This window comes from Rhodococcus sp. 114MFTsu3.1 (genome assembly GCF_000383555.1).
Lineage (GTDB): Bacteria > Actinomycetota > Actinomycetes > Mycobacteriales > Mycobacteriaceae > Rhodococcoides > Rhodococcoides fascians_E.
In genome coordinates, this window is sequence record NZ_KB911558.1 from 57,672 (window position 1) to 115,003 (window position 57,332).

Below are 57,332 nucleotides of genomic sequence, written 5' to 3' on the forward strand. Positions count from 1 at the left end.
GAAAATCTCCTTCGTGCACGGGACCCACGTGGTCGCAGCCATGCCAACCGGAGACAGCGACGACACCTGGAATCGCTTGACACACGTGGTGGAACGCGATCCCGATGGAATGGCCGCCGTACACCAGCCTCGCACCTCCGCCCGCCGCCGAATCGTGATGCACGCGCGCGAGGTTCCCCGTCAACCGCGCGAGCTCGGGCGCACTGGAGACCACGTCGCCGCCGAGTACCTCGAACTCGGTGCCGACCTCCCACGTCTTCAGACCGCCCGACGCCGACAGCTCCTCGGTGTCCCATTCCACCACCGACGAGAACGTGTCCACACTTTCGGGGGTCTCCGTTTCCGATGAGACATAGTCGCGGTGGCCGGTCTCGGGGGCGAGCGGTGACAGCAGAACCATCGCGCATCGGCGGTAGTCAAGGACTGTCCGCTCGTGCTGATCCACCGTCGTGATCCGCAGAACGACGAGCCCCGTGGGAGAGCGCTCGGGCTTGCGTGCATTCTCACGCAAGGCTTCGACCACTGTCGTGGTTCGCAGAGTGTCACCCACCACGGGTGAACGATGAAAATGAAGTCCTCTGTAGAACAGATTTGCTCGTACGTGTTGCGTTGCCAGTGTCGACTGCCCGATCGAGATATCCCACACGAGAGCAGGATTGACGACAAAACCGCCGCAGACTGCCTGCGCGGACGCGCGGTCGAGGGACAGCGCGTACCGGTTGCCCACGATCGAGCTGTGCACCGCGGCGAGCCCTTCGGTCAGCGTTACCGACGGTGCGGTATCGAACACCTGACCTACTACCAGCTCATCGAAGTAGGGACTCCGGATGAATTTCCGAGGGGACTCGACCACCGACATGCCTATACCACCATTCACGAATTGACCGATGAACAGTTAGACTACTGTCAGATTCTTCATCGGCTGCAATTTTTTGCCGTAACTGATCGGTGAGAACCAGTAGGTGGCAACTCGCTCGCAACCGGAAGAAACGTGCACTCGGGCTACAGCATGGGAGACTGTAAAAATATCGCCTCGACCTCGACACTTGCACCTAACACAACGCCTTCTGGAGATTCCATGACGTCATCCTCGACCAACTCGTTCAAAGCGCGCCAGGTGACTCGTCCGCGCGATCAAGTCGAAGAGCAGTTACGGGAAGCAATTCTGGACGGACGGTTCAAGCAAGGTGCCAAACTTCCACCCGAGACCGAGTTGGCCCAGCTCTTCGGGGTCAGCCGACCCACCGTGAGGGAAGCGCTCGGAGCCCTCGTCAGCTCCGGCCTGATTCGAAAGATTCCCGGAGTGGCGGGAGGAAGTTTCGTCAACACAGTCACTCCGCACTCTCTTAGCCAGATGCTCACCGAGTCGATGGACACCATCGTACGCATCGGAGCGTTGGACATAGCGGAGATCACCGAGGTCCGCAGGCTCCTCGAGATCCCGGCAGCAGAATGGGCTGCGCGCAACCGAACCGACGAAGACATCGCAAAAATTCGCAACGTCATCGACCTGCAGAAGAACATCACGATCGACGATCCCGAAATCCCGGAGTACGACCTTCGATTTCATACCGCAATTGGGTACGCCTCGGGCAACCGCCTGCTCGCCGCGTTCATATCATCCGTACACGACGCGACACACCCCGCCCAATACCTGGACGTGACCCCTGAAGTCGCCAAAAAGACGGTCCGTCAGCACATCGCAATCGAGGCCGCGATCGAGGCAGGCGACGCAGAGAAGGCCGGGGCTGCGATGCGCGAACACCTGGACTTCGTCCTTCAGTACTCGCTCCCCTGCTGACGTCTGACTCAGTCAGGAATATTGTCAGACATTAGGCATGCTGCTATTTTAGGTTCATGACCGCTACCGCATCGCAGCCGAGCATCGCTCCGTCGAGAATTCTGGTTACCGGAGCGGCGGGTTTCGTCGGCTCTCACGTCGTGGAACTCTTGGCCGAAAAAACGAATGCAACGGTGTTCGCCACAGATGCGGGCGGCGAAGCCATGCTGGAGCAACTGAACCAGTTGCCACATGTGACATCCAGCGTCGCAGATCTACGCGATCTGTCTGCAATCAACGCGATGGTCCGCGGGGTCGACATCATTGTTCACCTCGCAGCCGTGCGGACAAAAGCATCATCCTCGAACACCCGCGCTGCACACGAAATCAATGTCGGGTCGACGTACGACCTACTGACAGCGGCCCACGACACCGGTGTCCGGCGGTTCGTCTTCGGGTCCTCGCACACGGTGTACGGCTCGTTCCCCGATCCAAATCGACGTCCGTTCGCCGAAAACGAACCGTGGGCCTGCACGGGCATAAACATGTACGCGGCCACCAAGCTCGCCGGGGAGGCCTACTGCGAGGCATTCGCGTCCGCCGGTGGACCCGACTATCTGGCACTGCGACTCGGCACGATCTACGGCCCCCGTACCAGCCCTGGGTCGAACGGGTCGTTGATGACCGAACTCCTTGATGCTGTTCGCGACGGCCGGACACCGACCATTCCGTGGGCCTCGGGGGCGCAACACGGTTTGATCCATGTTTCCGACGTCGCCGAAGCCGTTTGTCGTGCGGTCGAATCAGACGCGACGGGAATGGCCGTCAACGTATCCGGCTTACCCCGGACGTCCACCGAAATTTACGGCACCCTCGCCGAATTGGCCGGGACCGACCCAGCCTCGATAGTCTTCGATGAGAACCGAACGCGGCATCAACTGGTCAGCCAGCGGAGGATGCAGGAGGTGCTGGGCTACACGCCGCAGGTCGAACTGAAGGACGGCCTACTCAGTGTGATCGAGTGGTTCCGCTCGACTCGCGAGTGAACGACGAACGACGCCGACATCACGGTCGGCGTCGTTCCTAGATGCTCGTGGACTCAAAAACGATGACACCCTTACCAGCCCGCTGCTGGTCGAACTCCTCGTACGCCTCGGACACCTCATCCAATCTCCATCGGTGAGTGAAGAGGGCATCGACCGGAAGATTGTGCGCCACGATGAAATCGGCACAGTCCTTCTGCCCTACCCAAGACATCGACCACGACGTCATAACCGTCAGTTGGCGCCGAAGGTATGGCAAGACTCCGATTCTGATCTCGGCACCGACACCCACGAAACATGCACGTCCCCATCGCTCCAGACTGTCGACCAACGCGGCAGCTGCGATCGACGAACCTGACGTCTCCAATCCGACAGGAACGCCGTCGGCACCAGCAATTTCCCGAATCGCCTCCGGTACAGGCCCGTTCGCCGGATCGACGGCGGCCACCGCACCGAAAGCGAGAGCCTGCTCTCGCCTCTTCGCGTTCAGGTCCACCGCGATGACGCGCGCGCCCAAGGCCGTCGCAAGCATGGTTGCCGACAGGCCGACCGGACCCTGACCGAACACCACCACGAACTTGCCGCCGACGTCGCCCACACGGTCGAGTGCGCCCCACGCAGTGCCCGTTCCGCACGAGATAGCAGCGCCCGCCTCAAAACTCAGTGTGTCGTCGAGTGGAACCAGTGTCGACGCCGGCACCTTGACGTAGGGCGCGTGACCACCGTGGTCGTCGCTTCCGAGCACCACGATTGGCTGCACAAGACACATCTGCGACCACCCCGACCGGCAGTCGGAGCAGGCCCCGCAACCGATGTAGTGATGGATCATCACACGGTCGCCGACTTTCGCCAGGGCATCGGACACACCCTCACCCACCGAGTGCACCACGCCGGCGGGCTCGTGTCCTGCGATGCAGCGTCCAGCGCCATCCGCTGCGGCGCGGTAATAATTGAGGTCACTTCCACACAGTCCCGACGCCTTGGTCGCCACGACGACCTCACCCTTACCCGGAGTGGGCTCGGGGAATTCACGCAACTCGACCTTGCGGTCGCCGAGATAAACAGCTCCTTGCATCACTATCTCCCATCTCACTTCTCGAGTCGTATGCGGCGGTACGCCCGCTAACCAACGACTCCACGTGTGCGTAATCCAGCAAGCTCGGCATTCGACAATCCCAGCGCGTCGCCGAGAACTTCGTCCGTGTGAGCAGACAAATCCGGTGCCGCAGAAGATTTCGCATGTACATCGCCCCACCGCCACGGCGCGGCAGCGCTGAGCATGGTTCCGACTCCAGGCTGTTCGATTTCGTGCACGATGCCTGCTGAGTCCTCTAGCGCGATCTTCACGACCTCGCTCATGTCGCGGTACGGGCTCCACAGCACTCTCGCTGCATCCAGCGATTTTTCTACGTTCGCGAAATCGCGCGCCGCGAACCAGGGCCGAAGTATCGATTCGATCGTGTCCCGGAACCGGTACCGCGCGCCCTCGTCATCAAGATCCGCACCGAATGTCTGTGCCAGCGCCGCGAACACGCTCTCGGTGCCCGTGGCTCGCTGCAGGGCGTGCCACTGGCCTGTCGTCAGGGCAACCACCATTACACGACGCTTGTCCGACGTGGCAAAATCGACGCCGAAAGTTCCAAACATGTGATTGCCCAGTCTCTCTCGGGCACTACCGGATTCGTGCGCCTCGGCCAGCCAGCCCATCTCCGCCACACCGGCGAGCGCCACGTCCGACAACGCCACGTCGACCTTGGACCCATGTCCCGTTCGGTCCCGGTGGACAACAGCCGCCGCCACTGAAGTGGCCGCGATCATCCCTGTCACCAGGTCCCACGCTGGCAGCACATGGTTGACTGGCCCGACCCGGTCACTAGGACCGGTCATCATCGGCACACCGACCTCCGCGTTGATCGAGTAGTCGACCGCCGGCAGTCCCCCCCTGCGTCCCTCGATATGGACGTGGATGGCGTCGGCGCGGCGCGCGATGAGCTGCTCGTGTCGAATTCGGCTGCGCCCCACCATGTTGTCGACCAGAATTCCCGCGCCGGGACCGGGTGCGGTCACCAGTCCGAGCAGAAGCTCCAGGCCCTCCTCGGTGCGGTGGTCGATAGTCACGGAGCGCTTACCCCGATTCAGATTCGTCCAGAACAGGCTCGACCCGGTACGGGAAAGCGGCCATCGTCTCGCATCGCTCCCGCCTGTGGGTGGATCAACCCGAATCACATCCGCACCGAGCTGGGACAACGCCAACCCGGCAGACGGCCCGGCGACGAACGACGACGCCTCGATGACGCGGATGCCCGCGAGCGGACCCATCACCCGACCGATCACGGCATCGCCAGCGACGGGTCCGCTGCGACGAGGGCGTCGGCGACCTCCCCCGAGACACCAACCGCCTTCAGCTCGACATACGCTTCGAGCCCCTCGGGCCCGTTCTCCCGACCAAGTCCGCTGAGCTTTATTCCGCCCATGGGCGCGGAGAAGCCGGCCGGATTTCCATTGACCTCGACGGTGCCGGTGTGGATCCGTTCGGCGACACGCAGACCGCGCTGAACGTCACCGGTAAACACCGCGCCGTTCAAACCGTAATCGGAATCGTTGGCCAACTCGATGGCGTGTGCCTCGTCGCGGTACGACAGCACCGTCACGACCGGTCCGAAGATCTCTTCGCGCACAACCTTCATGTCGGGGGTGGCATCGACAAAGACGGTTGGTTCGACGAACCAACCACGATCTAGATGGGCGGGTCGACCACCGCCCAGAACGCACCGTGCACCCTCGGCTCGACCCGCAGCGATATATCCCTCCACGATGGTGCGCTGACGTTCGGTCACCATCGGACCGATCTGGGTATCGGGGTCCATCGGATCGCCCACAGGCATAGCGGACACCATGGCCACGAGGCGGTCTGTGAACTCCTCCTGCTGCGACTCGTGCACAAGAATGCGTGTCTTGAGCGAGCACACCTGACCGCTGTTGCGGAACGATCCCATGCGGAGCGCTTCTACAGCCGCATCGAGGTCGGCGTCGGGAAGCACGACCGCCGCGGACTTGCCGCCGAGCTCGAGAGTCACACGCCGCAGATCCTCGCCACAACGCGCCGCGATGCTTCGTCCCGCCGCGGGGGATCCAGTAAACGTGACCTTGTCCACCATCGGGTGTCCCACGAGGTAGGCGCTCGCCTCTCGGCCGGCAGGCACGACGTTCAGAACACCCGGCGGCAGACCGGCTTCGGTAGCCATCTCGGCCAAGAGGTAAGCATCCAACGGTGTTTCCGGCGAGGGCTTGAGCACCATCGTGCAGCCCGCGATGAGAGCGGGTACGAGCTTCTGCACGTTGATCGACAACGGCATGTTCCACGGCGACACCGCGGCGACGACGCCGACCGGGCTCCGTGTCACAAGAGCGTTGGCCAATCCGGAACGTCGCAGCGCTCGCCACGGGAAGTCAGCGGCGATGTCGAGGGACGCGTCGATCACCTTGACTGGGTTGGCCGCTTGAATGGACCGCGATTGAGTTATTGGACAACCCATTTCAGCCGTAATTACGGTAGCGAGATCATCCGCGTTCTCGACGAACAGCTGCCGTAGTCGCCGCAGAATCTCTAGCCGATCATCCAGCGTGGTGTTCGACCACTTACCGTCATCGAACGCCTTGCGCGCGGCGCGAACGGCGCGGTCCATGTCCTCGCTCGACCCGGCAGGCACCGTGCCGTACACCTCACCTGTCGTCGGTGAGACTAGCTCGGTCACTTCCGACGAGGCGGGCGCGATCCACCGGCCGTCGACGAAAATTGTTTCGTAGGTTGACTGCATCGAATCCCTCACGCGTCCGCGGTTGCACTCGTTGCGGCGAGACGAATGTCCCGCGCAACGAGCATGCTCTGAACTTGATTCGTCCCGTCGTATATCTCGGCGACTTTCGCATCGCGCAGCAGCCGCTCAGCCCCGAGCGAGACCAAGTCTCCATCCGGCCCCAGGAGCTCGACGCATCGCGCGGCAACTGTCGTTCCCAATGTCGTGCAGTGCATCTTGACCAATGACACCTCGGCGACCGGCTCTTCGGCGCTGGCGTCGACTTGATCTGACACCGACAGCAGCATTGCCCGCGCGGCTGTGATGTCGCCGCGCAATCTGGCGAGCTCGAACTGCAGGTCCTGGGCGTGCGTGGTCTTCGACGAGAGTAGATCTCGAGCGTTTGCCCAAGACACCACGACGTCGAATGCACCTTGCGCAAACCCCACGCCCTGCGCAGCGGCGCTGATTCGAGATCGAACGACCGAGCGCAACAACAGTGGGTAACCGTCGCCTTCTTCGCCCATCCTGGCAGAGACAGGGATGCGGCAGTCCTGGAAGGACAACGTCACCGTCGATGCACCCTTCTGACCCAACTTCTTCATCGGCGCTCCCGGCACGAAGCCGTCGAGTGTCGCGGTGTCGAGAAGGAAGGCAGTGATACCCGACTTCCCGAGGGCAGTGTCAACAGTGGCGAACAAGACGATCACGTCGGCACGGTCACCGTTGGAGATGAATGTCTTCTCGCCGTTGACGATGTAGCTGTCCCCGTCGCGCCGGGCGACCGTTCGCATCGAACTGACGTCCGAACCAGCGCCGGGCTCCGTGAGCGCGATCGACCCGATTGCAGTTGCCTTGCACAGTCTGGGCACCCACCGCTCGCTCTGCTCCTGCGAACCCTGCAGGTGAATTGGGTGAGCCGCATGCATCTGCGTCATATAGACCGTCGAGGTTGCGCCGCACGCGGCCGAGATGCGCAGCAGCGCTTCGGCATACGTCGAGGTGCTCGCTCCGGCACCACCCAGTGACTTGTGCATCTGCAGAACACCGAGGCCTGCGTCCGCCAGTTCGGAAATGGCAACGGAGGGGAACGTGCCGGTCGCATCGATCGTCTCGGCCTCCGGCGCGATGGTACGCGCGATCACCGAGTCGACGATGTCGATGATGTCGTAATCGACGCTGGCCCAGGGTGTATTCATGTCATCTCCTGATGAAAGACGGGTGCGCGACGCTCGGCGAAAGACGTGATGCCTTCCTGCCCGTCACGAGCAGCTATGGATACGGCCGCGAGTGCGGCCTCGTGATCGAGCGCCGCCGCGCGGAAGGCGGACCGAGCAGCGTCCAGGATATTCGCGACACCGGTTCGACTTCCCGACGCGATCAACTCGGCCAGCCGCTGCACTTCCGCTGCCGAAACTTCGGGCGGCAAAGGGGGAACCGAAAGAAGTCCGATCTGCCAGGCACGATCGGCGTCGATTCGTTCTCCAGCGAGCATCATCAGGAGTGCTGCCGGTTTGCTGACCGACATCGCAAGCCTCTGTGTGCCACCGAACCCCGGGATGCAACCGATCCGCGATTCGGGGAGACCGAAACGACTCCGATCGGAGGCGACCACCACGTGACAGGCCAACACCATTTCGAAGCCTCCACCGAGCGCAAATCCATCGACGTCGGCGACCACTGGCACTACCGAGTCTGCGATTGCTGTCATCGTTCGCTGGCCGGCCTTGATGAACGTGTGCGCTGATTCGATATCGACACCGCGGATCTCGTCGAGATCGGCACCGGCACTGAATGCTCGGTCGCCACATCCGCGAATGACTATGCACCCCAGAGAATCATCATCCTGCGCCTCGTTGACGACCTCGAGAATTTCCCCGAGAACAATGGAATTGAGTGCGTTCAGCTGACCCGGACGAACGATTTCGATAGTCAGAACTCGCCCCGCACGAGCGGTGTCGATCAGGGAACCCATACGACCTCCTCGTTCGCCAACTCTGCGATCGCCGCATCGTCGAGTCCGATCTCACCGAGCACTGTCCGCCCGTGCTCACCCCGCAGCGGAGCGGGACTACGAGATTGCCGATCTTCGGGATCGGATGCAAGCCTCCAAGGAGTACCGACGCCGCGGAACGTGCCGGCGACGGGATGCTCGTAGGAGACTATGGCTTTGCGTGCCTCGACCTGAGGGTCCGAAACCACCTCCGACAAGGAGTTGATTTTCGAGCAGGGGACGCCGACGCTCTGCAGAGTCTTCAGAGCTGTCTCCGAGGACATGGTCTGGAGGCGATCCTGGAACAACCCGAGAACTTCGTCACGGTTGGCACGACGACCGGCATTGGTACGCAGGTCTTCTCGCTGCCCTAGCTGATGCAATTCGAGGGCCTCGCAGGCGCGGCGCCACTGACCGTCGTTTCCGATGGCAACGACAATGGGGCGATCCGCCGTCCGCATGGACTGGTAGATCGCCACAACCGAGTCGCGGCCCGAGCACGGTGATGGCTCCGCATCTCCAGCAAGATAGCTTGCTATTCGCGGGGACATGAATGCCAGATCGGCCTCGAGCAGAGCGATATCGACGATCTCCCCCTCACCGGTTCGTTGCTGCTTGACCAGTGCTGACGAGACCGCAAATGCGGCAACCGTTCCCGCGGCCACGTCGGACAGCGCTGTGCTGACGCGTTGCGGTACACCGTCGGCACCCGTCACGCTCATGATTCCCGATCGCGCCTGGGCTATCAGGTCGTAGCCCGGCAATGCAGAATCAGGTCCGGTGAGTCCGAACCCTGAGAATGCACAGATGATCAAGCGCGGAAACGTCTTTCGCAGAGTTTCAGGACTCAAGCCGTGCTTTTCTAGTTTCACAGGATTGATGTTCTCGATGAAGACATCGGCGGTCTCGAGCAATTTGAAGAGGACGTCGCGGCCGGCCTGGCCACGAATATCGAGGCACATGCTTCGCTTGTTTCGGTTCACCGAGAGGAACCAGGCGGCCTCGCCGTTGAGGAAGGGTGGACCCCATCCACGCGCGTCGTCTCCGCGTATCGGTTCGATCTTGATGACGTCCGCACCCATGTCGGCGAGGTACATCGACGTGGTCGGTGCTGCGTATGACGACGAGATATCGACTACCCGAACCCCGGCCAGCGGCCCAGTGGATGCGTCCATGCTCTTCTCCGATTCTGTGCTTACGGCGCCCTCATGCGATAAGGCGCTCATGGCAGCACCGTCGCTTGAGAACCCAGACCGAGCTGGGCAACCCTTGCCAGGTGGAAGCGCCGTCCACCTGCCCTCGACTGGATGCTGATTGCATCGCGCAACAGTCCGGCGATGGGGTACTCATCGATGTATCCGTATCCGCCGTGGGCCTGCACGGCATCGATGCACACTGCGACGGCCGCGCGCCCGGCCACGGCCGACACCGGCGACGAACTGTCGTCATCAAGAGCTCGCAGCAGCAACGCCTCGGCTTCTCGAACACGAAGATCCATCTCGGCGAGCAGGGCACGCAGACCAGCGAAGGACCCGATGAGGACGCCGAACTGGTGACGTCCCAGAACATAGGACTGCGACTCGAGCACGGCCCGCCGGGCCGTGCCGACCAGAGCGGCCCCGCTGAACAGGTCCCATCGCGATACCAGTTCCGACGCGTCGACATCCTCGACCACAGCATCCGAAGGAATGGTGATCTCGACCAGGTCTGCCTGTGCAAGGCCCGATCGTTTTGCGCCGGCGTCGGGGACTACGGACCTCCACGGTGCCACCGACACCGACCCGGTGACTGCGTCCCAAACCACCACACGCTCGGGCTCGAGTGCCGACGACACCACCGTCGCCGAGCCTGCGAAACCCAGTCCGAACACCGATCCACCGGGCCCGACCGCGCGGCCGACGTGGTCTGCCGCGTAGCGTCCCGCGAGCACGAAAGCGAGGGACGGTGACGTCTGCGCTACTTCACGCACAGTATGAGCAAGCCAGGCCGAACCATCAGGCTCGTCCGCCACATCGCCGGCGAGCTCGAGAAGCCCGGTACTTTCCAGCGCCCCCCGTGAAGCGCTCACAGAGTCGGACGAGTCGCTCACCGAAGACGCAACCTTCGTAGCTGTCGCCAGAAACTCTTGCAGCTCGGAGCCGAGGCCGCTCATCGGTTGAACTTCGAACGGTCGGGCTCGCGACGCTGCTCGAACGATTCGGACATCTCGTTGGCTTCCTGCGTGCTGCGATACGCAGTGAGCAAGAGGTCGTGAGCCATTCGAGCCTGTCCGACAACACCGGTGTGCCGTCCGGAGAACGCAGCCTTGAGCGCACCCAGCGCGAAGGGTCCGCGGCTGCGCAACGTTTGCGCCAACTCGATCGCATGAGAGACCGGATCCTCGGCGATGTCGTTGACGAGCCCTATCTCCTGCGCTTGTTCGGCTGTGTACTTGCGGTTGAGATACCACATTTCCTTAGCGCGTCGGCGCCCGATCGTCTGCTCGAGGTACCACGTCCCGTATCCGGCGTCGAAGCTCCCGACCATGGGCCCGACCTGCCTGAAGATCGAATGCGGTGCCGCGACGGTCAGGTCGCAGACGACCTGAAGGACGTTGCCGCCGCCGACAGCGAATCCGTTGACGGCGGCGATAACGGGCTTTGGCATCGTGTCGATGAATTCGTAGAGGTCGATCACCGGCATCACGCTGGAGTAATCGAGTGAGGCGAGCTCCTCGTGTTCGCCGCCGATGCAGAAGAACTTGTTGCCTACTCCGGTCAGCACCGCGACGTCGACAGTCGGCGTCTCACGCACCATACGGAATGCGTCGAGCAACTCGCGTGCAGTGGTGAAACGCAACTTGTTCGCGTTCTCGGGGCGGTTGATCGCAATGGTCGCCACCCCCTCGTCGACCAAGACGACGATGTCTTCGTAGGTCATTGCGGTACCACTTTCTCTTGCGGTTCTGAATATCGAATCTTGTAAGACATTTAGTCTGATACTTTCTTTACAGAAAGGTACATTGTCAGACAGATAGAAGCAACAAGTTTTGTTTGACGGGCGGACTCGCCAACGACACCAGGAGAGAACATGATCACAGCATCCACTCCGATCTGCGTCGTGGGCGCAGGCACGATGGGACGTGGAATCGCGCAGACCGCGCTCGCTGCGGGCCACTCGGTCACTCTCGTCGATCCGCAGGAGCACCAGCTGGTGGCGGCAACCGGCGACATCCAAGCGCGCTTGTCCAAACGGCACCCCTCCATCGCGGCCGAGCTCGAGTCCCGGTTGACCACCTGCACGTCGATCCCGCTGTCCCCGAGCCATCCCAACACCGTGGTCATCGAGGCCGTCCTCGAATCGCTCGACGTCAAGTCTGCTGTCTTCACGGCCGCGGCGGAACATTTCGGCCCACAGTGCATTCTCGCCACGAACACCTCGTCGCTGTCCGTCTCCGCGATCGCCGCGCGCTGCCCACTCCCCACTCGCGTTGTCGGTATGCACTTCTTCAACCCCGTTCCGATAATGAAACTCGTCGAAGTCGTCATGGGGCTGCAGACCGACCAACAGGTCGCAGACGCGATCGACACGCTCGCAGTCGCATGGGGCAAGACCGTCGCCCGCGTCACGAACGCACCGGGCTTCATCGTCAACCGCGTCGCGCGTGGCTTTTACGGTGAACCCCTCCGGCTTCTCCAGGAATGCGTGGCCTCGCCTGCAACACTCGACGCGATCATCCGCGGCTCCGGGCAATTCCGGATGGGACCGTTCGAGCTCATGGATCTCATCGGCAATGACGTCAATGCAGCAGTGACCAGAACGGTCTGGTCGGCATTCAACTTCGATCCCCGGTTCGAGCCCTCGCGCATCCAAGACGAGCTCGTAGACGCGGGGCGCTACGGACGTAAGAGCGGGCATGGCTTCTACTCCTACGCCACAGAGGACATCCCCGCCGAAGCTCCCGCACAGGTCCCACTCGGCGCAGTTGCAACGCATGCCGTTCGACGCGGTGACAGCGCCGAGCTGGACGTGGTTTTGGAGCGATCCGGCATCGCGGTCACCCGCGACGAGCACGCACCGGACGCACAGGCGGAACTCGTTCTCGACGGAACAGCCATCGTCATCACCCGCGGTCGTACCGCGAGGTCGGAATCGGCAGCACGAGGCGGCACACCCGTCGTCGTTCTCGACCGCTGCATCAGCGTTGCCGAGGCCACTGCGATAGCGGTCGCATCGTCGCACGTGGAGTCGCTTTCGGCGGTGGCGGCCATGCTGCACCGGGCAGGCATCACTGCCCACCCCGTGTCCGACGTGCCCGGCCTTGTGCTCGCTCGGACCCTGGCCGTTGTCGCCAACGAAGCCTGGGAGACAACCATGCACGGCGTGGCTTCCCCCGCTGACATCGACATCGCGATGAAACTGGGCACGAACTACCCGGCAGGCCCGTTCGAATGGACTCGCGGATGGTCACGTGCAGCTGTATTGGAACTGCTCGACGCGCTGTGGTCGAGCTACCACGACACCCGATACCGGGCCAATCGCCTACTGCGGGACTGACGCGAAAACCCGTACGTTCCATGCCGATGCGCGAACGTACGGGTTTTTTTCATGCCATGTTGCGGACGATGTCCTCTACTCGAGCCTTGGCGTCGCCGAACAACATTCGGCTGTTGTCTCGGAAGAAGAGCGGGTTCTGCACACCCGCATACCCGGTTGCCATGGAACGTTTGAACACAACGACATCCTTGGCTTCCCATACGCGCAGTACCGGCATACCCGCGATCGGCGACGATGGGTTCTCGGCCGCGGCCGGGTTGACCGTGTCATTTGCGCCGATCACCAGCACCACGTCGACATGATGTAACTCGTCATTGATCTCGTCCATCTCCAAGACGATGTCGTAGGGAACCTTCGCTTCGGCGAGTAGCACATTCATGTGGCCGGGCAATCGACCTGCAACCGGGTGGATTGCGAACTTCACGTCCACTCCCCGCTCACGCAAAGCCTTGGCCAACTCTGCGACGGGATACTGCGCCTGCGCGACGGCCATTCCGTAACCCGGAGTGATGACCACCGAGGACGCGTTCTGCAGAAGGTCAGCCGCAGACTCCGCGTCGATCTCACGGTGCTCGCCGTAGTCGGTATCGTCCGAGACAGAAGCGGTGGCACCGAATCCACCGGCGATGACGGAGACGAACGAGCGGTTCATCGCGGTGCACATGATGTAGGACAGGTACGCGCCCGAGGATCCGACAAGGGCTCCCGTGACGATCAGCAGGTCGTTGTTCAGCAGGAAGCCCGAAGCCGCTGCAGCCCAACCGGAATACGAGTTCAACATCGACACGACCACCGGCATGTCGCCACCGCCGATCGACGCCACCAGATGCCAACCGAGGGCGAACGCCAGTACGGTGACCGCAACGAGCAACCACAGCGAAGGCACCGCGACGAACCAGACAGTGAGTGCGAAGAAGGCCACCAACGCAGCGATATTGAGAGCATTCTTGCCGGGAAGCATCAACGGGGACGACGACATTCGGCCGGACAGCTTCAGGTTCGCAACGATCGAACCGGTGAACGTCACCGCCCCGATGAACACTCCGATGAACACCTCGGCGTGATGAATACCCTCCATTCCACCGGAGGCGAAGGATTCGTGTGCGAGGTACCCGTTCCAACCCACCAGTACCGCTGCGAGACCTACGAAAGAATGCAGCAGTGCAATGAGTTCCGGCATCCCCGTCATCTCGACCACCCGGGCACGCCACCGCCCGATGGCCGTGCCGATCAGCAGTGCCACGACGAGCAATCCAATCGCCACGCCGCCCGAGCCGTCGACGACCACCACAATGGTGGCACCGACTGCGATCGCCATTCCCACGATGCCGTAGGCGATGCCGTTCTTCGAAGTCTCGTGCCTCGAGAGCCCTGCCAGAGAAAAGATGAACAATACAGCTGCGACGAGATACGCAGCGCTCGTCGCGGACAACACGGTCATGATGCCTCAGCCTTTACTGAACATCCGAAGCATCCGCCGAGTGACTGCGAATCCCCCGAACACGTTGATTGCGGCCAGAAGAGTAGCGACGAAAGCCAACACCCGGATCACGCCGGCATTGGTGGAATCACCGGCAACACCGAGTTGGACGAGCGCACCGACGACGATGATGCCGCTGATTGCGTTGGTCACCGCCATCAACGGTGTGTGCAACGCATGCGCAACGTTGCCGATCACGTAGTAACCCACGATGACGGACAGCACAAGCACCGTGAAGTGCTGCGGGAGCGGAGCAGGCGCAAATCCTAGAATCAGGAAGAATACAAGCACTCCGCCAGCAAGCCATGCCCAGCGATGCCACATCGGCCGGGATGATTGCACCTGCGGCGCAACTACTTCGGCGGTCGGTGCTGGCGGCGCTGCGGAGACGGCCGTCGGCGGCGGTGGCCATGTCGTGTGGCCGTCGCGCACCACTGTGACACCGCGCTGAACGACATCGTCGAAGTCCAGGACCAGGCGGCCGTCTTTCGCCGGGGTCAGCAGCGCCAGCAGGTTTGCCACATTGGTGCCGTAGAGCTGCGAGGCCTGGGTGGGAAGTCGGCGCGCCAGATCGGTATAGCCGAGGATGACCACACCGTTGTCTGTGACAACGCGCTCCCCGGCGACGGACCCGGCAACGTTTCCACCTTGTCCGGCAGCCATATCCACCACGACACTGCCCGACTTCATCGAGGCGACATCTGCCTCGGTGATCAGACGAGGTGCGGACCGCCCAGGAATCAGCGCGGTGGTGATGATGATGTCGACATCGGCCGCCTGCTCGGAGTAGATCTCCGCCGCACGTCGGTTGTAGTCCTCGCTAGTGGCCTTGGCGTAACCGTCGGTCGACTCTGCCTGCGCTACATCTACTTCGAGAAATTGTCCGCCGATGGAACGGACCTGTTCGGCAACCTCGGGTCGCGGATCGGTTGCCCGAACGATTGCCCCGAGGCTCGAAGCCGCGCCCACTGCCGCCAGCCCCGCAACCCCGGCTCCGGCAACCAGCACCTTGGCGGGCGGGACCTTGCCTGCGGCGGTCACCTGGCCGGTGAAGAATCGACCGAACTCATGAGCCGCTTCGATCACCGAGCGATAGCCGGCGATGTTCGCCATCGACGACAGAACGTCCATGGATTGTGCGCGCGAAATACGAGGCACCGCATCCATTGCGAGAACTGTCAGATTCCGTTGTGCCAATGTTGCAACGAGTTCCGCGTTCGATGCTGGACCGATCAGACTCACTGTCGTCGCGTCGTCCGACAATCGGTCGATCTCTAGCGCTGTCGGTGCATCGACCTTCAGGACGACCTCGGCAGCCCACACGACATCACCTGTGGCCACGGTCGCGCCTGCCTCGCGGTATGTACTGTCCGTAAAACTCGCCCGCTCCCCCGCACCCTGTTCGACGAGGACCTCGTAGCCGAGGCCGAGAAGCTTGCGAACGCTGGCAGGGGTTGCTGCAACGCGGGTTTCACCAGGCGTGGACTCGGCGACCACCCCGAGGCGCATGGGTTCGCTCAACTGCTCGAACCAGCGCTGTAGCGCTCCATGACCGCGAGTATGCCGGCACGAACGTCGGGTCGGGCGATCAAACCGATGTTAGCCGCCAGGCTCGCATGGAGGGCTGCGTCGAGCTCGACTGTGGATCTCGCACGAACGATCTTCTTGGCACTCGCGTAGGTGGCCGACGGCCCGTGCGTCATCTCACGGGCCACCTCGAAGGCGCGGTCGGACAGTGCGTCGGGTTCGCACACTTCACTGACCATGCCGAGAGCCAGGGCCCTTTCGGCGGAGATGAACTCGCCCGTTGCGAGCATCCGCAATGCGTCGGCCGAACCGATGAGGGATGGCAGAAGGTACGCGCCGCCAGCTACCGGGACCATTCCTAGATTGACGTAACTTTCGGCAAATCGCGCCCTCGACGACGCAAGCCGCACGTCACAGGCGAGCCCGAAGTCCAGACCTCCTGCAGTTGCGGCCCCGTTATAGGCAGCGACCAACGGAACCGCTGCACCCCACAGCAATCGAACGGTGTGCTGCACGGCAGGCATCCAGGTTGCGGCGAGGTACTCCATCAACCCATCGGGACCGTCGGCGTTGTAGACGTCGTACATCTCTTGAACGTCAGCGCCGGCGCAGAACACTTTGCCGGTACCGGTGAGCACCACAGCGGAAACCGAGTCGGTCTCCGCGAGTTCGGTCACTGCTTCGCCCATGCGTCGCACGACGTCCGGGGTCACCGAATTTCCTCTGTCCGGCCGGTTCAGTCGGACAGTTCCGATTTCTTCTGCCACCGATACGACGATGTCCGTCACGTCATTTCTCCACTCTGGTCACGTTGGCCGGCACACCGCTCGGGTCCGCAACCCACGACTGCACGATCTTCTTGATGTCGCCTCGCGCGATCTTCGACTCTCCCGAGGCGCGTGGAATAGGATCTGGTGAGACGAATATGTGACCAGGCCGCTTGAATCCGGCAAGGTTGTTCTTCAGCCACGCGTCGAGATCGGCACCGACGGACTCCCAGGGCTCGGACAGGTGCACATATGCCGCCGGAGTCTCCCCCCACTTCGCGTCGGGAACACCGACCACCACGGCCTCGCGGACAGATGAATGCTCCTCGAGTGCCCGCTCTATCTCCACAGGTTGAATATTTGTACCGCCCGTAATGATCGTTTCGCTCGAGCGACCGACGATGTAGATGCGCCCCGCGTCATCGAAGTGACCGAGATCCGAAGTGCGCCACCAGCCGTCGGGTAGCAACCGCTCGGCGTGTTCGGGCTCGGCCCCCAGAAGAGTGCTCGCGACACTTGGCGTACGGATGACTAGTTCGCCGTCGACACCTGGCTCCGGACTGTCCAGAACAACACCATCGGTGTAGACCGAGAACTCGACACCGGGAACCGGGCGCCCGATCGACGCCCAGAGCTCGCGGTGCTTCATGTCGGTTCGTGACAGCAGCGTCGTCGATGCGGGCGCTTCGGTCTGGCCCCAGCACTGGATCAATGCATCCGTGTGTTGACCCACCACCTCGAGCGCGGGTAGAGCCGCCGGTTCACCGGCAAGCATGAGGCAACTGAGCGAGGACTCCCGCAGTGCGGACAGTTCCGTCAGCGTGCTCATGCGCCGCAGCATCGTCGGTACCGCGAACATCCACGTGATCCCGCGTCGGATAATCACTTCCAGCATCTGCTCCGCATCGAAGCGGTCCATGAAGACGTTGGTGCCGCCGCAGAGCAGGGTGGGCAGAACGCTCCAGCCACCGGCGTACACCAGCGGCGCAACTTGCAGCGTTCGCGGCCTGTCGACGGGTCCACTGCTGCTCATCACCCAGGTGTTCCCGAGGATCGCCGCACGAGCACCGCGATGAGAGATGGCTATTCCCTTCGGTTTTCCGGTGGAGCCTGAGCTGAAGCGAATGTGATAAAGATCGTCGGGACCGGTCGCGGCCTGTACGGATGTCGGTGCGCCGCCTGCGACGATCCCGGCGAAGTTCAGCCATCCGTCCCGTGGCCCGATGTGAACTCGCAGGATGTCGGTGCCGTCGAGAACCTCGTCGAGTACGGCAGACGATGCGTCGTCGGCCACGACAAGACGAACGTCCGCCAATTCGATGCACCGACGGAGCTCGTTCGGAGCGAACCGATGATTGAGGGGAACTTTGACGAGTCCTGCTTTGAGCAAAGCGAATTCGAGCACCACGTACTCAACGTGGTTCTGCGCTACGTATGCGACGCGACTGCCCGGCGTCAGGCCGAGGCCTATAAAGGCGTTGGCCAAGCGGTTCGACGAGAGCACTAGTTCGGCGATGGTCAACCGATGCTGTCCGGCAGTGTCTTCCGCGGCCACCTCGTGCCCGGGGCGACGTTGGATCTGACTCATCAACTGGACGACGGTCTGGGCGACCGCCGATGACTGCGCACTCATCATCAACCTTGGCCGAAGCCGATTGGCATGGTCGCCAGTGACAGCCCGCCGTCGACCACGATGGTCTGGCCGTTGATGGCGGCGCTCTGGGGAGAACACAGGAACGCCATGACCTCGGCGACCTCGGCCGGCGTCGGGTACGCACCCGACGGGGTCTGCGCGAGCCACTGCTTCGCGTAATCGTCCCACGCGTCGCCTGCGTAGTAGCGGAAGGAGTCGGTGTCGATCGGACCTGGGCAGACTCCGATCGTGCTAACCCCGTTGGCGGCCAACTCGATCGCAAGGTACTTCACGATGGTCTCCATCGCAGCCTTGGCCGCGCCGAGGAGGCCGTGTCCCGGGAGGACGCGGAAGCTGTCCCAACCGCTGACAGCCATGACGCGACCGCCACGGTTCATGTGTGGCAGAGCCAGTCGAACCAGGTCGAGGAAGCCTTGCACGGTAATGCCCATCGTCTTCTCGATGTGGCGTCCGTGGATGTCAATCAGGGGCTTGAATGCGCTGGCTGCGGCGTTGGCCACGACGACGTCGAGGGAGCCGAAGCGGTCGACCGCGTGTCCGATCATGGCCTCGACGGCGGCAGTGTCGGACACGTCCGCCTGCACAGCGAGTGCCTTTCCTCCCGCCGCTTCGATGGCCTCGACTGTCTGGCTCGCGGCCTCGGTGTCGCGGCGGTAGTTGACGACGATGTTTGCGCCTTCACCGGCGAGACGCAACGCGAGTTGCTGCCCCATTCCGCGGGAACCGCCGGTGATCAGGACCGTTTTGTCACGCATGGGATGAACGACCTCTCGGTGTGGGATTGGAGAAACTCGTGATCGGAATGGCAAGCCGGCACGTCATGAGCCCATCGTCAATCCTCCGCCGACGCACAGGGTCTGCCCGGTGACGTAGCTGGCACCGCCGCCCGCGAGATATGCGATCGCAGCGGCGATTTCGGACGGCTCACCCGCTCGACGCATCGGCACGCCCCTCAGAATGCTGCCCAGCACCCCACCGTCCGCGCCGTCACCGGATACCAGACCTTGCTCCTCGAGCAGGGGGGTGGCGGTTATACCCGGTGCAACTGCGTTGACCCGAATTCCGAAGCGCGCCCACTCGCGAGCGAGCGATTTGACCAACGCGATGATGCCGGCCTTCGCCGCCGAATAGACCGCCTCGCCGGACGTCCCGACGGTGCCTGCCTCGGACGAGGTCAGCACGATGGCACCCCCGTTCTTTTTCATCACCCGACCAGCAGCCGCCGACAGGTAGATTGCCGACATCAGGTTCACGTCGATGATTCGACGCCAGTAATCAGGTGACTCGTCGAGGAATTTGGTGATTGCCGTCCAACCCACCGTGGAAACGACGGTATCCAGGCCGCCGAGCTCCTCGACGGCCGCTGCGACCACAGCGTCGCAGGCCGCGGGATCGGTCGCATTCCAAGACTGCCCGAGGTCGATGATCCCATCCACTTCGGCGGCCAGATCCGAGACCGACTGTGCATTCAAATCTGCCGCAACGACGCGCACTCCAGCACCCGCCAATTCGATGGCCGTCGCACGGCCTATTCCAGACCCCGCCCCCATTACCAGTGCAGTGCGGGTGCCATTACGTTCTGTCATCGATGTTGCTCCTGTTAGAACTCGAATATGAGGGTTGGTCGTGCGCGCGCTCGGACACAAGTTATCATGATGAGTATTGTCTGACAATAACCGTTCAGCTAATCGCCCAGTTCATCGTGCGCCCAAGACAGCGCCTCCACCACGGGCACGAGACCGAGGTTTGTACCGAGCTGCAAGATGACAATCTGCTCGATCTCCGCCACCGTCGCGCCTGCGTCCTTGGCCCGCGTGCAATGCACGCGAAAGCCGCCCTCGTTCCGGGTGACCGCAAACCCCACCAACAAGCTCAGCTCGCGCTGCTTCGGGTCCAGAGTTCCGTAGGCGTCGGCGGCCACCCGCAAACCACGAAAAGCATCAGCGACCTCGGGCGCGGTTTCGCGAAGGCGATCCAGGTTGGAGACGAACACTTCCTGCTTGCTCAGCGGGTAACGCATATCCATCGAAATCACTCCTCGGATCGCTGTGTGGTGGAATCGAAACTGCCGAGCAAACGCTTCAGAGCAGGGACGTTGTAGCCATCGGCATACTCGGCGGCCGAATCCTGGATCGAAGCAACGGGCGCTCTGGCGTACAACCGGCGTCGACTGACGAAAGCGCCCGCCTGCCGATGAATTCGGACGGCCGACTCGACTGCGGTCACGAGCGAGACAGTTCCGTCGAGAAGTGGCGCGCCGTCGACCTCGCGTATACCCACGGCGTTGAGGAACGCGGTCAGGCGACCGCCCGCAGGGATGACGACCTCGGCCCCTTTCTCGAGCGAGGCGCGGGCCGCCGCGACGAACGAGTCGATCGCCTTCTGGCGACCGCCGTGGTCAGAAAAGCACGCATCCAGCTCGTGCGGGGTCAAGCCCATGCATTCGATGCTCGCGAGCCGGTCGCGCAGTCCGTACCTGGCGACGTTCTCCTCGAAACGACCACCGAAATATGGATTGACACCAACGAGCGAGAATTGGCTACCCATCATGCAGGCGGTCAACATCGAAGTCTCACCGAGTGCCAGCACCGGGATGTCCACCATCGACCGGGCCTCACGGAGCGCCGGATCGAGAATGTTACCGATGGCGACCGCGTCGAACCCGTCCTGCTCCGCGCCAACGACCGAGTCGAGTATCGACACCCAGTCGAGGACCTCGAAGAACCGGAAGCTGTCGATGCGGCCGACCCGCGTTCCGCGGAGCTCGAACTCGACGTCTGGCGACTTCACCCCGTCGATATAGGTGCGCAAATACGGAAAGTAATTGGGCGAGTACTCCTCCCGCGACATGCTCAAATACAGGACTCGTGTCACCTCACGCCACCCGCTCGAATATTGCGGCCAGTCCTTGACCGCCACCCATGCACATCGTTTCCATCCCATACCTCGATTCGCGTCGATCCATCTCGCGCAACAAGTTCGCAAGAATGCGCCCGCCGGTCGCACCGATGGGGTGCCCCAGTGAGATGCCGGACCCGTTGACGTTGACGCGGTCCAGATCTGCGTTGCTCAAACCCCATCCACGGAAGCAACCGATCACCTGAGCAGCAAAAGCCTCGTTCAATTCGACGAGATCGATGTCCTTCCACGACAACGACGCCCGCTCGAGTGCCCGACGTGCGGCCGGAACAGGGCCGATACCCATCAGCGCAGGCTCAACGCCGGCCAGGGACCAGCTCACGAGTCGCGCCAACGGACGCAACCCGAGCTGCTCGGCCTTCACTTGCGTCGTCACGATCGCTATCGCAGCCGCGTCGTTCTGACCGCTGGAGTTTCCGGCCGTGACCGATGCGCCGGGCAGGGTCGCGCGCATCATCGGTTTCAGCCGCGAGAGCGACTCGATTGTGGTGTCCGGGCGCGGATGCTCGTCTTGGGAGACGACGAGTGGCTCACCTCCTCGACGCGGAACAACCACAGGGATCATCTCGTCCTCGAACAGTCCGGCGTCGATGGCCGCAGCGGCGCGCTGCTGCGACCGCAACGCCCACTCGTCCTGCTGTTCGCGCGTGACGGAAAACTTCTCTGCAACGTTTTCGGCGGTCTCGATCATTCCGCCCCGAACTGGGTAGCGCCGCCCTCCAGAATTGCTACGCGGGCTCGCGAGCCGATCACGGAGATCGGGGAGACCGCCAGAGTTCCATCGGGCATTTGGCATGTAGTACTCCGCTTGACTCATACTCTCGGCACCGCCGGCCAGCACCAGATCAGAGCCACCGGTCGCGACCTGCATGCATGCGTACAGCACAGCCTGGAGACCCGACCCGCAGCGCCGGTCTATCTGAAGACCTGGCACCGACACATCGAGACCGGCATCGAGTGCTGCAATCCTGCCGATGGCGGCTGCCTCACCGTTCGGGTAGCCCTGACCGAAGATGACGTCGTCGATGTCTGCCGCCGTCAACCCTGTCCGGTCGACGAGACCCTTCATCACTGTCGCGGCCAATGTCGTCACCGGCACGTCCTTGAAGATGCCTCCGTAGCGGCCCACCGGCGTACGGATCGGCTCGCAGATCACTGCATCGGTCATGCTTCTCCCTTTCACTGTTCAAACGCTCGCTTCTCCGCCGTCGACCGCGATGGTCTGCCCGGTCAAAAAATCCGGTGCCGTGAGTGCCAGGTACGCCACTACGTTGGCGAGTTCGTCCGGCGTGCCCATGCGGTAGGCCGGAATACGGCGCATGACCTTGGCCATGGCTGCGTCGTCGGCGCGGAGCTCGGCATTGATATCGGTTGCGAAGTAGCCGGGCGCAACGGCATTCATTTGCGCACCGAACCGCGCCCATTCCGCAGCGACGGACCGAGTGAAGTTGATGACGGCACCTTTGGACGCGCAGTACGCGGAATACCCAGGCCGGCCAAGCAAGCCGAACACCGAAGCAACGTTGACCGCGCGCCCGGAGCCGGCAATAGCGAATCGCCGTCCGGCCTCACGACTGCACAGGAACATCCCGCGGACGTTGGTGTCGAAGATGCGGTCCCATTCGGCCTCGCCGAGATCGACAAGATTGACACGATTGGCGATACCCGCGTTGTTCACCAGCACATCAATCCGGCCGAAGGCATTCTCTGCGTCCTCGAACAGTGCCGCCACGGAGTCGGAATCGGTCACATCCGTCACGCGCACCAGCGCGCGTCCTCCCTGCATTTCGATGCTGGACTTCACGCTTTCCAGCGGCTCGATCGATCTTCCGGCGAGGACAACCGAGGAGCCTTGGCGCGCAACCTCCAGCGCTATCGCCTCACCGAGGCCTCGCCCAGCACCAGTAACCACTACTACCGAATTAGACATGTATGTAATATGTCTGACATCTAGTACCTTAGTCAAATGGATCACAGAGGAGATACTGATCATGAGCCGACTCGCGCGCACAACGGGACTGACTGCCGAGCAGGACGAGATACTCGATGTCGTTCGACGCTTCGTCGAGAAGAAAATCATTCCCGTCGCAACCGAGTTGGAACATGCAGACGAGTATCCGACGGAGATCGTCGAGGGACTAAAGGATCTGGGAATTTTCGGACTCATGATCCCGGAGGAGTACGGCGGTCTCGGCGAGTCACTACTGACGTACGCACTGGTGGTCGAGGAGATCGCCCGTGGCTGGATGAGTGTCTCGGGTGTCATCAACACCCACTTCATCGTGGCGTACATGTTGACTCAGCACGGCACCGAGGAACAGAAGCTGCGCTACCTGCCCCGGATGGCCACCGGCGAGGTTCGCGGCGCGTTCTCGATGTCCGAGCCTGGGCTCGGTTCGGACGTGGCGGCCATCTCCACCAAGGCCAAGCGGACGGCCGAGGGATACGAGATCACCGGGCAGAAGATGTGGCTGACCAACGGTGGCTCCTCGAATCTCGTCGCCGTGCTGTGCAAGACAGAAGACGGCTCCGACTCGGTCTACAAAAACATGACAACGTTCCTGGTCGAGAAGGAACCCGGATTCGGCGAGACCGCACAGGGCGTGACCATCCCCGGGAAGATCGACAAGATGGGCTACAAGGGCATCGACACCACCGAGATGATCCTCGATCATCATCGGGTGGACGAAACCCAGGTGCTGGGCGGCGAAACCGGGAAGGGGTTCTACCAGATGATGGACGGCGTCGAAGTGGGACGTGTCAATGTGGGCGCGCGCGCCGTGGGAATCGCCAATCGAGCCTTCGAGCTGGGCGTCAAGTATGCCCAGCAGCGCGAGACCTTCGGCAAGCCGATCGCCCAACACCAGGCGATCCTGTTCCGCATCGCCGAAATGGCCACCAAGGTCGAGACCGCACACTCGATGGTGGTGCGTGCGGCTCGGCTGAAAGATGCTGGAGAGCGGATGGACGTCGAAGCGGGAATGGCAAAGATGGTGGCCAGCGAATACTGCAACGAGGTCGTTCAGGCCTCGTTCCGCATTCACGGTGGCTACGGATACTCGAAAGAATACGAGATCGAACGGCTTTACCGCGAAGCAGCTTTCATGCTGATCGGCGAGGGTACGACGGATATCCAGAAGATCATCATCGGTCGAGCGATGCTCGCCGAGTACAAGCTCTGAAAAGTGGTACGGCGGGACGACCACACCCTTCCTCCGCCGTACCACCTGTCGCGCATACAGGACTGGACGTGACCCGTGAGGGTCACGTCCAGTCCTGTATGCGCGATTATGCGATCAGACAGTCTTCGCGATGTACACGTCGCAGGGCGCATGAGCAGCGACGGCACTTGCAACACTTCCGAGCACACGCGAAAGTCCCTGTGCACGCCTGTTTCCCACGACGATGAGCTCTGCATCGAGCCTCGCAGCCTCCTCTGATAGAGCGACCGCGGCGCGGCCGTACACTACCGAAGTCGTCACCTGCTCGACTGTGGTCCGAAGTTCGTCCGCAGCGTCACCGACGATGGCGTCCGCGAACTCACCCGAGGTCACGGCCGTGGTCCCAGGCCTGCCGGGATACTCCTTGACAGTGCCGCGGTCGACTGCATTCACCACATGCAAAGTCGATCCCAGCCTCCGCGCGATTTCCGCCGCTCGGCGGGCAGCCCGCATCGAGGCCTCCCCCCCGTCCACTCCGACTACGATGATGCTTGACACAGAGAGCTCCTTGTCCTGATCAGCAGAGGCTGGCTGATGAAAGGTCACGCACCGATTTACATTCCGCCGTCGACCGCAATGTCCTGACCGGTGATCATGTCCGATTCAGGCGTGGACAGGAAGACTGCGAGGTTCGCAATGTCGATTGCCGCGATTCGCTTCTTCATGCTCTGATTCTCGAGCACCCACGCGTCGTATCCAGGCTGCTGGTCGCCACGGTCGCGGAACTCTGCGTCGGAGAGGACTGCACCGGGAGAAATTCCATTCACGTTGATGAGGTAATCGCCCAGTTCGCGGGCCATACCCTTGATCAGTCCGAACATTGCGCCCTTAGACGCAATGTAGGGCACATACCCCGTCCATCGGCCGGTGAGGGTGAGCGACGTGATGTTGACGATCTTGCCGTAGTTCTTTGCCTTCATGTGCTCCGAACACACGCGCGACAATACGAAAACGGCCGAGGAGTTCACCCTCACCTGATCCTCGTACTCCTTGATGGTGAATTCGGCATGAGGCTTGAAGATCACCAGGGCCGCATTGTTGACCAAGACATCGACCCCACCGATCTCGTCGGCCAACGCCTTTACCGACGACTCGATACCCTCCAGATCACTCAGGTCACACCCGAAGAATCGAATTCCTTCACCGATACTGTCGAGAGTCTGCTGCGCGTCGGGCGCGTCAGGTCGATCCAACGCGATGACGGTGGCACCTTCCTCTACGTACCGGCTGACCAATGCCTGGCCGATGGTGCCGAGAGCGCCTGTGATCAGAACGTTCTTACCTGTCAGTGAACCCACGAAATATTCCTCACGTCGTCGTGCGCCCGGAGCCGTGCACTGGCGTGGCTCGATGATCGGGCATGGTCATTGTATAATGTCAGACAGTTGCGCAATGGTCAATGTGGAAAAGTTTCAAGCCTCACTTGGCGTTTGCAATACAGAGTAGGCTTCGGTCTGACATTTCACGTTCAGTTTGACCTTTCCAGCGCACGGAGGCTTGAAGTGGAGCATTTCGGACAGCACTACATCGGTGGTCGGTGGGTCACGCCCAGCGGCCAAGGAACACGGACCCTGGTCGATCCGACGTCCGAGGAGCCCTGGGCCACCGTGGCATCCGGGGGTGGGACCGCAGATGTCGATCATGCTGTAGCGGAGGCGAAAGCCGCATTCTCCAGCTACTCCAAGACGACCGTCGGCCAGCGGATCGAGCTGATCGATCGCATCATCGCGGTGTACGAAAGCCGTGAAGACCAACTTGCTCAGCTCATTGCGCAGGAGGTCGGCGTTCCAGTCTCCTTCAAAGCACAGGTGAGCGGCCCTGCCGGTCACATGAAGGTCGCTCGCGACCTCATCCGCGACTACAAGTTTCAGCGCGAGCTGGCCGATACGCTAGTCCGGCGCGAGGCAATCGGCGTCTGCGCCCTCATCTCGCCCTGGAACTGGCCCGTTCAGACCTCGGTCATCAAAGTGATCTACGGAATTGCCGCCGGCTGCACGATGGTACTCAAGCCTTCGGACGCCTCCCCTGCCTCGGGCGTCGCGCTCGCCGAGATCATGCACGAAGCCGGAACACCTCCAGGCGTTTTCAACCTGGTCATCGGGCGAGGAAGCGTGGTGGGCGACGCCCTCTCGCGGCACCCCGACGTCGACATGGTGTCCTTCACCGGCTCTACGGGCGCGGGGGTGAAAGTCGGCGAATCGGCCGCCCGCACAGTCAAGCGTGTTTGTCTCGAACTCGGCGGAAAGTCCGCAAATATTGTTCTTACCGACGGCGATCTGGAAAAGGCCGCTCGTTGGAACGTGCAGCGAGGGTTCTCGAATACCGGGCAGTCGTGCCACGCACCCAGCAGGCTGTTGGTGCACGAGTCTCAGGTGAAGGACATTCTGCCTTTCATCGAAGACGAAATCACACGGATGCGCCTCGGCGACCCCAGGGACCCGGCGACAACTCACGGTCCGCTCGTGCATTCCCAGCAGTACGAAAGCGTCCAGAACCATATCGAAGTGGGCCTCAACGAGGGCGGAACCCTCGTCACCGGAGGATTGGGCAGGGCAGACGGTTTCGATCGCGGATTCTTCTGCAAGCCAACCGTTCTTGCTGACGTGGACCGCGAGATGACCCTCGCCAAGGAAGAGATCTTCGGCCCGGTGCTCGTCGTCATGCCGTACCGCAACGAGCAGGAGGCACTCGAGATCGCCAATGACTCGATTTTCGGTCTCGGCGGCTACGTCTTCAGCGAAAATCGTGACCGTGGTTATGAATTCGCGTGCGGCATCAGGGCAGGCCGGGTGTCGTTCAACGGCGCCAACACCAACTCGCTCACGCCCATGGGAGGCTACAAGCAGTCCGGAATCGGCCGGTCGATGGGCGAGTACGGACTCGACGAGTACCTCGAGGTCAAGTCGATTTACGGGTTCGCCTGACTGAGTTCCTCACCCGCGGGAAACATGTTTTCCGCGGGTGAGGCTCCCCGTGACCACAACACCAGTCAGCAGCACGATCGAGATTCCGATGACCACCCAGCCGGTGTCACGGATCCCTCCGTCACCCACGTCCGGACCGGCCGTGAACTGAAGTACTGCTGCGGCTAGATTTGCTCCCAGAAACTGCACCGTGCGGTACATTCCCATGGCTGTACCGACTTCGTCCACCGAGGTCGCAAAGTTGACCATGCTCTGGTTGGACAGATTGTTGAACCCGCTTGGCACGCCGAGGACTGCTGCGACTAACAGCACGACGACGATCGGGGCCGTGGAACGCTCCACGGTGGCCAATAGCAGTCCACCGATCGACAACGCAAGCGACCCTACGATTAGGGTGAATCGAATTCCGTAGCGTGCCAATACCTTCGATGCAACGTATGTCGATCCCATTGCCACGATGGCGACGGGCAACATAGTGAGGCCGGTTTCGGTCGCCGTCATTCCGCGCTGGTACTGCAGCCACTGCGGGACCGAGAAGAACACCGAATAGAAGGCCACGTAGGTCAAGAGCGTTCGGACCAGAGTCGCGCTGAGTGAACGATTCCGGACCAGCGCCCTGACATCGATGAACGGTTCGTCGGTGTGCCATTCTCTCGCTGCGAAGGCGATCAGCGCTATGGCGGGTACCAAGAGCAGAAACCACGAAGGCGTTTCGGCCAGGGAGAGCAGAAACATCATGGCACCAGCGGTCAGGACGACGAAGAGTCCGACACCGAGGAGGTCCAACGATCGAAGCACCGAGCGCCGAGACTTTCCCACCGCTGAACCCGAACCCCGATCGACGTATCGAAGTACTGCGATCGTGCTGGCTACGATGACCGGAACGTTGATCCACAGAATCGACCGCCATCCGAAAGTCCCAACCAGAAGTCCCCCCAGAGTTGGACCGAGGGCAGCAACGGACTGACTGCACAGCACGAGCGTCAGCAATGCCGATTTCGGATCACTTCGATGACGGTCTGCATAGTCGCGAATGATTGTCATCGCGTTCGGAAAATGTGTAGCCATGCCCGTTCCGAGCAACACGTACGCCGCAACGAGCCAGTTGATATTCGGCGCGAAAGACCCCATGATCGTTGCCACTCCGACGATTCCGAGCCCCACCAGATAGATTTTGCGCGCCCCGAAGATCGAACCGAGCTTTCCGCCGATGGGCGCGGAAACCGCTGTGGCTATGTACATTCCGGAAATCAACCACGATCCGCCTGTAGTCGATCCGAAATGCGTGACGATGGCAACCATCGCCACCGCGATCATCGACGAGTTCAACGGCTGCAAAACACTTGCCGCCGAAGCGGAGACGCTGACTTTCGCCGGCACCTGCGCTCCAACGGCCCTCTCTGTCGGATTCATCGAATGAATTGACTCAAGATCGATTTGCGACCTTCGTCGAGTCGGACGCCTCGACAATAGGTTCCGAGTCCGAACTGGGCAGACCGTAGACAGAGGTCCGCAGGTCGGTGTTCCTGGTTTCCGGTACGAGCCACACCCCCACCAATCCGATCAGGCCGATGAGCGCCATGGCATAGAAGGCAGGCGATACGGGATTTCCAGTGAGGCTGATCAACGTTGCTGCGATCAACGGCGTGGTTCCGCCGAACAGAGCGACGGAAAGGTTGTATGAGATTCCATGCCCACGGCACCGGAGTGCGGTCGGGAAGATCTCCACCATTCCGGTGAACATCGCAGCCCCGTAGATCGACAATCCGACGGCGAGGAGTGCCTGCCCGATGAATGCTCCGGCCACGGACCCCGAACCCGCAAGTGCAAACGCGGGGTACGCGGCGACCAAGAGCCAGATTGCACCAGCGTAGTACATCGGCTTGCGGCCGAGCCAATCACACAGAATGCCTATCACAGGAAGCAGCGCCGCGAGCACCATGATGGCAGCCATGTTCGACAGCAAGGCACTCGTTGCAGCAATACCGCCCTGACTGACAACGAAGGTGTACATGTAGCCGCTGAGTAGGTAGGCACCAATTGCGTACGGGGGCTGCAGCAGAATTACGAGGACCATGGACTTGCGCGTACTGAAGGTCCCTCGCAGCGCGCCGGACACGGCGTTCCCCGAGTCGCGACGAGGGGTCATCTTCTCGTACTCCGCTGCCGCTTCGAGGAATTCGTCGGGATCCTCCAATGTCCTCCGCAGCACGTATCCAACAACGGCCACGACTCCACCGAGTATGAACGGGATTCGCCATCCCCATGCCTCGAAAGCCTCTTCGCCCAAGGCCGAGCGAAGCCCGAAGATGATCGCCGCAACCGCAGCGACGGGCCAGTAGGAGAAGGATTTCACTGCTCCCATCCACGACGCTCGCTTCGTTGCAGGTGCCGACTCCACAATGTAACTCTCGACCCCCGTCGTCTCACCGCCGATCGACAACCCCTGCAGCAGGCGGCAGAAGATCAGGATGAGTGTCGCAGCAATGCCGATCGACTCGTACGTCGGGATCATTCCGATGAGCATCGTTCCGACACCCATCAGAACCACGGTCCAGGACAGGACTGCGAGGCGTCCGAACTTGTCTCCCACGTACCCGAAGAGCGCTCCTCCGAACGGGCGCGCCACAAACGACAGTGCGTATACGGCAAAGGTACCCAGGATCGCGGCGGCCGGATTTCCAGCCGGAAAAAAGTGAACAGCAATAGTGGGTGCCATCAAGGCGTACACCGAGTAGTCGAACTGCGTTCCGATTTCACCGATCGCCCCGCCAAGCTTTTTCCTGCGATCGCTGTGCTGGTGCACCTGGCTCATGCGCTCTCCTCGTGGTCGGCGGCGTGAAAGTCGACGTACTGTGCCGCGCGATGGGCAATGCGATCCATATTGTCCCTTTGAGAACAGCTTGTCAATAGACTTTATTGGTTATTGTCTGACTTTAACCGTATGAAATACCACCGTCGACCGACCAAATGAACCGTCCCTGCACAACGGGTCCACGTGGCGGGGCTCGGTGCCCTCCACCTGCCACGGCCGGAGGATGTGATCAACGTCGATGAGGCATACCCGTTGGGTCGTGACCGCTACCCAGGCGCGCGACGAACAGCACTCAAATGCCCAACCGAGTACCTGATCGACGGACAGTCGATCGTCGCGCACTCGGTCGACGAGCAGAGGTTCAGGAGCTCGGCTGAACCGTGTGATTGAGGATGAGAAGGGCGTGAGCAGGCTTGTTGCCTACAAGCAGCCAGCGATGTAGAAGGGCGGCGTCGTGTCGGATAAAGTCTCCCGCCTCCAACTGCCAAGAACCTTCGCCGTCGATCTCTACCTCGAGGGCTCCACTGATCAAGTAGACCGCCGCGAGCCCATTCGACTGGAACCACTCGGAAATGTGCACATCCGGCTCGAGTCTGTACTCGGTGACCTCCAAGCTCGAGTCGCGATCGAACAGCAGCGCGCGGCCGATTGCTGCGTCAGACCGACTCGATACCGGCACCGGGTTACCACTTCCGGCGCGGACGATCACTACTCGACTCTGCGAGTCCAGCGGATTGGGCATGAGCTCACCAGGCCCGACTTCGAGGACTGCGGCAAGGCGGTAGATGGTGACCATCGAGGGCATGCTCAGCCCACGCTCGACATGACTCAGAAACGGCTGGCTGATGCCAGCGCTCGCGGCCAACGATCTCATCGACATTCCGGCAACCTCACGCCGAGTTCGTACCGCGGCACCGATTGCCACAGCAAGCTCGGTCTCGTCGTCGATTGGCTGCGACATTTACAACTCCGTTACACAGAAGATAGCTACAGGAAATACTCGCACGGCATTTTGATAGCTGACAGTTATCGAAATGGATCTCGTGAGCACAGTATGGAGTTTAGAGATGATCGCCAGTGCAACCGATCAACCGGCCAGTAACAATTCTCCACCTGCACCCGGCTCGTCGCGATTCACGATCGAGCAACGCGGTATCGACCATGTACCTACGAACGAACGCCACGGCTCGGTGCGCTCGGTGGCGCTGATGTGGAGCGGCGCGATGATGAACGTCACCGGCATCGTCTTCGGAACCCTCCTGGTACTTCTCGGTCTGAACTTTTGGCAGGCCGTGGCCGCAATTCTCATCGGCAACGCAACGTGGATTATCACCGGGATGTGTTCGCTTCCGGGTCCGGCAGCCGGGACCACGACCTTCGCTGCGAGCCGAGCCCCTTTCGGACGCAACGGAAATCGCCCAATAGCACTCTGCAACTGGATCATGCAGATCGGCTACGAGTCTCTGGACCTGGTGTTGATGTTCCTGGCCACATCCGTCCTCCTCGGGCAGGTCGGAATCGAACTGGGAGCTACGCTCGAAGTCGTCGTTATCTTGGTATTGGCAGTTACACAGAGCATTCTGCCTGTCTTCGGTCTGTCTGTAATCATGAAGGCCATCCGAATTCTCTTGATCCCGTTCACGGTCTTGTTTGCAATTCTGATCGTGCTGGTGTTCGACTCCGTCGCGGTCGACACGACAACTGCGTCCGGTGGCGTCGCGCTGTTCTTCGCCGGTGTAGCGCTGGCGGCGTCAGGAAGCGGTCTCGGATGGACGCCGAATGCAGCCGACTACGCTCGATATCTGCCTGCATCCACGAGCCGTGTTCGATTGGTAGCAGGTACTGCACTCGGTGGTGCAATGCCACAGATCCTTCTGATGACGCTCGGTGCGGCCGTCGCCACGGCGGTTCCCGATGCAGTCGATCCCATCAGTGGTCTGCCGTCCGCTCTGCCGCCGTGGTTCTTGGTTCCCTACCTCCTCGTGGTCTTACTACAACTCACCGCACTCAATGCCATCAACCTCTATTCCTCGGGAATGACGCTTCAAGCAATGGGAATTCGAGTCTCGCGCTGGCAAGCTGTCGTTATCGATGCCGTCGTCTGCGCGATCATCGCAATCGTTGTGACGTTTTCCGGCGACTTCAACGCATTGCTCGGGAACTTCCTGCTCCTCATGATCGTCTGGTTCGCACCGTGGGCGGCGATCATGGTGGCCGACTACTTCTTGCGCTCGGGCAGGTACGACATCGCATCGTTGTCCGGCGACGGCGGTGCGTACCGCCGAATTCGCGGTTTGAACCCAGCCGGGGTCACGTCCCAGGTCGCCGGAATGATCGCAGCCTTGCTGTGCATCAACACCACTGTTTTCACGGGCCCCATCTCGTCCGCATTGGATGGTACCGACCTCAGCGTGCCCGCGGGCCTCATCGTGGGAGCAACGGCATATTGGGCTTTGGCTCGCAAATCCACCCGCAAGGAAAGCAAACTCACCGAAAGGCTCAGCGCATGAATACAATTCCCCTCATCGATCTTCAAGAGTGGCGCGGCGGGTCGACAGCGCAGCGCGTGCAGCTGGCCGGCCGCGTCGACCGAGCCCTCCAGGAATCAGGCTTTCTGATGATCTCGGGTCACGAGATCGATCCCCGCCTTCGCGCTCGAATTCGGGCGGCTGGATCGAAGTTCTTCACCAGCTCGCCCGAGGTCAAACATAGATATCGCACACGTGTCGGCGGGCGCGGTTGGATCCCTTCGGGAGCCGAAGCGAATGCTTACCTGGAACAGTCCCCCGGTCCGGCCGACCTGAAAGAGACCTATACCAGCGGCTGGGACGACCACTCGACCGGCGACCAGGCTGTCGACGACGAATGGTTCGCCCCCAATGTCTGGCCAGGGGAAATACCCGAGTTCGAGCGGCTATGTGTGTCTTACACCCAGCAAATGCGTGCGCTGGCACAGGAACTGCTCACAATCTTTGCTACCGCACTGGATCTCGATCCTGACTGGTTCACGTCCCGCACCGACCGGGCTCCACATTCGTTCAACCTCAACCGATACCCGGCAATGACCGAGACAGGCACAGCGCTGGAGGGCCAGTTCCGAATCGCACCGCACACCGATTTCGGGGTGATCACCATCCTCGATCGCCAGGCAGGTCACGGCGGGCTGCAGGTCGACACCGGTGACAGCAGCTGGACCGACGCACCTTTCGTCGACGATGCCTTCACCATCAACATCGGCGATCTGATGGCCCGGTGGACAGGTGATCGCTGGCGATCAACCCGACACAGAGTTTTGCCTCCCTCGGAGCTGGCCCCACAGGAAGAACTGATCTCTCTGATCTTCTTCTTCGAGGCCAATCACGACGCGGTTATCGAGTCGTTCGACCCACCGATCGGACGAACCCACAACTATCGATCGGTCACAGCCGCGGACTACCTGCGCGCACGGTACGCCGCAATCACGATTTGAAACGTCCAGAGGCACTGGACAACAAAAGAAGGAGGACAACATGGCAATGGCCCGCTCAACCGGAATCGAATTCGACGTTCCAGTGATCGACATCTCGAAGTTTCACTCAGGAAACGACTTCGATCGTGACTCGATCGCTCGACAAGTCGACAACGCCGCATCTACGGTCGGCTTCATGCAGATTGTCGGTCATGGCATCGCACCGGCCGTGCTCGATCGATTCACCGCAGCGACCGACCAATTCTTCTCCCTGCCAGGGGACACGAAACGCAGGTACGTGACACCGCCGCACATCAACCGTGGATACACCCCGCCGAAAGCCGAGGCACTTGCCAACTCGCTTGGAATTGTCACTGCCGCAGATCTCTTCGAGGCGTTCAACGTCGGAGTCGACCCCGCCGCCCACTCTCACCTCGATCTCGATCCAGTCGACTACGCACCAAACGATTTTCCCGTCGAATCGGCCGATTTCGCGCCGGCTGTCACGGCATGGTTCGACGAAGCCCAACGGGTCGCAGGCACCATGACCAACATCTTCGCTTTGGCCCTCGGCCTTCCGATTGACTTTTTCCAGCAGTTCACCGACCACTCTTTGGATGTCTTGCGAATCAACAACTACACACTTCCGCACCCGGACATCACCCTGGAAACCGAGCAGATGGGCATGGGTGCACACACCGACTACGGCATCGTGACGGTCTTGTGGGCAGATCAGGTTCCTGGACTGGAAATCCTCGATGGCAAGCGGATTTGGCACCCGGTTGAGCCTATGGAAGGAGCTTTGCTGGTGAATCTCGGCGATGCACTGGCCCGCTGGACCAACGACAAGTGGATCTCTACGATGCACAGGGTTGCGCCACCGCGTGTGGACGGCCGACTGGTGCCACGGCGGTCGGCGGCATTCTTCCACGACGGAAACCCCGAAACAGTTATCGCGTGCCTACCTGGTTGTACAGGACCTGGTAACCCACCCCGCTATCGGCCGGTGACGGTCAAGGATCACATCACAGCCAAGCTCCGGGGGTCCCGTGAACGGCAACTGAACCGGGACGCAGTCCGCGAACTTGCCCGCCTCACCGGCGAGACGCCGTGAGTACGACAACGAGCAGGAGGGGTGTATCAGCAGGGCGTCGTAAATTCGCAGGAGAAGCCCTAACCTTGGCTTATGAACAACAAAGCCGAGGTACGCGAGTTCCTCATGACCCGGCGGGCCAGACTCACCCCGGAGGCGGCAGGAATTACGGGCGGAAGCAACCGCCGGGTAGCCGGGCTACGACGTAGCGAGGTAGCGTCCCTCGCCGGCCTTTCAGTCGAGTACTATGCACGCATCGAGCGCGGTGCGATTGGCGGTGCGTCCTCGTCCGTGCTCGATGCGCTGTCACGTGCGCTCCATCTCGACGACACTGAACATGCACACCTGCTCGACCTGGCGCGAGCCGCGGATGGGGTTCCGACCTCGGGGCGACCACGCCGCAAGGCTGCGCGCCCGGCCGCCTCCAGAATCAGCCTGCAATGGGCACTCGACTCGATCACCGACGGCATTGCCTTCGTGCGCAATCAACGGCAAGACTTGTTGGCGACGAACGAACTCGGAAAGGCGTTCTACGCCCCGATCATAGGGGACGGCGGTCGTACTCCGAATCTTGCCCGCTTCCAATTTTTGGACCCAATGGCCCGAGAGTTCTATCCCGACTGGGATACCTTCGCCGAAATGTGCGTATCCATCATGCGCGCCGAAGCAGGCCGCGACCCACACGACAAGGGACTCCAAGACCTCGTCGGCGAACTCTCCACGCGCGACGAGACCTTCAGGAGGCTCTGGGGAGCGCACAACGTTCGAACCCACGGAGCGGGTAAGAAGCGCTTCCATCACCCCGTTGTGGGTGAGGTCCACTTGGCCTACGAGGAACTCGTTGTCACTGCTGATCCCGGATCCATCCTCATGATTTACACCGCGGAGCCGGGTTCGCCGAGCGCCGAGCGGCTCAATCTCCTTGGATCATGGTCAGCACAGAACACTGGAGCCAAGTCCCAGGCCTGAACCCGGCGTCTTCCCGACAAGAAGGCGAGTCAAGATTCGGCGATCTCGACGTCGAAGGTCATCGGATCGACCAAGTCAGGGTCGGGCCCACCACGCACCCCACGGTCGAGAGCATCGATGGCTGTAAGCTCATCTTCGTCGAGCTCGAACTCGAACACGTCGAAATTTTGGACGATGCGGTCCGGGTTCGTTGACTTGGGAATCACCGACCGACCCTGTTGCAGATGCCACCGCAACATGACCTGCGCAGCGGTCTTGCTGTGCACCGCTGCAATTCCACCGATCGTCGCGTCCTCGAGCACGCTGACTCGATTCTCGCCCCAACCTGGATAGAACGTGATGCCGCCGATCGGCGACCACGCTTGCGTCACGACACCGAGCTCGGCATTCGCGCGCTGCACGGCGGGCTGGGTGAAGTACGGATGCAACTCGACCTGATTGACCGCGGGGACGATCTCGGTGTGTTCCCGAAGCGCCGCCAAATGATGGGGCATGAAATTACTGACTCCGATCGCGCAGACTTTGCCATCCGCGAGGAGCCGCTCCAAGGCGCGATACGCGCCGATGGTGCGATCGAAGTGCTGCGGCATCGGCTGGTGCAGTATCAACAGATCGATCTGGGACACCCCGAACTTGCTCGCGCTCTTGTCGAATGCGTGCAACGTCTCGTCGAATCCATAGTCGCTGACCCACACCTTCGTCTCGAGAAATACGTCGTTTCGGTCGACACCGGACCGTCGCAGTCCGTCGCCCACTTCTCTCTCGTTGCCGTAACCAGCAGCGGTGTCGACCAAACGATATCCCGCCTTCAGCGCAGTTTCGACAGCGATCGCGGTTTCCTCTGGTGCGCTCTGGAACACCCCGAATCCCGCAGAGGGCATTCTGACGCCGTTGTTGAGCAGAATCGTTTCAGTCATTGCATTTCCTTCAGCTAAAGTTGTCTGTTCTCGTGTGAGCAGAGCCTGTTCCGGGATCCGAAGTCGCGACCGACATCTGCGTCCATGATCCCAAGAGCGACATACGTTCCGCGGTCGGCGACTTGGGCTCGACCGTATAGACGAGCATCGTCAAGCCTGGTTCGGTGGTGAGATCGAAGGATTCGTAGCCGAACTCCACCTCTCCTACCGACGGATGCCGGAACCGTTTGACCCCGCGCTGGTAGCGGATCACGTCGTGCGTTGCCCACAACACCCGAAACTCCGAACTTTGCGTGGACAGCTCTCCGATGAGTCGGATCAGGTCGTCGTCGAACGGATCTCGACCCGTTGCCTGATGCAGCAGCGCTACCGTATTACGCTTTGCGCGACCAGGATCGAGTGAGAATTCCGCTGCGCGAGGGTCGAGAAATTGGAACCTGGCGGCGTTGAACGCTTCTCCGTCTTTGCGGTTCGGCACGTCGTACAGAGCCGCAGCCAGAGCGTTTACTGCAACGAAATCCAAACGCGAATTCTGAACCAGCGCAGGAACAGTCAGAGAATCCAACACTGCCTGGGTCCCCGCAGCTACGCTTACGCGCCGTGTCGCGCGGTGCTTGCGCCGGTGCGGTGCTACCACAATCTCGACGAGATCGAGAAGATACTCCCGTTCGGTGTCGTCGAGCTGCAGCGCGCGAGCGATCGCGTCGAGCACCTCACGAGACGCGCCGCGAATCTTACCTCGCTCGAGCTTTGCATAGTAGTCGGTGCTGACGCCCGCGAGATGAGCGACTTCCTCCCTACGGAGTCCGGGGACTCGCCGACTTCCTCCGTACACAGGAACGCCGGCCTGCTCGGGACTGATGCGGGCTCGTCGCGTGGTGAGAAAACTGTTGATCTCTTCGGGACCCGACATGTCAGGCCGCATCGATCGTGAGACCGATTGTCTCCGGGCTGGCATCGTCAGGGTCGAGCGCACCGCGCCGACCCGTATCGATGGCGGCGATGGTGGACAGTTCATCCGCCGTCAGCTCGAAATCGAGCACGTCGATGTTCTCCGCGATACGCTCAGGATTGATCGATTTCGGAATTGCGCTGCGGCCCTCCTGAAGATGCCACCGCAGAATCACTTGTGCAGGTGACTTGCGGTGATCGTGGGCGATCTTCCCGATGACTTCGTTCTGCATAGGAGGAAGGGTTCTGTTTTCACCGGCCCAGCCATAGACGCCACCGATAGGCGACCAGGCCTGGGTCAGGATTCCGAGTTCCCGGTGCAGCGAAACAAGTTCGGGCTGCTGGAAATTGGGATGCAGTTCGATCTGATTCACGGCCGGTACCCGGTCCGAAACTTCCAGAAGGTTCCGAAGGTGCAAGGGCTTGAAATTTGACACACCGATCGCCCGCACGCGCCCCTCCCCCAGTAGACGTTCTGCAGCTTTGTAGGAGGCCACCGTCTCGCTCCAATTGCCCGGCCATGGCCAGTGCAGAAGATAGAGATCGAGATAGTCGACACCCAGCTTTGCGGTACTCGTGTCGAAGGCGCGTAGGGCGCTGTCGTACCCGTAATCGGTCATCCACAATTTCGTGGTGAGGAAGACATCGCCGCGATCGATGCCCGAATCACGGATACCCTCACCCACCTCACGCTCGTTGAAGTACGCCGCAGCTGTGTCGATCAATCGAACACCGTTACACAAAGCCGACGACACTGCTCTCGTCGCATCCCTGCCTTCGCTCTGCAGCACTCCCAAACCGAGAGCCGGGATGGGTATCCCGTTGTTCAACCCAATGACCGCTGTCATGGCACACCCTTTCGTCTCGTCTTCGAGTTAACCCGCTCGACGAGTTTCGTGAAAGGGCGAAGTGAACAGTGTTCTGCTGGAGCACCCTTTGCTGCGATCTTCGTTACCGCCGTGCGACTCCGCTACAGGCGTGCGTCGAGAACGTTGCGCACTACGGGCAAGGCGGAGAACACGTTGGGCCAGCCCGCGTAGAAAGCCAAAGAGACAGTGCCTCGGATGCTTGCGCGGCAGTGAGTCCGTTATCCATGGCCCGTCCGAGATGGAAAGTGATCTGGTCGACCTGGCCCGTTGCAATCAAGGCACTCACTTTGGCCAAGCTGCGGTCGCGCGGGGCGAGGTCGAGCCGCAGCCACAGGTCGCCGAAGACAGTCTCGGTGGTGAACTGCACGACGCCAGGCGCCGTAGTGCCGTAGTCGAATTCGACGCTCGATGCGCGTTGCTGTTCAGCGATGGGATCCTGCGCAAGTAGTTCGACATCGGTCCCGGAAAGTTGCGCGGGATCGACCCCCCCGGCCCTCGAACACCGGTCTCGCCGCCTCGACAGCCGCGAGCGCATTCGGCCATGAAGCATAAAACGCGAGATGGGTGATGATCTCGGAAATTTCGGCTGTTTCGAGCCCTCTGTCGAGTCCCCGTTCGATCTCGGAAGCGAGCACCCCGGGTTGATTCTGTGCGACCAACGCCGAAACCGTAACCAGACTCCGATCGCGTAGGAAAGGTTCTCGCGATTCCACAGATCTTCTTCGACCACAGTTTCGTTGTAGTGCTCCAGTGCGGGGGCGACCGCGGAGAGGAACTGCTGACCCCAGCGTTCCTGGAGTCAGAGACTGCCTGGACGCCGTCGCCACACGCCACAGCAACCATCGAGACCGCAGTCAAGACTACCGGGACCAGCAACATCTTGGAACGTTCCATCGCTCTTCTCCTTCGTCTCGAGGTGTGGTTCAGCCGAGGTACTGCTCGTCTGTGACCTGCTCCAGCCAGTCGACACCGTATCCGTCGACGCTGTCCTGAACGGCGAGGTGAGTCATCAGATCGACTGCCGTGGCACCGTGCCAGTGTTTTACATTGGCAGGGATCCATGCGACATCACCGGCGACCATGTCGCGACGGGAAGCCCCCTCTTGATGTACCCACCCGCGCCCTTCGGTGACCACGAGCGTCTGTCCCGCCGGGTGCGTGTGCCATGCAGTGCGGGCCCCAGGCTCGAAGGTGACTTCGGCTGCGCCGGTCGCCCGTTCGGCGATAGCGTCGAACAGCGGTCCGATTGTCGCGGTCCCTGTGAAGTAGTCCTCCGAGCCTGCGGAGGAGGGCCGCTCCGATTCGGGCGAGATGACGATCGGTCCTGCATCGATTTCGGTCGACTCGGCGGCTTCGGTCTGTCCGGTGGTGTCCGGTTCTGCGGTGTTCGCTTCTTGAGCGCTGCATGCAGCCAGGAAGGCTGCGGTGGCGATCGCGGAACTGATCAGAACCAGTCGGGTTCGTCTCACTTTCGATACTCCATTTCGTCGACGCCATCTCTGCCCGAATCGAACTATTCGGACATCTGGCAACGAGTGAACCCGCGATCCGCACACCACGGGAGTCCCTGACAGTGGGTGCACCGACAGGGCATCCCTGATGCGTCTCAAAGAGCAAGAGCCCGGTCAAGCCGGTCTACTGCGCTGTATATCCCGCATCAACGGGCAGTGCAACGCCCGTTACGTAGCTGGCGGCATCGCTGCACAGCCACAGCACCGCCGCCGCAATCTCCTCCGGCCGACCGAGCCGCCCCAACGGAACGCCGCTCGCGGCAGCGTCGGAATCGAGCTCGCCGCCCGCGATCATTCGTTCGACCATGGGTGTACTGATGGTTCCGGGGCACACCGCGTTGACTCGCACTCCATGCTTTCCGTATTGCAGTGCAACGCTTTTCGTTGCACCGAGCACACCGTGCTTGGTGGCGTGATACGTGGCGCGACCAGCTCCGCCGACCAGACCGCCGAGCGAGGAGCAGTTCACGATTGCACCGGACCCCTGCTCACGCATCTGCACGAGTTCGTGCTTCATCGACGCCCATACACCCCGTAGGTTCACGGCAACGATCTTGTCGAATGCGTCGGCAGTTTCGTCTGCGGAATCGACGGGCGGAAGCATGATGCCGGCGTTGTTGAACGCCATGTCCAGAGCGCCGAAAGCTTCGACGGTAGCCCGGACTGCCGCGGCAACGTGATCCTCGTCGGAGACGTTGCAATGCAACGCAATTGCCGTGAAACCATTGGCGTTCAACTCGTCTGAGAGCTGCTGGGCAGCGTCCCCATCGAGGTCGACAATGGCGACTGCGGCACCTGCTTCGGCGAACGCGCGCACTGTTGCCGCGCCCATTCCGGCGCTGGCACCTGTGACGAATGCGGTCTTGCCGGTGAAGTCGTACGTGACGGTCATGAGGGTCTTCTCCTTCGAGTCGGCCTAGCTGTGCGGCAGGTCGAGTCCGGTGTGCTGCGCGAGAGCAGCGAGCAGTTCGTTCTGGAATCGTTCGTCGTGCACGGCGGGGTGGGGCTTTTCGGTGCGCTGGTGGTGCCAGTAGCGCCCGGAGACATGAGCCTGCGGATCGTCGGTGGTTGCAAGCCATGCTTGGGTCACGTGGCCGAGCTCGAGGTCATCGCTGGCAGACGGTCCGCCCATTTTGGTCGGCACCCAACCGGGATCGACCGCATTCGCAGGCACCAAGGGCCATAGCCTGGCCACCGCGGCCATGAGCGTGGTGACCAGCAGCTTGCTGTCCGAATACGAGGCGGTTTCCTTCGATCCGGACCAGTCCGCGCCGGTGAGGTCTGCATGCCCGCTCCGGTGCATGCTGCTGCTTAGGTAGACCAGCCGCCCCGGATCCCGAAGCAGGGCGGTGAGGACGTACGGTGCCACGACATTGACCGGCAAAAGCGAGACCCCGTCGATGACACCGGCGTTGTGGATGACAGCGCTGATGGAACCGATACGGTGCGCTTGCTCAGCGACGTCCTGGACCCGATCCAAGTGAGCGAGGTCGCCGACAACGCCAAACGCACCGCGGGCGGTCAGGTCCTCCAACGCGGACAACCGTTGCCGCGTGCGAGCGTGAACGACCACCTCATGGCCGGCATCGAGCAACGATTCGGCAGCGGCGCGGCCGATGCCGTCGGTCGAGCCGGTGATCAATACACGCGACACGAATTCCTTCTCTCTGTCCTATCGTTACATCTACGGCACGCGATCACAGCTCACGCCATCTCGTCGATACCGCCAGGTCCACACCCTCGACGGTAGAGCGTCGTCCGCGTGCGAGGGAGGCCCTGCGAGTACGTGCTCCCTGGTCTCGCCCTTCCCGCGCTGTTGCGATGGCCGCAGGACCCTGCTCCGTGATCAGGTGGGCAGAACGAAGAGAAGCCAAGCCATGACCGGGGCGATGACGATCATCGACATTCCCCAGATCAACAGCCCGCGGAAGGTCTTGTCTCTCAACTCTTCTTCGGTGTTCGCGATTATCAGTGCGCCACCTGTTGAGAACGGGCTCGAATCCACGGCCGATGCTGCGATGCACAACGCCACGACGAACCCCAGGGTGCTGACGTTTCCCGTAAGGACGAGCGGGGCGGCAAGCGGTACCAAGACTACGAACATGGCATTGGTGGAGGCGAATGCCGATACCAGCCCTGCGACGAAAAGAATGGTCAGCGCCGCCACCAGCGGTGAACCGATGGTGGTGACGGACGTGGCGATACTATCGATGACGCCTGCGCTTTGGAGAACCGAGATGTAGGTGACGATTCCGCCGATGAGCAGAATGACCCCCCACCCGATCTGTTCGACGGCCTTCTTCGAATCCGACGGATACAACGCCGCAAGAATCACAGCCGATGTGAGGGCCAGGAACCCGACATCCAACGTGAATGTCAGTGCCAGGAATACGATTCCGGTGAGAAGCGCAACAGTGAGAACATTTCGGGTCGTCCATTTCACGGCCGTGGCGACTGCCGTTCCACCGCTCGAAGGGGTGGGGCCAAGGTCGCGCTCCTCGTCCGAAATCTCAGCGATCTGCCGGCCGCGGCGTAGCAGTTCGCGTCCTCCGAGCAGGAAGAATGCGGCGAGGTTCAAGACCAGGTTTGCAACGAAGGTCAACAGGAAGATCGGCGCAGGATCGAGGGTGACTCCGCTCTGACCGAAGACGTCGTCCACGATGTTGAAATAGACCGAGATCGGCGAGAAGCCACCGGCGTTGGTTCCGTTCAATACGCTCAATCCGACGAGAAGCGGGCTGATCTTGTATCGGTAGGCGAAGGCGAGTCCGACGGGAATCAGGATTGCGTTGGTGGCGGCGCTCAGGGCTCCTGCACCGGTGATGATCGCGGCCAAAACAAAGAATATCCAGGGAATCAGGGCAACCCTCCCCTTCACCAGCCGAACTGCGCTACCGACGATGCAATCGACAGTGCCGTTCGCACGGGCGATGCCGAACAGATAGGTCACCCCCAGGAGCGTCACGAAGAGGCTGCCGGGGAATCCTTCAGCGATGTCTGCGACATCGAGATCGAAGTAGCCGACCCCGAGTACGAACGCCACGACCAGCGCCACGGCACCCATGTTCAACGAGCGCCACATCGAGATACCGAATACTGCGACCAGCCCGGCGATGGCAATCAATTCGGGTGTGTTCATCTGAGTTCCAATCGGTAACGAAATGCTGAGGCGATTCCGTAGGAAACGCGGTACTCGACTGCGTCACCTGCGTGTGTACGAGCGGAGCGCTGGATCCGCGCGAGAGTTTCGGTCGGTGCGCAGCCGAGTTCACCGGCAACCGCGGAATCCTCGTGGCCGAAGGAGAGGTCTTCGGTTGCCGAACCGACCACGATGCCGGCCAGCTGCTCGTATGCGGGATACAGCAATGGGCCGATCTCTTCGATGTCGATGGATGCGATCGGCTCGAATGCTGACAGAGGAAGCCAGATGTCCTCTACAAGAAACGGAATCGCATCGTATTCACGGACGCGATGGAGGTGGAGAACGTCTCCATCGTGGTCGAGGACACGTGCTACGTCAGCGGGTGCACGGAGTCGGTCTCGCGAGACGATACGGGCATCCGGGATTCGGTCGGTATCGCCGCGGGCACGGAAGAACCGGAAAAACGCGTTGTCGAACGTCGGACGACGGACGAACGTGCCCCGCCCCTGCCTACGGTCGAGAATCCCGTCGGCTACGAAATCGCCGAGGACCCGCCGCATCGTGCCGACCGAAACGCCGTAGGCGGTGGCCAACTCCGATTCCGAAGGCAGCGCAGCATCGGGGCCCCATTCGTTCGCGTTGATCCGTGCGCGCAGGTCGTCCCGGAGGCGGGCGTGCAGCGGCAGCCTGCCGTCACCAACTTGTGTCATGCCTCACACGATCGCACACATTGCTATAAACATCTAGTCCTTTACAGGATTGGTCGAATCTCGTACGGTCGTGAGGTGATCCCGTCATTGTCGATCGATACGCACGCACACATCTTCAGTCAGGGCCTACCTCTCTCGCCCGCCAGGCGCTACGCACCTACGTACGACGCTGACGTTGCGTCGTACCTGCATGAACTCGACGACAACACGATCACACGGGGCGTCTTGGTACAGCCAAGTTTTCTCGGTACCGACAACTCGTATCTGCTCACGGCTCTCGACCGGAATCCCGACAGACTGCGCGGCGTCGTCGTCATCAAGCCGGACACGAATCACGACTTGGATCGACTGCACCATCGGGGTGTACGGGGAATCCGACTCAATCTCATCGATGCCGATCTTCCCGACCTCGACTGCCCTGCGTGGCGAGCAATCGAGAGGAACATGGTCCGACTCGGGTGGCATCTGGAGGTTCAGGCCAAAGGCAGACAGTGGGACCGGCTGGCATCGCGTCTTGCTACGTGGGGGTCGGCTGTGGTCATAGACCACCTGGGGTTGCCGGATATCGACGATCCTGCAGCATCCGACGCGGTGGCACGCTTGTGGACGCTGGAACACGTTTGGATTAAGGCATCCGCGCCGTATCGCAGTTCGAACCCTGCTGATGCACTTCGGCGTTATCTGGACGCGCAGGGAACCAGAAACCTACTGTTCGGGACCGACTGGCCTTTCACGAAGCACGAGCAGGATCGCGACATGAGGGGGCAGATAGCCTGGGTACGCGATTTGATCGGCAACGACGCGTTCGACTTCGCCCTCCCCAGCAACGCTCAGCGGCTACTCGGGTGGACTTGATTGCAGATTTCGACGCACTCCTTCCAGCCAAGCCGAGCCTGGATTGTTTCGCCAAGAGGCTAATTCGGCCGCCATCGTTCCAACGTGCCTGCTCGTCAGACAAGGAACGTGCGTACACGCTGACCGATACTTCTGGCTTCCGGGCACGCTATCGCGTCGGGTTCGCGAGTTCGTCGTCGTCTTGAATCCAGTACCCCACTACTCGACGAAAGCAGCCTCACCCTGACCGACACTACGGCGGCCCACCATGCAACACAGGCGATTTGGACAACAACATCACCACGCCGCCGATGTAGCCTCGCACGGACGGCGGTCTGAGCCCTGTCGTGGCCGAATCTCGGGACGCGAGGTAATGCATTGCCGGTGGAATGGACCGACTTGGGTGACCTGGGCCTGGGCTCCTCGCCTCGACGCTCGGTCCCGAGTGGCCGTAGAGATCATGCAACTCCCATAAGGGCTTGAAGCTCAGGGGCGGAGGCGATGGACTGGACACCACTTCTTACCGACGAGCTCGCCGACACGTTGCTCCCTTCCGTTCATTCACCTGGTCTGTCGCCGTATCGCGTACGGATTCGAAGTCCGTGGTCCACTCCGTTTCCGACCCTGAAATTGGTAGGCGGTCTTGGCGGGCTCACTCCGAACGAGTTACGGTCACCGTCACATCGCCATCTATGGAACCGAAAGTCTCCGAGCCGGTTTCCCCCATACTGCCGAGAACGACGATGCCCGGGTATTCGCCCTGATCCCCGTAGTAGAGGACGAAGTCGTTTCCCGGCGCGTAGTAGCCGATATCACCAGGACTCGGGTCCGCACTCCTGGGAGCTCCGTCGGTCGACAACTCCGATGGCAGCGGCCCGGTCTTCTCCACCGAACCGTGGTCGGACATAGTCAGCGTCACCGGAAGTTGAGCGAGGAGGTCGCTACTGGCCGCGCTGTCGTTCAGCGCTCCGACCACCGTCCGATCGCCTACTCGGATATCGATCCTCATCGCTTCTCCGTTGTCGACCTGACCATTCGCCGCTTCGGACGTAGAGGAACGGGTGAACTGTGTGACGCGTGATGCCTCCGAGCCAGAATCCGAGACGGTCTCGCCGGAACACGCCGCCAGCCCGACAACCGACGATGCCGCGAGGGCGCCTGCAGCGATTCGACTCCGCGCATACGATGCCGTCACGACGGCGAATGCCGTTCGTAGGTCACGCGAAACCCTTCGGCAGGATCGCTCGGCGTCAGAACAAGAGTGTCTCCGTCCACTTCGTAGTTCCGATCGAACGTTTGTCCGATCAGATCACGAGCCGCTGCTGATTCGACAGTGACGCTGAGGGTTCCGGCATCGGGATCCCTAGTGAGGTCGCCGTAGTAGGCCTCGTATCCCTGCACGGTGAGCGGCGTATCCGGTGCCGAAGTGTCCGGATTCATTGCCTGAACCGACATGGTGTCGTCGGTGAAGATGACCTGCCCCGAATACTCCACGGTCGCCATGTTCCCCTCGGTCCCGACCTCGAGGGAGGTCATGCGCCACTCTCCGGTCAGTCCGTCGCTATTCGATTCCTCCGATGCCTGCGAGCAGCCTGCGGTCGTCACCAACAGCGCCACTGCACCGAATCCGGCAGACACTATCTTCTTCACTTTGTTTTCCTTCTCTATTTGTGGAGACCAATCAACTGCACGTGAAGGGTGGGCAGATTACCGACCCTCGTACTGGGCGTCGGTGATGTGTTCTGCCCACGTGGTTGTGGTGGCGGGGTCCTCGCCGTTCTGAAGCATCGCGATGTGCTCCATGTACACACCGGGCGCTGCAGCATGCCAGTGCTCCTCACCAGGAGGCGTGTAGAGGGTCTGACCAGGGTGTAGCTCGATGATGGTACCGTCACGGCTTCCGAATCGTGCGATTCCTTGTGTGACGCGCAGGTACTGACCGTTCTCGTGCGAATGCCACGCGGTGCGGGCACCGGGTGCGAATCGAACGGTCGCGACAACCATCGTCTGACCCGCTTCATGTGGCATTGCGATCGGGTCGAGCCACACATCGCCGGCGAATTGCTCCGGGGGGTTCTTGGTGGTGGGAACTGCAGGTTCGATGTTCATCGAAGGCTAACTTTCTGTCGTAAATCTACCCGGAAAATGCTGTACCTCAGGGTGTGCCCGAGCCGAAGAACTTCTTGGCGACGGCCATAGCTGCCATACCCTTGGGCCAGCCCGCGTACAGCGTTACGTGCGTCAGCATCTCGATCAGTTCAACCTCCGTCACTCCGTTTTCGATCGCACGACCGAGGTGGAACTCGAGTTGCGCGGAGTCACCACCAGCCGCGAGCACCGCAACAGTGACTAGACTCCTGTCACGCGGGGCAAGTTCGGGCCTGTTCCAGACGTCCGCGAAAAGTACGTCGTCGGTGAGCTCTGCTAATTTCGGCGCAAAACCTTCGAACATCGACCGTCCACCTCCCACCTGCCTGAGCTGATCTGTCATCACAGTCCTTGTCTCGCATCTGGCGTTCGTGCTGCGCACGATTTACGTCAGCCAGTCAAGCGCGGAAACAACGTAACCGGGAGTCACTGTGGATAGGTGCATCATCAGGGCACCTCTCGTCGGCAATTCGATCTCGGCGGTCGGCTCGATGGGCTCAGAAAATGCTCCACGCCAGTGCGACGTCGTAAGAAGTCAGCGAACCGTCGGCCTTCTCGTGGCGCATCGTCGCAACGCGGCCTCGTGTGCGGTACATAGGGGCGAACGCGGTATCCTGTGTACACCAGGGGCTGCAGAATGGGTTGTAGCATGATGGCACCCGGACGAGTTGTGTGATGCCCTCGACCAGCTGTCCGGTCCAGTCGATGGTGCTTCTGCAGTCCACTGCTCGCCGGGATCGAACGTCAGCGGAGTCCGCAGTGCCTCGAGACCGTGGGTGACGATGCTGAGCTACCTGTGGGGCAAAACGGTTGTACTGCTCGGCGCCAAAGTCGTAGCCGACACCTGCGGCGTGCAAAAGTAGATGTTCGGTGGTGACCTCGCGCGTCGGGGACTCAGCAGTGGCGCTCCGGAGTCATCGATGCCGTCGAGGACATGGACAGCTCCGAGTTCGGTTGCGCACTCGGAGCATCCAGCTTTCCCTGTTCGTAAAGCCGAGTGCGGTGACACCGGTCGGCGCCTTGGTTGTGGAGGAAAGCGCAACTGACGTGTGTGGTCTCGGGACATTTGTGACACAACGTCACCGGGACATGATTAACGCTCTCGAGGGCGGTGAGCGTTGAAGTTCCGGATCGGTTTCGTAGTAGTCCGGGCGTGCAGTGAGAGTTCGGCGGTGCCGTCGAGAACCCGGAAGTGGTGATCTTCGACGACCACGGTGACGATGGTTCCTGCATGTGTGCATCCGACGCGAAGTCGCTGCCCGGCGACCATGACGACACCGTCCCTCGGGACGCGCCGGTGAACGCGTTGGGGGCCTGACGGCGGCGGTGGTGCAACTGCGTGGTTGCCCGGCGCACACGGGTAAGTCGGCCGTCGTCTTTGCTGTTCAATAGATTCGGCAGGGTCTTGATCACGTGGTTGCCGGCGATTGCGTGGATCAGGCCACCCTCGATTCTGGCCGCGACGCAGGTTTCGGCGGTGTTCGGGCCGAGTGGAAGATGATGACCGAGCAGTGTAACCAGTCCGTCGCGGGTGAGGGTTCGGTCGACCTCGATCGTTACCACGGCGCCCGTCGAGGGGTTCGGGTCTCAGCGGGCAGGGCCGGTGCCGGCTGTCCGGTCCGTGCACCTCGCATCGTCAACCGATCGAGGTCCGTGGTCGTCAGCCGGGACACTGCGGTGGTGACGACCTCGCATCTACGACCTCGTGGACGGTGGTGAGGTCGGGCCACAGGGTCACCGTGCGTCCCTGCGAAACTCTTCCCGATCCACACTTGCTGTGCATCGACCAGGTCGACGACCCCCGACGGCGGTATGCGGAGACCGATCTCGTAACCCCCACCTGGTGGTGTGTAGCCTGAATCCTGTTCCGCAGCAATCGGTTCCTCAGCCACTGGCATCGCAGTCGCAGAGGCGGCTGGTGCCGCGTCCTCTCTGGTGCGGAACAGCGTCACCGCTGTGGCCATGTCCAGAGATCGATGGGGGCGCTCGGTGGTGTAGCTGTGCACCCATTCGTCGAGGGCGAACTGGGCGGCCTCGATGGAGGCGAAGGGCTCCTACTTCGTCGAGCAGTTCGCGTCGTAGGGTTAGGTGGAATCATTCGATCTTGCCGGTGGTCGTCGGTGATCGTCGTTTCGCCAGGCGCGCACTGATAACGTGTTCGCGGCAGGTACGTTCGAAGAGCACCTCGACGGGCAGCGGGCGGGTGAATTTGCCGGTGACCTGTTTGCCGTTGTGGGTGAGGGCTTCGAAGGGAACGCCCCATCTCTGCATCGCGGCGACGAACGCTGCGCAGACGGCCACACCGGACGGTTTCTCGAGTACCGCGGCGACGACAATGAATCGGGAGTGGTCGTCGATCCCGGTGAGGATCTTGCATTCGCGGCCGCCGACCAGGAAGATCCCGCCCACCAGGTCGAGCTGCCACAGGTGCATCCGCGCTTCGCGTTCCCACCGCTCGTGGATCCGTTTATGTTGCTGCTCTTGACGATTGAGCAGTCCGTTTCGGGTGAGGGCTCGACGGACGGTTGTGCGGGACGGGGCTCGATCGCCGAGCTCATTACGCAGTTCGTGCGAGATGCGGCGTGCTCCCCACCGGCGGTGTTGCCGCCGCATCTCACAGATGGACGCCTCGATCGCGGGCGTGATGCGGTTAGGGTTCGAATGCAGTCGCCGCGAGATGTCGGTCAGTCCGCCGAGGCCCGAGCTCTCGTACCGTGTGCGCCACGCTGCAACGGTTTGCCGGCACACGCCTAGTCGTTCGGCGACATCGACGATCGGTGCACCGTCGCGGACCTCGATGACGGCACGTAGTCGCACCTCGACAGCGATGCGGGCGGTGATGGCGGACTCGGACTCGGGCGAATGAGGTGACGGCATCGCATCAAGATCAACTTCGTTGGTGGGCTGTCAGCTGTGTCCTGGTGACGTTGTGTCAAACATGTCCTGAACCCTTACACGTCACAACCGGAGCACCGATCGTCGTCCCCGTTCACGCAATGACGACGTTAACCCAGTCATACCCAGAAATTCCTGGTCAGCCCACGATACGCGAGCGGCCCCAGTCCTCCCGGTGGCAATCCACCCGTTGCACGAACTGCCTGCCACCGCAGCTCGTCGTCTTGCAGAGTGCCGTCGTTCTTGATTTGGTGATTCAAGAGCGGAGCGAGTGCCGCGCGATTCGACTTCACGGTCCACGACCGGAACTCAGGCAATCACCGAGGATTGCCATCAGCTTGCGTTACCGTTGGCCTTGGCTGGCGTGAAACGCGATTGACGGACGCCCAGGCGATCCGCTTGTTGCGCGCCCACGACCAGCAGACTTGGGTTCACCGAGGCATGCGTTTCGGAGATCGACCGGTGGAGCTGCGTGCAAGTTGTTCGAGCACTGCATGCCCGCTAGTCCGAGGGTAGCCATGCACAGAGGGGACATGAGGGCTGGGCGCGAATCTTGAACGAATCACCCCCATGTACAGCACCTCCGGAACCCCTCAATTCCCCGTGGGCTGTACCGCCTCCGCGGTAACGCGAAAAGCCACGTCTCACAGATCCAGCGTCAGTTTGCCCCTTCCACGCGAGACACAAATCATCATGGTGTCGTTCGCGGCCTTCTCATCGTCGGTTAAAATGGAGTCGCGGTGGTCAACCTCGCCACCCAACACCGCAGTTTCGCAGGTTCCGCACGTGCCCTGCCTGCAGGAAAAAGGAACCATCACGCCGACCGATTCCAGCGTCTGAAGAATAGAAGCGTCGTGTCCGACGGTCAAGATTTTGCTCGATTGCTGAAGTTCGACTACAAACGACGAGTCGACCGAATGAGCCGGTGTGTCAACTGGTTTGAATCGCTCAACTCTGGGCGCAGCAAGACCGAGCTCCTGGCAGGTCTGTTCGACGGCCACCAGCAACGGCTCGGGCCCGCAAGCGTAGATCGACACTCGCCTGTCTAATTGGCCCAGCACACGATGCAGATCCGGTACCCCGGACTCGTCCTGCGGCCACGCCACGACATGGGGCCCCTCCTCTTCCAGGCACCTCAGAAATGCCATCGAGCTGCGGGTACGACCGCCGTAGAGCAAGGTCCACTCAGCCCCTTGTTCTTTGACCTGCAAAATCATGGGCAAAATCGGCGTGATACCGATACCCCCAGCAATAAAAGCGTACCGGTCCGACTGCGTGAGCTCGAAGTGATTTCGCGGTCCGCGGATAGTCAGTTCGGAGCCGACGCGCACCTCGTCGTGAATGAACTTGGACCCGCCCCGCCCCCCTTCGTCTCTCAATACCCCGATCCTGTACGAATCTGCATTCCTTGGATCACCACACAGTGAGTACTGCCGAACAATACTGCCATCGGTAAACACATCGATGTGGGCTCCGGCAGACCAAGCAGGGAGCGCAACCATTGGATCCGCAGACACTAGAGTGAGCGCAACGACGCCGTCGGCGACGTGCGTTCGCTCCTGAACGGTCACAGTGAGTTTGATGTCGTTCAGTGTCCGATGCGTCTCTGAATCACCGATCTTCAGGTTTGTCACGCCTCTCTGACCACCTTCCCACAAAGTCCACGACCGTCACCTTCCAATAGCTTCGAGATACAGCCTCTTGAAGTTTCGATTGATCGTCTCGTACGTGTCGTTGAAGGGGCCCGGCTCGTATGCGGGGGAATTGAGTCCTCGCTGAATCAACTCACACAACGCATCGTCTTGTGAACGCGTAGCGATACTTACTTCACGGAGGTGCGCAAGATCGTAGTCGACATCCTCTTGTGCATCGGCGTTGACGAGTCCAATCACACGTGCTTCCGTCGTGTGGGCATCCAAAGGCTTGTAATTGGTTATCTTCACGTAGTCAGGGAGGACAACCACTTCAAGCGACCCCGAGTGCCATGAAAGATACGATGCGTTGGGCTGAGGCGTTTCCGGGTCGCCCAAGAATTTTTTGACTCCATATTTACCGTCAATTGTCAAAGATTCGAAATTGAGAGGATAGTCATTGGTCCAGTCGAAATCGCCGTCCGGGAGGACGGTCCCGAGGGGGCCGTCACGCTCAACACGGATGACCTTGCTGACTTCCGGGTGATTGATTGCGCAGTGGTAGCACTCCAAACCATTCTCCCACAGGACCTTCCAATTGCATTTCAGTACCTTGGTCTCATCCCAGGCGACCTTGGTTTCATCCAGGCGGTACTTACTGAGATCTGCCACCGCGAGGTGTTGCGCGACTGTCGTGGCGGGACTCTCACTGAAATTGACAAAGACCAGACCCGCCCACACGTCAACGGCTGCACGCTTGAGCGGAAACGCGGACTTATCGAAATCGGCTTGCATCCGCGGCGCGCCGAGCAATTCTCCGCCGTGGCCGTATGACCACCCATGATAGGAGCAGACAAAAGCACGTTTGCAATTGCCTTTTGCATCATCCGTCAACCGGGATCCCCGATGTCGGCATACATTATGCAGCGCGCTGATTTCGCCCGAACGGCTACGCGTAACCAGCACGGAATAGTCGGCGAAATCGAATTTGATGAAGTCACCGGCTTTTGACAACTGTGAAACATGGCCTACATAGTGCCAGCGTGCCGCGAAAAAAGTGTCCAGCTCATGAGCAAACCAGTCATCACTTGTGTAAGCATCACGAGGAAGTCCGGTGTCGGGTAGGTCTGCGATCGATATCTGGCTTTTGGCCGAGGGGTTTGTGATAGTCATTATCTACAGTCCTTCGTTCAGTATTTCGGCGATGTCAGGGCACGGAATGATGTCAGTCGACGTCCCCGACGACAACTGGGCTTGGTCGGATCACAAGTTGGACATTCGAGCTGTGGACGCTGAATCGGGAGTGGAGCGATAGTCCTCACGAGGCGCACTTGAGTGCTCCGACGCCGCTCCCACGTGCTCAGCGGGAATTACAGTGGCGGCACCGTGCTCCCAGGAGACTGCCACGGGATCGCCTGCGCTCAACCGGTCCGCTTCCAGTGCCGGTTCACGAACTGTAATTCGACCATGTCCTGGTATGTCGATTTCGATTCTACGGGACGAACCGAGATAGACCAGATCGGCCACAACCCCGGGGAGGGAACAACCGTCGAACTGATGCGCGTCAGAAACTCTTGCGACGGCACACGCTTCCGGTCGAAGCAAAACCGACACAGGCTTCCCCGCCGTGGAACCGAAACGATCCACTTTGATTCGGGTGTCGCCTACCTTCACCAGCGCGTGCTCATCGTACATCTCAGCGTCACCCGTAAATATGTTCGACTCACCCAAGAAATTGGCAACAAAACGAGTGTTCGGCCGTCGATACAGATTTTCGCCAGTGTCGCACTGCTCGATCCTGCCCTCGTTGAACACCGCGATACGATCCGATAGCGTCAATGCCTCTTCTTGGTCATGTGTGACGAGGACTACGGTGACGCCCAACTCCCTATGAATGCGTCTGATCTCGCCCTGCAAGGTATCTCGTAGTTTCTTGTCGAGAGCTCCAAGCGGCTCGTCCATCAACAGGAGCGGCGGATTGAACACCACAGCCCGGGCCAGAGCAACACGCTGCTGCTGGCCTCCCGAAAGCTCTCGGGGATAACGATCTGCATACTGCTCGAGGTGTACAAGCCCCAAAGCCTGTTTTACTCGCTCCTTGACCTGAGCACCTGCTATCTTCCGCCTCTTCAAGGGAAAAGCTATGTTCTCCGCTGCACTCATGTTGGGAAAAAGCGCATAGTTCTGGAAAACAACACCGATGTTCCGTTTGTGAGGCGGCAGTGAATTGATCTCGTTACCACCCAATCGGATGCTACCGGAGGTCTGCTGCGTGAAGCCTGCCACCATACTCAGCGTCGTCGTCTTGCCGGAGCCGCTAGGCCCTAGAAGAGTTAGGAACTCTCCTGGCTTGACGCTAAGATCGACATTCCTTACGACACCGTTCTTCCCATAGTTCTTGGTCAGATCGATCAGATCGAGCGACACGCCCGCTGCACTCCGAGCATTATGCTGCATTTTTACTCCTTGTCATACGGACAGCAACGACAGCGAGGAACAATGCCACTGTCACACCACTGGTTAGTGCTGAGGCCGCCGCCAGCGTCGGATCAGAGTCCCGAGCGACGCTCGAATACATCTGGACCGGAAGCGTGGACCGGAACGGCGATGATAGAAAAATCGACACCAAGGTTTCGTTGAAAGAACCCAGAAAAGCGAGCAGTGCGCCTGTCAGCACTCCGGGCAGAATCATTCTGACCGTAACCAGGAAGAACGTTGCGATCGGCGTTGATCCGCACGAGGCGGCCGCCTGCTCTAGATTGCGGTCGAAGTTCTGCAGGGATGCGCTGACGCTGATCACAACGAACGGTAGAACCAAAACGACATGGGCAAGTACGAATCCCATTATTGTTCCGGACAAGCGCCATTGAAGGAACAGTGAATACATTCCAATTCCGGCAACGACGGCGGGCACGACCGTAGGGAGCATGATCAGGGACTGAACACCGGCTGAAATCCGTCGCGAGCGAGCTCGTTGCAGCCCCAGCGCAGCTACGGTGCCTAAAGCCGTTGCGAGGACGGTAACAATGAGCGCGACTTGGACCGAGTTGGACAACGCGTTGTACCAACCGGGATTCGTGAAGAAATTCTCGTACCACCGTGTCGACCATTCGGGGGGCGGAAACCGGAAGCTCCCGGCGCCAGTGAAACTCATGATTGTGACAACTACGATTGGCGAAAGTACCCAGACGGCAACGAGAAAGGCCCAGGCGGGCAGTAAGATTCTGCTGAGATTGACCCGATACACAGTTTCACTGCCCCTTCACGTTGTTGCTGACGGACGACAATGCGGGCCGGATGAACCTGCGCCCAGCGATCAAGATGACTGCCGTGGTCAAGATCATGACTGCTGCTATCGCACCACCTCGTCCCCACGCCAGAAGCGTGCTGATCTGGGAGAAGAGATACTGCGAAAGCAGTACCTGATTCGGTGAACCCAGCAGCGCAGGTGTCAGGTAGAAGCCGAGGGAGATCACGAACACCATGAGGCTGCCGGCGAGTACCCCCGGAATCGAGAGAGGCGCGTACACCTTGAGGAACGCGACGGAGGGCCTCGCTCCGAGTGTGTGAGCTGCGCGCACAAGGCTTCGATCGATGCCTGACATCGTAGCGTAGAGAGGAAGAATCATGTACGGAAGCATTGCCTGCACCATTCCTAGTCCAGCACCAGGAACGCTACCCATCAGCTGAAGTTGATCCATTCCAAGTGATCGCCCCAATGTGTCGAGTGGTCCGTTGTCCTGCAGGATGACGACCCAGGCGAATGTCTGCGCAACCGGAGAAGAACAGAATTGAAGCAGGATGATACCCAAGAGCAATCCGCGCCAGAAGGGCTTGGTCACCGTCATGAAATATGAGTATGGATATGCGATGACCAAACAGCCCAAGGTTACAAGAACACCCGTGACCATGGTGCGGAGTAGGATACGGAGATTGACAGAGTCGCCCAAGAACCACGTGTAATTGTCAAACCCACCAGCCTGAGGGGCCTGATAGTCAGTGAAACTTCGACGTAGGGTTTCGACAGTTGGCCAAGCGAACAGAACTACAATCATCAGTAGCGCGGGTACGGCGAGCCATAACCAACCTCCCTTTCGCAACAATCGCCGAAATCTCGGATTGGCGCTGGCGGGTACCACTGAGGCAGTTTCGTCATCGAATTTCGTCAACTGCGTCATGGCCCTACCCGGCCTGCCACGCGGTCCACGCCTGGTCCACCGCGTCGACGTTTGATCCCCACCACGCCTGGTCCACTACGTGGGTCTGATCGATATGGCTCGGAGATGTGGGAGAAAACTCGGTAGCAAGTTCATCTTGCTCGACAGTGGCTCCGGTAATTGTCGGTGAATACGGCACAACAGCGGCGAGCGCTTCCTGCGGACCAGGTTGCGCAATGTAGTTCAAGAACTGCTGGGCAACTTGCGCATGCGGTGCACCTTTCGGAATGACCAACTGGTCCGTCGACCGGTAGCCGGTACTCCAAACTGGCGCATAGGGAGCTCCATCCTGAGCCGCGGTGTATGCCCTGCCACTGTAAACGAGCGACATGGCTACTGACCCGGAGTTGAGCTGCTCAACGGACTGAGCCGTGGTTCCGTACCACGAAATGTCATCGCGAATTGTGGCCAGCTTGTCGAGTGCCCGCTCGTAGTCCACCGGGTACATCTGGTCCGCCGGGACTCCATCTGCGAGCAGCGCCATTTCAAATTGACCTGGAGCCGCGTAGTTGTAGATCCCTCGCTTGCCCGGATACTTACTCGTGTCGTAGAAGTCCGCCATGGAAGTCGGCGGATTGTCTCCAAACAGTTCGGTGTTGTACACCATCACATAGCCTTGCTGAAGAACTGGAAGACCGCATTCGGTGAACTTCACCGAATCGTCGATACTCGACATATCGATAACACTGGTGTCGAGTGGTTCGAAGAACCTGTCACACTGGTTGATTGCCACGCTGGAATCGACCTGAACCACGTCCCATGAGACGTTACCCGCTTCCACCATTGCTTGAATCTTCGAATAGTCCGTGGGACCGTCCTGAACCACTGTGATCCCGTTTTCTTCAGCGAACGGAGTCGTCCAGTACTGCTCCTCCAAATCTTGCCCGTCACCGCCCCAGGACACGAACGTCATCGCGTCACCAGTTCCTGCACCACCTCCGCAGGCCGTTACCAGCCCCAGGCTGGCGACAAGCGCTAGAGCCGCACTGGACTTCTTCATCTTGATCTCCGTTCAATACGGTCGGTGACATCCGACGTGAGATGACTGCTGACTCGTCGGGGCGTCTGGCAGAGAGAGCAGATTGTTGATCATTCAATGGTCCGCTTCCGTCCGCCGTCGGTGCCAAACGATTGGCTTCGACTCTAGCTGTGACGTACGTCGCTCGCAAGGTGGCGGGCGAAGGTTTAACGTGCACGACTCAAACCCCCCCTCCGATACACACGGTTGTAACAAGCGCACTTCTCATCCGGCGGTCTCAGCGCCGTACACACCCCACGCTCCTGTACATGCCCAAGCCCGGCGCCATCAGACCCGAGCAGGTGCGCGGAACCTTGCAATTGACACGATGTAGACAGAGAATGACAAACGATTGGCACAATCTCCGGGTTTCCACGCTTCCATCCCCTACCAACCCCCGACGTTCTCGGAAGGAACTGTCTTGAATCGAATAAAGGCCGACGCAATGATGTTCACCGACGGCTCAGGTCTGGAGCTGACGGCACTGGACGTTTTACCGCCCGGACCAGGTGAAATTCGAGTA

Annotated in this window: 58 protein-coding genes and 2 pseudogenes (2 of these 60 cut by a window edge); 13 read left to right on the plus strand and 47 right to left on the minus strand. The window is 60.9% G+C overall.

The window, feature by feature from the left end:
- Positions 1–859: the 5' portion of a MaoC family dehydratase gene (locus tag H292_RS0122480; RefSeq protein ID WP_020112842.1), read on the minus strand. Its footprint begins 149 nt before the window's first position; 859 of the gene's 1,008 nt are visible here — the first part of the coding sequence; the start codon lies at positions 857–859; its stop codon lies beyond the left edge, outside the window.
- Positions 860–1,078: 219 nt separating this feature from the next.
- Between H292_RS0122480 and H292_RS0122485 the strand changes: the two genes are divergently transcribed.
- Together H292_RS0122485 and H292_RS0122490 are read left to right on the plus strand one after the other, a co-directional pair.
- The gene (locus tag H292_RS0122485) at positions 1,079–1,801 is read left to right on the plus strand and encodes a FadR/GntR family transcriptional regulator (RefSeq protein ID WP_020112843.1); all 723 of its coding nucleotides are present in this window, start codon (positions 1,079–1,081) and stop codon (positions 1,799–1,801) included.
- 56 nt (positions 1,802–1,857) lie between these two features.
- Positions 1,858–2,826, plus strand: a complete 969-nt coding sequence (locus tag H292_RS0122490; RefSeq protein ID WP_020112844.1) for an NAD-dependent epimerase/dehydratase family protein — start codon at positions 1,858–1,860, stop codon at positions 2,824–2,826.
- Between the two features lie 37 nt (positions 2,827–2,863).
- On the opposite strand, the gene H292_RS0122495 is transcribed toward H292_RS0122490, so the two are convergent.
- The 8 genes from H292_RS0122495 to H292_RS0122530 are packed head-to-tail and all read right to left on the minus strand — an operon-like array spanning position 2,864 to position 11,532.
- Positions 2,864–3,898, minus strand: coding sequence for a zinc-dependent alcohol dehydrogenase family protein (locus tag H292_RS0122495; RefSeq protein ID WP_020112845.1), 1,035 nt, complete (start codon positions 3,896–3,898; stop codon positions 2,864–2,866).
- Positions 3,899–3,945: 47 nt separating this feature from the next.
- Positions 3,946–5,157, minus strand: a complete 1,212-nt coding sequence (locus H292_RS0122500) for a CoA transferase (protein ID WP_020112846.1) — start codon at positions 5,155–5,157, stop codon at positions 3,946–3,948.
- A complete protein-coding gene (locus H292_RS0122505; RefSeq protein WP_037189002.1) occupies positions 5,154–6,641 on the minus strand; it encodes an aldehyde dehydrogenase in 1,488 nt (495 codons plus the stop codon). Before H292_RS0122505 ends, H292_RS0122500 begins: the two co-directional genes overlap by 4 nt.
- An 8-nt stretch (positions 6,642–6,649) precedes the next feature.
- Positions 6,650–7,819 carry an acyl-CoA dehydrogenase family protein gene (locus H292_RS0122510; RefSeq protein ID WP_020112848.1) on the minus strand — a complete coding sequence of 390 codons (1,170 nt, stop codon included), beginning with the start codon at positions 7,817–7,819 and terminating at the stop codon, positions 6,650–6,652.
- Positions 7,816–8,595 carry an enoyl-CoA hydratase/isomerase family protein gene (locus H292_RS0122515; RefSeq protein ID WP_020112849.1) on the minus strand — a complete coding sequence of 260 codons (780 nt, stop codon included), beginning with the start codon at positions 8,593–8,595 and terminating at the stop codon, positions 7,816–7,818. The genes H292_RS0122510 and H292_RS0122515 overlap by 4 nt, the downstream gene beginning before the upstream one ends.
- Positions 8,583–9,788, minus strand: a complete 1,206-nt coding sequence (locus H292_RS0122520) for a CaiB/BaiF CoA transferase family protein (RefSeq protein WP_020112850.1) — start codon at positions 9,786–9,788, stop codon at positions 8,583–8,585. Before H292_RS0122520 ends, H292_RS0122515 begins: the two co-directional genes overlap by 13 nt.
- A 47-nt stretch (positions 9,789–9,835) precedes the next feature.
- Positions 9,836–10,702 (minus strand): acyl-CoA dehydrogenase family protein, encoded by an 867-nt coding sequence (locus H292_RS0122525; protein WP_231383888.1) that lies wholly within the window; start codon positions 10,700–10,702, stop codon positions 9,836–9,838.
- Positions 10,703–10,761: 59 nt separating this feature from the next.
- The gene (locus H292_RS0122530) at positions 10,762–11,532 is read right to left on the minus strand and encodes an enoyl-CoA hydratase-related protein (RefSeq protein WP_020112852.1); all 771 of its coding nucleotides are present in this window, start codon (positions 11,530–11,532) and stop codon (positions 10,762–10,764) included.
- 150 nt (positions 11,533–11,682) lie between these two features.
- Between H292_RS0122530 and H292_RS27405 the strand changes: the two genes are divergently transcribed.
- Positions 11,683–13,149, plus strand: coding sequence for a 3-hydroxyacyl-CoA dehydrogenase NAD-binding domain-containing protein (locus H292_RS27405; protein ID WP_020112853.1), 1,467 nt, complete (start codon positions 11,683–11,685; stop codon positions 13,147–13,149).
- A gap of 49 nt (positions 13,150–13,198) precedes the next feature.
- Here H292_RS27405 and pntB read toward each other — a convergent pair whose 3' ends face one another.
- The 10 genes from pntB to H292_RS0122585 form a co-directional block, all read right to left on the minus strand.
- Positions 13,199–14,590, minus strand: coding sequence for a Re/Si-specific NAD(P)(+) transhydrogenase subunit beta (gene pntB, locus H292_RS28235; RefSeq protein WP_020112854.1), 1,392 nt, complete (start codon positions 14,588–14,590; stop codon positions 13,199–13,201).
- 6 nt (positions 14,591–14,596) lie between these two features.
- Positions 14,597–16,138: a Re/Si-specific NAD(P)(+) transhydrogenase subunit alpha gene (locus H292_RS28240; protein WP_020112855.1), complete on the minus strand. Its 1,542-nt coding sequence runs from the start codon at positions 16,136–16,138 to the stop codon at positions 14,597–14,599.
- Between the two features lie 8 nt (positions 16,139–16,146).
- Positions 16,147–16,944: an enoyl-CoA hydratase/isomerase family protein gene (locus H292_RS0122550; protein ID WP_020112856.1), complete on the minus strand. Its 798-nt coding sequence runs from the start codon at positions 16,942–16,944 to the stop codon at positions 16,147–16,149.
- Between the two features lies 1 nt (position 16,945).
- Positions 16,946–18,556, minus strand: coding sequence for a class I adenylate-forming enzyme family protein (locus tag H292_RS0122555; RefSeq protein ID WP_231383889.1), 1,611 nt, complete (start codon positions 18,554–18,556; stop codon positions 16,946–16,948).
- 2 nt (positions 18,557–18,558) lie between these two features.
- Positions 18,559–19,332, minus strand: a complete 774-nt coding sequence (locus H292_RS0122560) for an SDR family oxidoreductase (RefSeq protein WP_020112858.1) — start codon at positions 19,330–19,332, stop codon at positions 18,559–18,561.
- 63 nt (positions 19,333–19,395) lie between these two features.
- Complete coding sequence (locus H292_RS0122565; protein WP_027498995.1) at positions 19,396–20,163, minus strand: SDR family NAD(P)-dependent oxidoreductase; 768 nt, start codon at positions 20,161–20,163, stop codon at positions 19,396–19,398.
- A 98-nt stretch (positions 20,164–20,261) separates the two neighbouring features.
- Complete coding sequence (locus H292_RS0122570) at positions 20,262–20,603, minus strand: carboxymuconolactone decarboxylase family protein (RefSeq protein ID WP_037189005.1); 342 nt, start codon at positions 20,601–20,603, stop codon at positions 20,262–20,264.
- A 5-nt stretch (positions 20,604–20,608) separates the two neighbouring features.
- On the minus strand, positions 20,609–21,367 hold the full coding sequence (locus tag H292_RS0122575; protein ID WP_231383890.1) for an aspartate/glutamate racemase family protein: 759 nt from the start codon (positions 21,365–21,367) through the stop codon (positions 20,609–20,611).
- Between the two features lie 85 nt (positions 21,368–21,452).
- Positions 21,453–22,664 carry an acetyl-CoA C-acetyltransferase gene (locus H292_RS0122580; protein WP_020112862.1) on the minus strand — a complete coding sequence of 404 codons (1,212 nt, stop codon included), beginning with the start codon at positions 22,662–22,664 and terminating at the stop codon, positions 21,453–21,455.
- Positions 22,665–22,682: 18 nt separating this feature from the next.
- Positions 22,683–23,489, minus strand: coding sequence for an SDR family NAD(P)-dependent oxidoreductase (locus tag H292_RS0122585; protein WP_231383891.1), 807 nt, complete (start codon positions 23,487–23,489; stop codon positions 22,683–22,685).
- On the opposite strand from H292_RS0122585, the gene H292_RS0122590 reads away from it, so the two are divergent.
- Positions 23,488–24,678 carry an acyl-CoA dehydrogenase family protein gene (locus tag H292_RS0122590; protein WP_020112864.1) on the plus strand — a complete coding sequence of 397 codons (1,191 nt, stop codon included), beginning with the start codon at positions 23,488–23,490 and terminating at the stop codon, positions 24,676–24,678. The genes H292_RS0122585 and H292_RS0122590 overlap by 2 nt on opposite strands.
- A gap of 114 nt (positions 24,679–24,792) precedes the next feature.
- Here H292_RS0122590 and H292_RS0122595 read toward each other — a convergent pair whose 3' ends face one another.
- Together H292_RS0122595 and H292_RS0122600 are read right to left on the minus strand one after the other, a co-directional pair.
- Positions 24,793–25,263, minus strand: coding sequence for a universal stress protein (locus H292_RS0122595; RefSeq protein ID WP_196806192.1), 471 nt, complete (start codon positions 25,261–25,263; stop codon positions 24,793–24,795).
- 8 nt (positions 25,264–25,271) lie between these two features.
- The gene (locus tag H292_RS0122600) at positions 25,272–26,015 is read right to left on the minus strand and encodes an SDR family oxidoreductase (RefSeq protein WP_020112866.1); all 744 of its coding nucleotides are present in this window, start codon (positions 26,013–26,015) and stop codon (positions 25,272–25,274) included.
- Between the two features lie 87 nt (positions 26,016–26,102).
- On the opposite strand from H292_RS0122600, the gene H292_RS0122605 reads away from it, so the two are divergent.
- Positions 26,103–27,641: an aldehyde dehydrogenase family protein gene (locus H292_RS0122605; protein ID WP_231383892.1), complete on the plus strand. Its 1,539-nt coding sequence runs from the start codon at positions 26,103–26,105 to the stop codon at positions 27,639–27,641.
- A gap of 9 nt (positions 27,642–27,650) precedes the next feature.
- On the opposite strand, the gene H292_RS0122610 is transcribed toward H292_RS0122605, so the two are convergent.
- Entirely contained in the window at positions 27,651–28,943 is a 1,293-nt protein-coding gene (locus H292_RS0122610) for an MFS transporter (protein ID WP_020112868.1), read from the minus strand.
- Here H292_RS0122610 and H292_RS28885 point away from each other — a divergent pair.
- Positions 28,876–29,061, plus strand: coding sequence for a hypothetical protein (locus H292_RS28885; RefSeq protein ID WP_442978580.1), 186 nt, complete (start codon positions 28,876–28,878; stop codon positions 29,059–29,061). The genes H292_RS0122610 and H292_RS28885 overlap by 68 nt on opposite strands.
- Positions 29,062–29,067: 6 nt before the next feature.
- Here H292_RS28885 and H292_RS0122615 read toward each other — a convergent pair whose 3' ends face one another.
- The gene (locus H292_RS0122615) at positions 29,068–30,456 is read right to left on the minus strand and encodes an MFS transporter (RefSeq protein WP_020112870.1); all 1,389 of its coding nucleotides are present in this window, start codon (positions 30,454–30,456) and stop codon (positions 29,068–29,070) included.
- Positions 30,457–30,817: 361 nt separating this feature from the next.
- Positions 30,818–31,417 carry a helix-turn-helix domain-containing protein gene (locus tag H292_RS0122625; RefSeq protein ID WP_020112871.1) on the minus strand — a complete coding sequence of 200 codons (600 nt, stop codon included), beginning with the start codon at positions 31,415–31,417 and terminating at the stop codon, positions 30,818–30,820.
- A 106-nt stretch (positions 31,418–31,523) separates the two neighbouring features.
- Here H292_RS0122625 and H292_RS0122630 point away from each other — a divergent pair, with 106 nt between their 5' ends.
- The 4 genes from H292_RS0122630 to H292_RS0122645 all read left to right on the plus strand — a co-directional run bounded on the left by H292_RS0122630 (position 31,524) and on the right by H292_RS0122645 (position 35,966).
- Positions 31,524–32,966, plus strand: a complete 1,443-nt coding sequence (locus H292_RS0122630) for a purine-cytosine permease family protein (RefSeq protein ID WP_020112872.1) — start codon at positions 31,524–31,526, stop codon at positions 32,964–32,966.
- Positions 32,963–33,925 (plus strand): isopenicillin N synthase family dioxygenase, encoded by a 963-nt coding sequence (locus H292_RS0122635; protein ID WP_020112873.1) that lies wholly within the window; start codon positions 32,963–32,965, stop codon positions 33,923–33,925. Before H292_RS0122630 ends, H292_RS0122635 begins: the two co-directional genes overlap by 4 nt.
- A 40-nt stretch (positions 33,926–33,965) precedes the next feature.
- A complete protein-coding gene (locus H292_RS0122640) occupies positions 33,966–35,018 on the plus strand; it encodes an isopenicillin N synthase family dioxygenase (RefSeq protein ID WP_037188978.1) in 1,053 nt (350 codons plus the stop codon).
- Positions 35,019–35,090: 72 nt separating this feature from the next.
- Positions 35,091–35,966, plus strand: a complete 876-nt coding sequence (locus tag H292_RS0122645) for a helix-turn-helix transcriptional regulator (protein ID WP_020112875.1) — start codon at positions 35,091–35,093, stop codon at positions 35,964–35,966.
- 29 nt (positions 35,967–35,995) lie between these two features.
- Here the strand turns inward: H292_RS0122645 and H292_RS0122650 are convergent, their stop codons facing one another.
- From H292_RS0122650 to H292_RS28890, 4 genes are all read right to left on the minus strand, one after another.
- Positions 35,996–36,883, minus strand: coding sequence for an aldo/keto reductase (locus H292_RS0122650; protein WP_020112876.1), 888 nt, complete (start codon positions 36,881–36,883; stop codon positions 35,996–35,998).
- Between the two features lie 10 nt (positions 36,884–36,893).
- On the minus strand, positions 36,894–37,841 hold the full coding sequence (locus H292_RS0122655; RefSeq protein WP_442978576.1) for a helix-turn-helix transcriptional regulator: 948 nt from the start codon (positions 37,839–37,841) through the stop codon (positions 36,894–36,896).
- Entirely contained in the window at positions 37,798–38,682 is an 885-nt protein-coding gene (locus tag H292_RS0122660) for an aldo/keto reductase (protein ID WP_020112878.1), read from the minus strand. Before H292_RS0122660 ends, H292_RS0122655 begins: the two co-directional genes overlap by 44 nt.
- Positions 38,683–38,833: 151 nt before the next feature.
- Positions 38,834–39,037: a carboxymuconolactone decarboxylase family protein gene (locus H292_RS28890; protein WP_442978579.1), complete on the minus strand. Its 204-nt coding sequence runs from the start codon at positions 39,035–39,037 to the stop codon at positions 38,834–38,836.
- Here H292_RS28890 and H292_RS28655 point away from each other — a divergent pair.
- The gene (locus H292_RS28655; RefSeq protein WP_020112879.1) at positions 38,942–39,151 is read left to right on the plus strand and encodes a hypothetical protein; all 210 of its coding nucleotides are present in this window, start codon (positions 38,942–38,944) and stop codon (positions 39,149–39,151) included. The two genes, H292_RS28890 and H292_RS28655, sit on opposite strands and share 96 nt — an antisense overlap.
- Here H292_RS28655 and H292_RS28810 read toward each other — a convergent pair.
- From H292_RS28810 to H292_RS0122700, 6 genes are all read right to left on the minus strand, one after another.
- On the minus strand, positions 39,126–39,530 hold the full coding sequence (locus tag H292_RS28810; protein WP_331271179.1) for a carboxymuconolactone decarboxylase family protein: 405 nt from the start codon (positions 39,528–39,530) through the stop codon (positions 39,126–39,128). The genes H292_RS28655 and H292_RS28810 overlap by 26 nt on opposite strands.
- Before the next feature lie 96 nt (positions 39,531–39,626).
- A complete protein-coding gene (locus H292_RS0122680) occupies positions 39,627–40,172 on the minus strand; it encodes a (R)-mandelonitrile lyase (RefSeq protein WP_020112882.1) in 546 nt (181 codons plus the stop codon).
- 166 nt (positions 40,173–40,338) lie between these two features.
- Positions 40,339–41,106, minus strand: a complete 768-nt coding sequence (locus H292_RS0122685; RefSeq protein WP_020112883.1) for an SDR family NAD(P)-dependent oxidoreductase — start codon at positions 41,104–41,106, stop codon at positions 40,339–40,341.
- Between the two features lie 24 nt (positions 41,107–41,130).
- Positions 41,131–41,868: an SDR family NAD(P)-dependent oxidoreductase gene (locus H292_RS0122690; RefSeq protein WP_020112884.1), complete on the minus strand. Its 738-nt coding sequence runs from the start codon at positions 41,866–41,868 to the stop codon at positions 41,131–41,133.
- A gap of 192 nt (positions 41,869–42,060) precedes the next feature.
- Positions 42,061–43,353: an SLC13 family permease gene (locus H292_RS0122695; RefSeq protein ID WP_020112885.1), complete on the minus strand. Its 1,293-nt coding sequence runs from the start codon at positions 43,351–43,353 to the stop codon at positions 42,061–42,063.
- Positions 43,350–44,066, minus strand: a complete 717-nt coding sequence (locus H292_RS0122700) for a GntR family transcriptional regulator (protein WP_020112886.1) — start codon at positions 44,064–44,066, stop codon at positions 43,350–43,352. Before H292_RS0122700 ends, H292_RS0122695 begins: the two co-directional genes overlap by 4 nt.
- A 75-nt stretch (positions 44,067–44,141) precedes the next feature.
- Between H292_RS0122700 and H292_RS27410 the strand changes: the two genes are divergently transcribed.
- Complete coding sequence (locus H292_RS27410; protein ID WP_020112887.1) at positions 44,142–44,921, plus strand: amidohydrolase family protein; 780 nt, start codon at positions 44,142–44,144, stop codon at positions 44,919–44,921.
- 631 nt (positions 44,922–45,552) lie between these two features.
- Here the strand turns inward: H292_RS27410 and H292_RS0122710 are convergent.
- The 13 genes and pseudogenes from H292_RS0122710 to H292_RS27425 form a co-directional block, all read right to left on the minus strand.
- Positions 45,553–45,909 (minus strand): cyclophilin-like fold protein, encoded by a 357-nt coding sequence (locus H292_RS0122710; protein ID WP_231383893.1) that lies wholly within the window; start codon positions 45,907–45,909, stop codon positions 45,553–45,555.
- A 182-nt stretch (positions 45,910–46,091) separates the two neighbouring features.
- A complete protein-coding gene (locus H292_RS0122715) occupies positions 46,092–46,550 on the minus strand; it encodes a lipocalin-like domain-containing protein (protein WP_020112889.1) in 459 nt (152 codons plus the stop codon).
- Between the two features lie 57 nt (positions 46,551–46,607).
- A complete protein-coding gene (locus tag H292_RS0122720; protein ID WP_020112890.1) occupies positions 46,608–47,009 on the minus strand; it encodes a (R)-mandelonitrile lyase in 402 nt (133 codons plus the stop codon).
- 46 nt (positions 47,010–47,055) lie between these two features.
- Entirely contained in the window at positions 47,056–47,391 is a 336-nt protein-coding gene (locus tag H292_RS0122725; RefSeq protein ID WP_020112891.1) for a carboxymuconolactone decarboxylase family protein, read from the minus strand.
- Between the two features lie 750 nt (positions 47,392–48,141).
- Positions 48,142–48,318 (minus strand): hypothetical protein, encoded by a 177-nt coding sequence (locus tag H292_RS28895; protein WP_442978577.1) that lies wholly within the window; start codon positions 48,316–48,318, stop codon positions 48,142–48,144.
- A 595-nt stretch (positions 48,319–48,913) separates the two neighbouring features.
- A pseudogene (locus H292_RS28900) lies at positions 48,914–49,595 on the minus strand (integrase core domain-containing protein); the annotation flags it as partial.
- A gap of 21 nt (positions 49,596–49,616) precedes the next feature.
- Positions 49,617–49,925 (minus strand): annotated as a pseudogene (locus H292_RS28905) (helix-turn-helix domain-containing protein); the annotation flags it as partial.
- A gap of 662 nt (positions 49,926–50,587) precedes the next feature.
- Positions 50,588–51,577, minus strand: a complete 990-nt coding sequence (locus H292_RS0122750; protein ID WP_231383894.1) for a PDR/VanB family oxidoreductase — start codon at positions 51,575–51,577, stop codon at positions 50,588–50,590.
- 36 nt (positions 51,578–51,613) lie between these two features.
- The gene (locus tag H292_RS0122755; RefSeq protein ID WP_081631891.1) at positions 51,614–52,747 is read right to left on the minus strand and encodes an aromatic ring-hydroxylating oxygenase subunit alpha; all 1,134 of its coding nucleotides are present in this window, start codon (positions 52,745–52,747) and stop codon (positions 51,614–51,616) included.
- A 90-nt stretch (positions 52,748–52,837) separates the two neighbouring features.
- Positions 52,838–54,001 (minus strand): ABC transporter ATP-binding protein, encoded by a 1,164-nt coding sequence (locus H292_RS0122760; RefSeq protein ID WP_020112896.1) that lies wholly within the window; start codon positions 53,999–54,001, stop codon positions 52,838–52,840.
- 19 nt (positions 54,002–54,020) lie between these two features.
- Positions 54,021–54,728: an ABC transporter permease gene (locus H292_RS0122765; protein WP_020112897.1), complete on the minus strand. Its 708-nt coding sequence runs from the start codon at positions 54,726–54,728 to the stop codon at positions 54,021–54,023.
- Between the two features lie 97 nt (positions 54,729–54,825).
- Complete coding sequence (locus H292_RS28820; protein ID WP_020112898.1) at positions 54,826–55,422, minus strand: ABC transporter permease; 597 nt, start codon at positions 55,420–55,422, stop codon at positions 54,826–54,828.
- Positions 55,423–55,756: 334 nt separating this feature from the next.
- Positions 55,757–56,791, minus strand: coding sequence for an ABC transporter substrate-binding protein (locus H292_RS27425; RefSeq protein WP_020112899.1), 1,035 nt, complete (start codon positions 56,789–56,791; stop codon positions 55,757–55,759).
- A 439-nt stretch (positions 56,792–57,230) separates the two neighbouring features.
- On the opposite strand from H292_RS27425, the gene H292_RS0122780 reads away from it, so the two are divergent.
- Positions 57,231–57,332, plus strand: partial view of a zinc-binding dehydrogenase gene (locus tag H292_RS0122780; RefSeq protein ID WP_155949819.1) — the beginning only. Its footprint extends 999 nt past the window's final position; 102 of the gene's 1,101 nt are visible here — the first part of the coding sequence; its start codon is at positions 57,231–57,233; its stop codon lies off the right edge, out of view.

What these genes read in the sequence shown, in the direction of transcription:
- H292_RS27425 (WP_020112899.1), bottom strand. Translation starts at nt 56,791, where the DNA reads ATGAAGAAGTCCAGTGCGGCTCTAGCGCTTGTCGCCAGCCTGGGGCTG.
- H292_RS0122635 (WP_020112873.1), top strand. Translation starts at nt 32,963, where the DNA reads ATGAATACAATTCCCCTCATCGATCTTCAAGAGTGGCGCGGCGGGTCG.
- H292_RS28820 (WP_020112898.1), bottom strand. Translation starts at nt 55,422, where the DNA reads ATGACGGTGACCAAGCCCTTCTGGCGCGGATTGCTCTTGGGTATCATC.
- H292_RS28655 (WP_020112879.1), top strand. Translation starts at nt 38,942, where the DNA reads ATGGAAAGTGATCTGGTCGACCTGGCCCGTTGCAATCAAGGCACTCAC.
- H292_RS0122615 (WP_020112870.1), bottom strand. Translation starts at nt 30,456, where the DNA reads ATGAGCCAGGTGCACCAGCACAGCGATCGCAGGAAAAAGCTTGGCGGG.
- H292_RS28240 (WP_020112855.1), bottom strand. Translation starts at nt 16,138, where the DNA reads ATGCGCCTCGGGGTGGTCGCCGAGTCCACGCCTGGTGAAACCCGCGTT.
- H292_RS0122515 (WP_020112849.1), bottom strand. Translation starts at nt 8,595, where the DNA reads ATGGGTTCCCTGATCGACACCGCTCGTGCGGGGCGAGTTCTGACTATC.
- H292_RS0122755 (WP_081631891.1), bottom strand. Translation starts at nt 52,747, where the DNA reads ATGACTATCACAAACCCCTCGGCCAAAAGCCAGATATCGATCGCAGAC.
- pntB (WP_020112854.1), bottom strand. Translation starts at nt 14,590, where the DNA reads ATGACCGTGTTGTCCGCGACGAGCGCTGCGTATCTCGTCGCAGCTGTA.
- H292_RS0122580 (WP_020112862.1), bottom strand. Translation starts at nt 22,664, where the DNA reads ATGACCGATGCAGTGATCTGCGAGCCGATCCGTACGCCGGTGGGCCGC.
- H292_RS0122570 (WP_037189005.1), bottom strand. Translation starts at nt 20,603, where the DNA reads ATGGATATGCGTTACCCGCTGAGCAAGCAGGAAGTGTTCGTCTCCAAC.
- H292_RS0122660 (WP_020112878.1), bottom strand. Translation starts at nt 38,682, where the DNA reads ATGACAGCGGTCATTGGGTTGAACAACGGGATACCCATCCCGGCTCTC.
- H292_RS0122510 (WP_020112848.1), bottom strand. Translation starts at nt 7,819, where the DNA reads ATGAATACACCCTGGGCCAGCGTCGATTACGACATCATCGACATCGTC.
- H292_RS0122505 (WP_037189002.1), bottom strand. Translation starts at nt 6,641, where the DNA reads ATGCAGTCAACCTACGAAACAATTTTCGTCGACGGCCGGTGGATCGCG.
- H292_RS0122655 (WP_442978576.1), bottom strand. Translation starts at nt 37,841, where the DNA reads ATGCCAGCCCGGAGACAATCGGTCTCACGATCGATGCGGCCTGACATG.
- H292_RS27405 (WP_020112853.1), top strand. Translation starts at nt 11,683, where the DNA reads ATGATCACAGCATCCACTCCGATCTGCGTCGTGGGCGCAGGCACGATG.
- H292_RS0122555 (WP_231383889.1), bottom strand. Translation starts at nt 18,556, where the DNA reads ATGAGTGCGCAGTCATCGGCGGTCGCCCAGACCGTCGTCCAGTTGATG.
- H292_RS0122695 (WP_020112885.1), bottom strand. Translation starts at nt 43,353, where the DNA reads ATGAACACACCCGAATTGATTGCCATCGCCGGGCTGGTCGCAGTATTC.
- H292_RS0122585 (WP_231383891.1), bottom strand. Translation starts at nt 23,489, where the DNA reads ATGATCAGTATCTCCTCTGTGATCCATTTGACTAAGGTACTAGATGTC.
- H292_RS0122685 (WP_020112883.1), bottom strand. Translation starts at nt 41,106, where the DNA reads ATGACCGTCACGTACGACTTCACCGGCAAGACCGCATTCGTCACAGGT.
- H292_RS0122560 (WP_020112858.1), bottom strand. Translation starts at nt 19,332, where the DNA reads ATGCGTGACAAAACGGTCCTGATCACCGGCGGTTCCCGCGGAATGGGG.
- H292_RS28885 (WP_442978580.1), top strand. Translation starts at nt 28,876, where the DNA reads ATGTACATTCCGGAAATCAACCACGATCCGCCTGTAGTCGATCCGAAA.
- H292_RS0122485 (WP_020112843.1), top strand. Translation starts at nt 1,079, where the DNA reads ATGACGTCATCCTCGACCAACTCGTTCAAAGCGCGCCAGGTGACTCGT.
- H292_RS28895 (WP_442978577.1), bottom strand. Translation starts at nt 48,318, where the DNA reads ATGGTCGCCGGGCAGCGACTTCGCGTCGGATGCACACATGCAGGAACC.
- H292_RS0122650 (WP_020112876.1), bottom strand. Translation starts at nt 36,883, where the DNA reads ATGACTGAAACGATTCTGCTCAACAACGGCGTCAGAATGCCCTCTGCG.
- H292_RS0122590 (WP_020112864.1), top strand. Translation starts at nt 23,488, where the DNA reads ATGAGCCGACTCGCGCGCACAACGGGACTGACTGCCGAGCAGGACGAG.
- H292_RS0122720 (WP_020112890.1), bottom strand. Translation starts at nt 47,009, where the DNA reads ATGAACATCGAACCTGCAGTTCCCACCACCAAGAACCCCCCGGAGCAA.
- H292_RS0122530 (WP_020112852.1), bottom strand. Translation starts at nt 11,532, where the DNA reads ATGACCTACGAAGACATCGTCGTCTTGGTCGACGAGGGGGTGGCGACC.
- H292_RS0122725 (WP_020112891.1), bottom strand. Translation starts at nt 47,391, where the DNA reads ATGACAGATCAGCTCAGGCAGGTGGGAGGTGGACGGTCGATGTTCGAA.
- H292_RS0122625 (WP_020112871.1), bottom strand. Translation starts at nt 31,417, where the DNA reads ATGTCGCAGCCAATCGACGACGAGACCGAGCTTGCTGTGGCAATCGGT.
- H292_RS0122765 (WP_020112897.1), bottom strand. Translation starts at nt 54,728, where the DNA reads ATGAGTTTCACTGGCGCCGGGAGCTTCCGGTTTCCGCCCCCCGAATGG.
- H292_RS0122490 (WP_020112844.1), top strand. Translation starts at nt 1,858, where the DNA reads ATGACCGCTACCGCATCGCAGCCGAGCATCGCTCCGTCGAGAATTCTG.
- H292_RS0122640 (WP_037188978.1), top strand. Translation starts at nt 33,966, where the DNA reads ATGGCAATGGCCCGCTCAACCGGAATCGAATTCGACGTTCCAGTGATC.
- H292_RS0122710 (WP_231383893.1), bottom strand. Translation starts at nt 45,909, where the DNA reads ATGAGGATCGATATCCGAGTAGGCGATCGGACGGTGGTCGGAGCGCTG.
- H292_RS0122630 (WP_020112872.1), top strand. Translation starts at nt 31,524, where the DNA reads ATGATCGCCAGTGCAACCGATCAACCGGCCAGTAACAATTCTCCACCT.
- H292_RS0122565 (WP_027498995.1), bottom strand. Translation starts at nt 20,163, where the DNA reads ATGACAGAACGTAATGGCACCCGCACTGCACTGGTAATGGGGGCGGGG.
- H292_RS0122520 (WP_020112850.1), bottom strand. Translation starts at nt 9,788, where the DNA reads ATGGACGCATCCACTGGGCCGCTGGCCGGGGTTCGGGTAGTCGATATC.
- H292_RS0122495 (WP_020112845.1), bottom strand. Translation starts at nt 3,898, where the DNA reads ATGCAAGGAGCTGTTTATCTCGGCGACCGCAAGGTCGAGTTGCGTGAA.
- H292_RS0122645 (WP_020112875.1), top strand. Translation starts at nt 35,091, where the DNA reads ATGAACAACAAAGCCGAGGTACGCGAGTTCCTCATGACCCGGCGGGCC.
- H292_RS0122610 (WP_020112868.1), bottom strand. Translation starts at nt 28,943, where the DNA reads ATGGTTGCCATCGTCACGCATTTCGGATCGACTACAGGCGGATCGTGG.
- H292_RS0122700 (WP_020112886.1), bottom strand. Translation starts at nt 44,066, where the DNA reads ATGACACAAGTTGGTGACGGCAGGCTGCCGCTGCACGCCCGCCTCCGG.